This window comes from Novosphingobium sp. BL-S-21 (assembly GCF_055521655.1).
In genome coordinates this window covers 2,816,176-2,871,997 of sequence record NZ_CM145496.1, presented here as the reverse complement: position 1 = coordinate 2,871,997, position 55,822 = coordinate 2,816,176, and the positions used below count along the sequence as shown (strand labels likewise).

The following is a 55,822-nucleotide window of genomic DNA, read 5'->3' as shown; positions in this document are numbered from 1 at the left end:
CCAGGCTGCGGGTGAGATCGATCTGGTAGCTGGACAGCTCCAGCACGTAGACGCCGCCCTCCGGCAGCGGATCTTCGCCCAGCACCGGCACACCGATATTGCCGCCGACGCGGGTGGGCACACCGGCGCTTTCCAGCAGGTGGCAGACCAGCGACGTCGTGGTCGACTTGCCGTTGGTGCCGGTTATGCCGACGACGCGGTGCGCGGGAAGGCTGCCGCGGGCCAGCGCGAAAAGCTCGATATCGCCAATCACCGGCGCACCATGGCGGCGCGCGGCTTCGGCGATCGGGTGCTTGTTGAGCGGTACGCCCGGCGAGACGACTACGCCGTCATAGCCCGTCAGGTCGGCGGTGACGGGGTCCGCGACTTCGATGCTTTCCTCGTGACGGCGCGCGCAGAGGGCGTGGCGCGGCTCTTCGCGCGAATCCCACGCCATGACGTGGGCGCCGCTGGCCAGCAGCGTCTCCACCGCCGTGAGTCCGGAGCGCGCGAGTCCGAGCACCGCGTAGCGTTTTCCGGCAAAGGCGGGGGAGACGATCAAGACCCGGCGCCCCTTATCGCAGCTTGAGCGTGGAGAGGCCGAGGACGGCAAGGACGATTGAAATGATCCAGAAGCGGATCACGACGGTCGATTCCTTCCAGCCCTTCTGCTCGAAGTGGTGATGGATCGGCGCCATGCGGAACACGCGGCGGCCGGTGCGCTTGAACCAGAACACCTGGATGATGACCGAAGCCGCTTCCAGCACGAACAGCCCGCCGACGATGGCCAGCACGATCTCGTGGTGCGCGGCCACGGCAATGGCGCCGAGCGCGCCGCCGAGGGCAAGGCTGCCGGTATCGCCCATGAAGACGGCCGCGGGCGGGGCATTGAACCAGAGGAAGGCAAGGCAGGCGCCGATGATCCCGGCGCAGAACACGGCGAGTTCACCCGCGCGCGGAACGTGCGGAATGCCGAGGTAATTGGCGTAGTCGACGCGGCCCGCCAGGTAGCAGATGATCGCGAAAGTACCCGCTGCGATGATGACCGGCATCGTCGCCAGCCCGTCCAGGCCGTCGGTCAGGTTCACGGCATTGCCCGCGCCCACGATCACCACGGCCGCGAAGACGTAGTAGAATGGCCCGAGCGGAATGTAGCGGCCCGACAGGAAGGGCACATAGAGGTTGGTGTTGAGCTGGCTGACGATGATGTACGAGGCGATGCCCGCCACCACGAACTCCAGCCCCAGGCGCAACTTGCTCGACAGGCCGGCCGTGCTGCGCTTGGCGACCTTGTCATAGTCGTCCAGGAATCCGATGATCCCGAAGCCCACGGTCACGGCCACGCAGGCCCAGACGAAGGGGTTGGTCACGTCCATGAACAGGATCATCGAACTGACCAGCGCGGTGAGGATCATCAGCCCGCCCATCGTGGGGGTGCCGCGCTTGGCAAGGTGGCTCTGCGGGCCGTCCTCGCGGATCGGCTGGCCCTTGCCCTGGCGCACGCGCAGCATGTTGATGAAGCGCGGACCGATCAGCAGGCCAAGGCCCAGCGCCGTCATCAGCGCCGCGCCGGAACGGAACGTCTGGTAGCGGAAGAGGTTGGACAGTCCCTCGTAATGGAACCAATCTGCGATGAGATACAGCATCTTGCGGGGTTGCCCCCTACCCTTCCTGTTTGTCGAGCGCGTTCACGAGGGAAGACAGGCCCACCGAATTCGAGCCTTTGACCAGGATGACGTCATCCCGTTCGAGACCGAATTCGCGCAGTGCATCCACGGCTTCCCGCACGCTCAGGCAATGCGCGAAGGGCACCGTCTTGCCAAGCGGAAGACTAGCGGATTTCCCCAGTTCCCCTGAATGTTCGGCGGCTTCAAGAGCTTGGGCGAGCGGGGCCATCTCCTCGCCCACCAGCACGGCGTAATCGACTCCCGCCTCGCGGATCGGGCCGGCCAGCGCGGCGTGGTAATCGGGGCCGTGGCTGCCCAGTTCCTTCATCGCACCCAGCACGGCGATGCGGCGATGCGCGGGGGTGCGCCCGAGCTGGTCGAGCGTCGCCCGCATCGAGGCCGGATTGGCGTTGTAGCTCTCGTCGATCAGCAGCGCCTTGCCACCGTTGCGGGGCGACGCGGGGCGGCGACCGGCTGCATCGGCATCGACGTCGGGCTCCCCACCCGGAACGTCGATTTCCAGTCGCGCGCCCCGGCCCGGCAGCCCGCCCATTTCGGCGAGCGCCACGCCTGCAGCGCCAAGGTCACCTTTCACCCCGCGCACTGCGGCCATGACCGCGAGTGAATTGATCACGTGATGTTCGCCGGGCGACGCGACGGTATAGCAGACGCGCCGGTCGCCCATGTCGATGGTCACCAGCGAGCCGCCGCCGATCGCCGGCACCGCGTCCAGCAGACGGACGTCGGCGTCGCGGGCCTTGCCGAAGGAAACGACTTGCGCGCCGACGGCGACCGCGGCTTCCTTCAGCCGGTTGAAATAGGGGCTGTCGGCCGGAATCACGGCGATCCCGCCCTCTTCCAGCCCTTCGAATATCTCCGCCTTGGCATCGGCAATGGCCTCCATCGAGCCCAGCATCTCGATATGGGCCGGCGCGAGGGTGGTGATGACGGCGACGCCCGGACGGACCTGCCGGGTCAGCCCGGCGATCTCGCCCGCGTGGTTCATGCCCATTTCGAAGATGCCGAAACGGGCGCGCGCGGGCATGCGCGCCAGGCTGAGCGGCACGCCGACGTGGTTGTTGTAGCTCTTGACCGAGCGGTGGGCATCGCCGCGGCTGGCGCGGTCGAGCGCGGCCCAGATCGCTTCCTTGACGCCGGTCTTGCCCACCGACCCGGTCACGCCGATAATCGGGCCGCGGGCGCGCAGGCGGCCGGCGTTTCCGAGCAGTTCCAGCGCCTCGGTGGTGTTCTCCACCAGGATGTGCGGCCCATCGACCGGTCGGTCGACCACGGCCGCTGCCGCACCCTTGGCGAAAGCCCCCTCGACGAAGCGGTGGCCGTCCATGGCCTCGCCCTTGAGCGCGAAGAACAAGTCTCCGGGCTGAACGTCGCGGCTGTCGATCTCTACGCCGGAGACGGTGAACTCGCTGCTGGCCGCACCCTTGAGCACCCGCGCAAGCGTGGCGGAATCCCACAGGCCTTGCGTCGACGGGGCCAGCGGGTTCTCCTCCGCGGCGTCGCTTCCCCCGATCGAATCACTGGGCCAATCGAGGATCCGGGCTACAGCATTCATCGCACTACCTTCCCTGCGGACCAGACATTTCCCTGGCCACGGTTACGTCGTCGAATGGCAGGACGCGCACGGAGTCGCCGCTGCCGATGATCTGCCCCTGTTCATGCCCCTTGCCCGCGATGAGGACGATGTCCCCCCGGCCAGCCTCGGCGATGGCCGCGCCGATCGCCTCGCGCCGGTCACCGATTTCCCGCGCATCCTTGCCCATTCCGGCCAGGACCATCGCGCGGATCGCCGCTGGATCCTCGCCGCGCGGATTGTCGTCAGTGACGATCGCCACGTCCGCGCCTTCGCTGGCCACGCGGCCCATGTCCGGCCGCTTCCCCTGGTCGCGGTCGCCGCCGGCGCCGAAGACCACGATCAGGCGCCCTTCCACATGGGGACGGAGCGCCGCGATGGCCGCTTCCAGCGCGTCTGGCGTATGCGCATAGTCGACATAGACCGGCGCGCCTACCGAGGAAATCGCTGCGCGCTCAAGCCGCCCGCGCACGGTGACGAGGCGCTTCAGGGCATCGAAAGTCGTATGGGCAGCGCCGCCGCTGGCCAGCACCAGCCCTGCCGCCACCAGCGAATTGGCGGCCTGGTAGGCACCGATGAGCGGAAGCTCGAGCACGTAGGCTTTGCCCTCATGCTCGAGCTCCAGCTTCTGGCCGAGTCCGCCCGGCTTGCGACCCGAGAGGCGGATGCTGGTGCCCTTGGCACCCACGGTGAACGTCTTGAGCCCGCGCCTTTCGGCATGGGCAATGGCTTTGTCCGACCAGGCATCGTCGGCCCAGATCACGGCGGTGCCGCCATCGACGACCACTTCGTCGAACAGGCGCATCTTCGCCGCGAAGTAATCGTCCATGTCGGCATGATAATCGAGATGGTCGCGCGAGAGATTGGTGAAGGCGCCCACCGAAACGCGCGGTCCCTCGATGCGGTACTGCGAAAGGCCGTGGCTGGACGCCTCGTAGGCGACATGAGTGACGCCCTCCCGCGCGAGGCCGGTCAGGTTGGCGAGGAACGTGACGATGTCGGGCGTGGTCAGCCCGGTCGAGACGGTTTCGTCGCTCGTGGTGACGCCCAGCGTGCCGATCGAGGCCGCGCGTTGGCCCGCCATGCGCCAGATCTGGCGCGTCAGCTCGACCGTCGAGGTCTTGCCGTTAGTGCCGGTGACGGCCACCAGGGTCTCGGGAACCGGCTGGAAGAACGGCGCGGCGAGGCGCGCGAACAGGCGGCGCGGCTCAGGATCGGCGAAATGGACGGCGCCTTCGACTTTGGCATCGGGATGCGCCACCACGGCAATGGCGCCGGCCTTGACGGCGGCGGCGATGTAGTCCTCGCCATTGAACTTCGCACCGCGAAAAGCGCCGAAAACCGTGCCGGGCGCGACTTTGCGGTGGTCGATGGCAAAGCCGGTGACATTGCCCGTCTCGTCTGCACTGCCCGCAAGATTGCTGGCCGAAAGGGAGCCCTCGGCAAGAGGGATGCCGGCAGCGGCGCAGAGGGCAGACAATTTCATTCTTCGAGGCTCACTCTTCAGCGGTTCCGGCGGGGATCAGGGGCTTGAGGTCGGAAATGTCGATGTCGCGCGTTTCGTCGGGCATGACGCCCAGCAGCGGGCCGATGCGCGGGACGACGCGCTGGATCACCGGCGCCGAGTTCCAGGCCGCGGTGCGCTGGAACGAGGTGGCTTCCGTGCCCTGCGGCTCGTCCATCATGGCGATGACGACATAGCGCGGGCGGTCCATCGGGAAAGCCGCGGCGAACGTCGCCACCAGCGAGTGCTTGCGATAGCCGCCGACGCCGGGCTTTTCGGCAGAGCCGGTCTTGCCGCCCACGCGGAAGCCCGGCGCGTCGGCCTTGCGGCCCGTGCCGTAGGACACGATCATGCGCAGGAGCTGGCGCATGCGGGCGCTCGTGGCGGCGGTGAACACGCGGCGTCCTGCCGGAACCTGCGAAGGCTCCAGCTTTTTCAGGGTGGTCGGGCGCCAGATGCCGCCGTTGACGAGCGCGGCATAGGCGTTGGCCAGATGCAGCGGGGTAACCGCGATGCCGTGGCCATAGGCGACCGTCATGGTGCGCAGGCGCGGCCATTCGCCCCGCGGCCAGAGCGGGAAGCCGCGCGCCGGCAGTTCGACATAAGGCCGCTGGTTCATCGACAGCGATTCCATCGTCTTCTTGAGCCGCTCGCCGCCGAGTTCGTCCGCGATATGCGCCGTGACCGTGTTCGACGAATGGATCAGCGTTTCCAGCACGTTGAGCGAGCTGCCGTAGTTGTGCAGGTCGTGGATCGTGAACTTGCCGACGTGGAGCGGCGTCGCCGGCCAGCGACGGCGCAAGTCGGTGATCGTGCCGGCATCGAGCGCGGCCGCGACGGTGATCGGCTTGAAGGTGGAGCCGAGTTCATAGACCTGGTTGGTCACGCGATTGAAGCCGCGCGGCACGTCTCCGGCCTTGGCCTGCTCCTCGGTGATGACGAGGTCGCTGGGCTGGACGTGGTTGGGATCGAACGAGGGCAAGGAGGCCAGCGCCAGGATTTCCCCGGTGTCGACATCGAGGATCACGCCTGCCGCACCCTTGGCCTTGCTCAGCGCCATGCCCTTGCCGAGTTCGTCTTCCAGCGCGCTCTGCACGCGGAAGTCGATCGAGAGCACGGCCGGGGTCTCGCGGCCTTCGGGGCTGGTAAGCTGCTTGTCGAACGCCTCTTCCATGCCGACCTGGCCCTTGCCGAAGGTATCGACATAGCCCAGCACCGAGGCCGCCATGGACCCTTGCGGATAGAAGCGCGTGGCTTCCTGCGGATATTCGAGCGCCGGCTCACCCAGGGCGTGGACCTTGTTGGCGTCCTCCGGGAGGATCGACTTGCGCAAGTAGCCCGGCTTGTCGGACGAGAGCTTGGCGATCAGTTCGGCGCGGTCGAGATCGGGGAAGATGCGGATCAGCCCATCGGCGATCTCGGCCGGGGTGTGGACCAGCGAAGATCCCTCGGTCATCGCCTTGGGGTTGAACCAGAGCGAATAAGTACGGAATTCGCGCGCGAGCGGCACGCCGTTGCGGTCCACGATCTCGCCGCGCTGCGGGATCAGCAAGTCGGAAAGGTCGCCTCCGCGCACGGAGGGGCCGGTCACGCCCAGGTAGACGATGCGGAAGAAGGCCAGAAGCCCGATGAGCGTGAACACCCCCAGAATCCAGAGCGTGCGCATCTTCGCCGTCAGCAGCGACTGCTGACGGACGTTGAACAGCTTGCGCCGGCCGGTGGAAACCGTGGTGGGGATCGCTCCGATCGGGAAGGCCGGAGCGTTCACTGCTGGGCGGCCTCCGCCACCTCGATGCGCGCCAGGCGGCTGCCCAGCGCCGCGGCGTCACGCGCCATCTGGTCACGCTCGGGATCGCGGTTCTTGCCGCCCGCGCCCTTGGCTTCGCCCTGGGCGATGGCAGCGGCCGTGGCGCCGGAGACGGGCGACACCATGGCCAGCAGTCCGCCGTTGCCGCCCTCCGCTTGCGTGCCCTCGCCGGTCTTGTCGGCATTGGCATAGCGGATCGGCGCCGGCGCACCCGGCCCCACCGGCATGCCCAGCGCGGCAAGCTGGCGCTCGCCTTCGATGTACTGACCCGCGGTCGGCGCCTTGTAGCCGAACTCGACGTCGTTCAGTTCCTTGAGCGCCTGCTGGTTCGAACGGGTCTGGAATTCCGTTTCCAGGAAGTTGATGTCCTGCTGCACCCACACGATCCGCTTCTCGGTATCGTGAACCTGGCTCTTCACCGCGTTGACGCGCAGCGTCAGGCCGATCGTCAGCGCCCCGCAGACCAGCAGCACGGAAATCCATCCGATCGAATGGACGCGATCGCGAGTGAGGTTCATGCGGCGCTCCTGGGGTCTTCGCGGCCGTTCCGGGCCGATTTCGTGGGGCCAGTCGTTCTGGGTGAGGCTTCCGTGCGCACCGCGGCGCGCAGGGTTGCGGATCGGGAACGGGGATTGGCGGCAAGTTCCGCTTCCCCGGGCCGCACCGCCTTCGCCACGTGTTCGAACGTCGCCTGCGATCCCGAAGCGACTTGCGGCAGGTGCCGCGAAGTGCTTTGGGCCTGGCCGGCGGCATCGCGCAGGAAGCGCTTGACCTTGCGGTCCTCAAGGCTGTGGAAGGTCACGATCGCCAGCCGCCCCCCGGCGCGCAGCAGCGTTTCGGCCCCTTCCATCCCGGCGTCGAGTTCGTCCAGCTCTCCGTTCACATGGATACGGATCGCCTGGAAGCTGCGCGTCGCCGGATCCTTCGGCGCCGATGCTCCCTTGTAATTGGGGTTGTAGCCCACGGCCTTGCGCACCACGCTGGCGAGTTCGCCCGTGGTCGCGATGGGCCGCGCGGCCACGATCGCCCGCGCCACCCGGCGCGACTGACGTTCCTCGCCATAGAGGTAGAGCACGTCGGCGATCCCCGCCTCGTCCGCCTCGTTCACGAAGTCGGCGGCGGAAAGCCCGGACTGGCTCATGCGCATGTCGAGCGGGCCATCGGCGCCGAACGCGAAGCCCCGCTCCGCCTGGTCGAGCTGCATCGAGGACACGCCGATATCCATGACGACGCCGTCCACGCTGTCGACTCCCGCTTCTGCAAGGCCCTCGACCATTTCGGAGAAGCGCCGGGCGTGCAACACGAGGCGGGGCGGAACGGCGTCCAGCTCCGGCCATTTTTCGCGGTTATCCACGATTGCAGCGATGGCATCGGGATCCCGGTCGAAGGCGTGAACCGTCGCGCCCGCATCGAGCAGGCGGCGGGTATAGCCGCCCGCACCCAGGGTACCGTCGACGATGACGTCGCCGCCCCGGGGGTTCAGGGCGGCGACGACCTCCTCAAGGAGCACCGGAACGTGGGGAACGCCCTCGGGTATGGTGCGAGAGGCGCTCATTTCTTCGAAGCTTTCTGAAGTTCCTTGGCCGCAAGGCTGCCACAGGCGGTCTGTGCCGCCTTCCAGCTATCGTCCATCGTGTTGAGGTTTTCCGGGCTCCACACCGTGAAGAAGCGGCCATTGCCGCGGAAGTAGAGCTGGTCGGAGACATTGGCGAGCGCGCCGAGATCGTCGGGCAGGACGAAACGGCCGCTGCCGTCGAACGGCACTTCGTAGGAGGCGTAAATGTCGCTGGCGCGCTTTTCCGCGTCGAAGTCCTTGCCCGCGCGGACGGCCATTTCCTGCTGCTCGCGGATTTCCTGCTCGAAATCCTGGATGCGCGAGAGGCCGAAGCCGACGAGGCAGGGCCAGCGGTCATGGGTGGTCAGGCAGAGCAGGTCCTTGCCGCTCGATTCGCGCACGGTGCCGCGAAATGCATTGGGCAGCACGAAACGGTTCTTGTCGCGTAGCAGCGAGAAGCCCTGTCCGTTGTAGATGTATGGCTGCCCAGCCATGGTCCCTGTTCGCCCCTAAGGTTGCCTCTCGGGCATGACAGCGACCCTTCCCGCCACGCGCTCACGCGGCAGGGTTCCGGTACTGCAAGCAGCACACGGCGAGTCTCAGCCATTCCGATTGACAATGCTTTTATAACGGGAATTTTGGGGATTAAAGGGAAATGTGGGGATCAGAGGGAATTAATCGGCGGATTTCTTCGGATTTTAGACACGGGTCATCCCAGGTCCTGTTCCGTTAGCACCTGCGAAACCATGGATAGCGCTGATTTTACGCGGATTTTCCCTTATATCCGCATCGATCCCGGGCCTGCCCGTCAATCCCCACTTTTTGCCTGTTCGATGAGCCTGGCAAACGTTTTACGCCGCAAGTCCAGCGAGGACACATCTTCGGGGTCCTCGAGCAAGGCTGCGTCGGAAATGGCCAGGATCCGCCCCTTCCCCAGCCTGCATCGCGCCAGAACTGCATCCGCTTCGAAAAGGCAGGAGGCAGTCTCGTCCCCGCTTTTCCCGCCGGTCCCGGATTTTCCCGCCGGCACGGCGCCGTCCCCATCGCTCCCCGCTTTCCCCGAAATTCCCGAGGACGATGGTCCTTCCCCGGAATTCCCCGATGCGCGAAACCGGCCCGCAAGGTCGACCGGAAGCGGCCCGGCGGAAGTCTGGACCAGGCGTTCCCCGGCCCGCTGGCCCGCGTCGAACTCCAGCGCCAATCCCCAGTGCGCCAGGATGGGAGATAGCAGCACCATGTCCTGCGGCCGCCGAGGATCGCCCAGCGCGTGGCGCGACGGCATGGTCAGCATGGGGTCCGCGAACAGCAGCAGATGCCCGCCGTCCCGCACCCAGCGGTCCAGCGCCACGTTTTCCTGCGGCGAAAGCGGGCGGGGCTGCGCCAGCACCAGCAGCGCGCCCGAGGGGAGCGGCAATCGCCCGTTCGGCCCGGCCAGCGTGTCGAGCGGGGTCAGGCGGCCTGCCTCATCCAGCGGTGCAAGCGCCCAGTGCCGGGCGCGCTCAGGCGCCAGCAGTTCGCGTACATCGCCGCTTTCGCCCCAGACGATGGGCAGGCTGGTATAGAGGCCGATGACGCGATCGCGGCGCGGCGCCGCCGATTCGCCGCAACTCGTGAGTGTGGCCGCGAGCATGGCCGCGCCCGCCAGAAGCGTCAGCGCTGGGCGCAGCTTACTGGCCGTCTGCCGGAGCGCCGGTTACTTCGGGATCCGTCATCGGCGCGGGCGGAGCCGAGGGGCTGGGATCGGCGGCGGGAACCACGCCGATGTCCGCGAGCGGATCGCTGGACGCCTTCTTCGGCTTGGCATCGACCGCAACGACCTGCTGGATCGGATCGGAAGTATCGATCAGCCGGGTGCGATCGTTGATGATGTTCGCCAGGCCCACGATGAGCAGCATCGCGCAAAGGCCGAACAGCCCCACCTGGAGGCGGTGAACGGCCTGCGAACGCAGCTCGCGCGCAGTGGGCGGCACGAAGTGCTGCGGTGCGGTGATCGGTTCAACCATTGTAGGCGGAATGTGTCCTGCCATCGACAGACCGTTTACCTCAGGATCGCAGCCATGGGAAGACGGGCAGGTTCTTCGATTCCAGCCATTCCGGATTGAACAGCGAGGAGAGGTAGCGGAATCCGGTGTCGCACAGGATCGTGGCGACGCGCGCGTCGGCCTTGCCTTCGGCCACCAGCTTGCGTCCCAGCGCCACGGCGCCCGCCACATTGATGCCCGAGGACAGGCCGAGGCAGAGCCCCTCTTCCGAAAGCAGGCGGCGGACCCATTCGAGGCCCTCTTCGTCCGAGATGCGGAACTGGGTATCGATCGGCGCGCCTTCGAGGTTGGCAGTGATCCGTCCCTGCCCGATGCCTTCGGCGACCGACGAGCCTTCGGCCTTCAACTCGCCATGGGCATAGTAGTTGTAGAGCGCCGCGCCGTGCGGATCGGTGAGCGCAATGGTGATGTTCTCGTCGAAGGCCTTGAGGCCGAGGCCGGTACCCGCGATCGTGCCGCCGGTGCCCGCAGCGCAAGTGAAGCCGTCGATCCGGCCGTCCAGCTGCTGCCAGATTTCCGGCGCGGTGCTTTCGATATGGGCCTTGCGGTTGGCGATATTGTCGAACTGGTTGGCCCAGATCGCGCCCGGCGTCTCTTCGGCAAGGCGGCGCGAGGTGTGGACAAAGTGGCCGGGGTTGGAGAACGGCGCGGCCGGCACCAGGACCAGCTCGGCGCCCAGCGCGCGCAGCGTGTCCATCTTCTCGCGCGACTGCGTTTCCGGCATGACGATGATCGTCTTGTAGCCCAGCGCATTGGCCACCAGCGCGATGCCGATGCCGGTGTTGCCCGCCGTGCCTTCCACGATCGTGCCGCCGGGCTGGAGCAGGCCCTTCGCTTCGGCATCGCGCACGATCCACAAGGCCGCGCGATCCTTCACCGAGGCGCCGGGATTGGCGAATTCGCACTTGCCCCAGATCTCGCATCCGGCCGCTTCGCTCGGTCCCTTGAGCAGGACGAGCGGGGTGTTGCCGATGAGGTCGAGAGTGGAGCGCTGGGGGATCGGTGCAGTCATGGCGGCACAGGTAGGAAGTCAGACCGAAAGGCGCAAATGATTTGCGGAGTTTTTTGAGCAGGCCATTCGCCTTGCTCCCCGTCTTATGCCCGTCTCGTGGTCCGGCAAGCGCCCCGGCCCGCGGCGCCTGCCCGCTTTCCGCCTCGCCCCCCTCAAGAATTCATCCCGGAGGGGAGGTCCGATGGGACGCAGGCCGGTGCCCGCGCAAAACGGCCCGGAGGCCGTCTTGCCGGAGCGTCAGGTCATCGCAGAATCAGTCTTCCTGCGCGATCGTGACCTTGCAGCCTTCGAGCACCGAAGTGATCGGCACCTGGCAGGACAGGCGCGAGTATTCGTTGCGATGGTCCGAGCTGTCGAGCAGGTCGTTCTCGTCTTCGCTCATGGCCGGCAGCTTGTCGGCGAAGGCGGGATCGATGTGGACGTGGCAGGTCGCGCAGGAGCAGCAGCCGCCGCAGAGGGCCAGAAGCTCGTCGAAACCGCTGTCGCGGATCGTTTCCATGAGGGTGCGGCCTTCAAGGGCCTCAACGGTGGATTCTTCGCCCGATTGATTGATGACGATGATCTGCGGCATTCTCGTCGATCCTCTTTGATACTGCATGTATCATAACATGCTGGTTTCGGCCTTTGGGGCCGGCTGCTAATGGCTGCAATCCCCTTTTGCAAGGTAATCGAACTATGGGCTTGAGCGCTGGCGCACTGAAACTGGGACTCGACGCGATTGCGGGGCGAGAGCCCGCCATCGCCCGAGCGCTGGATGCGGCCGGCTACCCCGAACCGCGCATCCGCCCTACCGGATACGCCACGCTCCTGCGCACGATCGTGGGCCAGCAAGTGTCGGTGGCGGCGGCCTCTTCGGTGTGGCAGCGGCTCGAGGACCTGCTGGGCGAAGGGATCGCGCCCGAAACTTTGCTGGCCGCCGAATTCGAAGCCCTGCGCGGCTGCGGGCTTTCGCGTCAGAAGCAGGGTTATGCGCGCAGCCTTTGCGAACTGGTGATCGCCGGCACGCTCGACTTCGACGACTTGCCCGCGGACGACGAGGAGGCAATCGCCCAGCTTGTGCGCATCAAGGGCATCGGCCGCTGGTCCGCGGAAATCTATCTGCTTTTCGCGGAAGGCCGCCCGGACATCTGGCCGGCCGGCGACCTTGCGGTGCAGGCCGGCATGCACAAGATCCTCGGCCTGGAAGCGCGCCCGAGCGAGAAGGAAGCGCGGGAACTGGCCGAAGCCTGGCGCCCCCATCGCGGCGCCGCGGCGATCTTCACCTGGCACTGCTACAACAACCCGGCCCTTTAAGCGGCGCCCTAAACGGAGAGGGGCGCCTTCCGTAGCCCCGCTTCGCCGAGAAAACGGTTCTCCATCCACCGGCGCAGGCGCGGGGACTGCCGCTCGGTCAGGATCGATATTCCCGCGCTGGCCAGCACGATCAGCGCGATCAGGGCTGCGAACATCGGAAAACTGCGCCCGGCCTCGATCTCCCAGGACCGCAGAAGCTGGATCAGCGGCCAGTGGAACAGGTAGAGCGTGAAGGAAAAGCTGGCGAGCGTCCGGGCGGCTCCGTCCAGACGCAGGATCGGCGCCGAAAGCAGGTTCACCAGCGGACGCGCGGCCACCAGCGCCAGGGTCATGGCCAAGCCCATCAGCAGGTCCGACAACGCCCATTGCGACCATTCGGCATCGCCCGGCCACCACGCCTTGAGCAGGGGATTGAGCACCGTGTGATCGATCCGGAACAGGAACAGCGCCATCGCGCAGGCCGCCACGATCGCGACCGGCGCAGCCGCAAGGGGCAAGCGCCGGGCGGCCCGAACATGGGTCAGCGCCGCCCCCATCAGCCAGACCGGCATCAGCAGGAGAATGGCCCCGCCCGCCGCCGCGCAGCCCAGCGCCACCGCAAGAATGCGCGGCCAGCCCCGCAGGAACACGGCCAATGCGAAGATCGCATAGTACCAGACCTCGTAGCAGAGCGACCAATAGGGCGGGTTCCAGACCGGTCCGGCCACCCCCGGCCAGGCGCTGAGGAAAGCCAGCGGCGCCAGCAGTTGCTTCGTCACTTCCAGCGCTTCCGCGGGGGAATTGTCCATTCGCACCGGCATCGGCCCCGCCAGCACATAGGCCGCCAGCGTGCCGAACAGCAGCGAGGGCACCGCGACCGGCAGGATGCGCGACAGGCGCGCCACGGCATAGCGCGGCAGGCTGGACCGGCCGCTCAGCACGGACGTGCTGATCACGAGGCCCGAAAGCACGAAGAACACGATCACGCAGTAATGCTGCATGCGCACGCCGAAGGGAAACCAGCCGTGATAAAGCCCGAGCTGCACCGCATGACCGATGGCCACGAGCAGCGCCGCGCCAAAGCGCACGAAGTCCAGCACGACCGAGAGCGGCCGCGTCAGGAAAGGTTCCTCGGCAGGCGGGCTCACGGGAGCCGAATCAGTCGCGCGGGGCGGCCGCGTCGATGAAGCGGGCCAGTTCCAGGTCGCGGCGGCTCAGGCCATCGGCATCGTGGGTGGTCAGCGTGATCTCCACGCGGTTGTAGACGTTGAACCATTCAGGATGATGGTCGGCCTTGTCGGCCTGGATGGCCACGCGGGTCATGAAGCCGAAAGCCTCGTTGAAATCCGCGAATTTCAGCTTGCGCACGATGGCGAGGCCGTCCTCGCGCAAGTCCCAGCCGGGCAGTGCGGCCAGCGCTTCATCGCGTTCGGCGTCGGTAAGGCGGGCAATCGGCATGGGCGACTCCGTAAAGATGCAGCCAGCTTGGCACTGGGGGGGCTTTCCACTATCGCGTCACCCCATGCAAGGGGCCTCCATCGCCATCGACGACCTCGCCTGCCGGCGCGGCGACAGGCTGCTGTTTCGCGGCGTCTCGCTGCGGCTCGATGCCGGCGAGGCACTGCAGGTGACCGGGCGCAACGGCATCGGCAAGTCCAGCCTGCTGCGTATCCTGGCCGGCCTGGCCCCGGCCTTTTCCGGCGCCGTGACGACCGCAGGCAGCATCGGCCTGGTGGACGAACGCCCGGCGCTCGATCCGGGCTGGACGCTCGGCTCCGCCCTGGCGTTCTGGCAGCAGATGGACGGGAATGGCGAAGATCGGCACATGGCCCGCCTGGGTCTCTCGGGCCTGCTCGACGTGCCGGTGCGCTACTTGTCCACGGGGCAGAAGAAGCGCGCCGCCCTTGCCCGCCTGCTCGGCCAGGACGCGCGGATCTGGCTGCTCGACGAGCCGCTGAACGGGCTCGACAGCCATGCCGTCGCCCTGGTCGAGGCACTGGCGGCGGAGCATTGCAGCAAGGGCGGCATTGCGGTGATCGCTTCTCACCAGCCTTTCGCGCTGCCGGGCATGGCCACCCTCGCCCTTGCGGAGCACGCGGCATGAGCGTCAGGATCCGGCCCCTCCTCAAGCGAGACCTCACGCGCCTGCTGCTGGGCGGACGCGGCAGCGGGGCGCTGCTGCCGATCCTGTTCTTCCTCTCGGTGGCGATGCTCTATCCCTTCTCCGTCGGCCCCGATGCGCCGCTGCTGGCGCGGACCGGCGGCGGCGTGATCTGGGTCGCCGCCTTGCTGGCCGCGATCCTGCCGCTCGACCGCCTGGTGGAGCCCGACATCGAGATGGGCCTGTTCGATCAGTGGGCGCTGCGCGGCATCTCCGAGGAACTGGTGATCGCGGTGCGGGTGCTCGCCCATTGGCTGAGCTTCGGCCCCCCGCTCATGCTGGCCGCCCTGCCCGCCGCCGCCCTGCTCGGGCTGGACGGGCAGAGGCTCATGCTGGTCGAGATCGGGCTGCTGGCGGGTACGCCGGGCCTCGCCGCGCTGGGGGTGACGGTTGCCGCGCTCACGGCCGGCCTGCGCGGCGGCGCGGCGCTGGGGGGGCTGCTGATGATCCCCATGGCCGTGCCGGTGCTGATCTTCGGCGCGGGCAGCCTCGGCAGCGGCGGCACGGGCGGACTGGCCCTGACCGCGGCGGCAAGCCTGGTCCTGCTGGCCATCGCCCCTTTCGCCAGCGGCGCGGCGATCCGCGCGGCCCGCGGCTGACGATCTCGCGCGGCGCGCCGCCGGCGAGCGCTCGTTTCATCGCCACGGCGGTTGGCGCAGTTACCGCTGCCCAAGCATAGTGCGCTTCCAGATCCGGCCAGAACCGGACAGCGGGAGAATGCCATGGAAAGCCATCGGACGCTGATCGACAGGGCCAGGCGCGAAGCCGGGCTCGACGACTTCGGCGCAGACGGCTTTCGCGAGGGCCTGGAAATCCTGGTCGATTCCCTCGATCGCGAGGCCGGGCTCAATGCGCTGGGCGAAAGCGCCCTTGCGGAACGCATTGTCCTGCATCTCAAGCAGAGACTGGAAATCGAAGACTGGTATCGCCGCCATCCCGAGATCGCGGACGAGGAGATCCGCGCGCCGCTGTTCGGCGTCAGCCTGCCGCGCACCGGTTCCTCGGCGCTGTCGTTCCTGCTCGCGAGCGACCCGGCGATCCGCTACCTCAGGGTCTGGGAAAGCAGCCGCCCCTGTCCGCCGCCTGGCACTGTCGAAGGACCCGATCCCCGCCGGGGCGTCTCCGCCAGCAGCGCCGACGAGACGTTGAAAGGCGGCCGCCGCACGCCAAGCGGGATCGACGGCGCGATGGAGTGCCAGGACATCATGGCGCTCGATTTCAAGAGCCAGATATTCCAGGCTTTCGCCCAGGTTCCCCGCTATTCGGACTGGCTTCTCCAAGCCGACCTGACCGAGACTTACGCCTATCACAAGCGTGTGCTGAAGCTGCTGCAATGGCGGCAACCGGCGCGGCCCTGGCGGCTCAAGGCGCCCACGCACATGCTCTATCTCGATGCGCTGACGGCGGCGTTTCCCGATGCCCGCTTCGTCATGACTCACCGCGATCCCAGCGACGTGATCCTGTCCGTGGCCACGGTCTATGCCGACATCATCGGCAAGTTCACCGACCGGACCGATCATGCCTATCTCGGCGATCTCAACCTTCGGACCTGGTCCGAGGCGATGCGGCGGGCGATCGCCTTTCGCGATGGCGGCGGGGACCACCGTTTTCACGACATCCACTTCCGCGCCATGCTGCGCGACCCGCTGGGGCAAGTGCGCGAACTCTATGCCTGGCTGGGAGAGCCGGTCTCCCCGGAGTTCGCACGGGCAATGGCGGCATGGTGGGCATCGAACGAGAGCGAGCCCCGCATGGCCAAGCCCGATCCGGCGCGCTTCGGGCTCGATCCCGCAGCGGTGCGCGGCCATTTCGGCGACTATCTGGCGCACATGGAGCGGTGGGCGCCGTTCAGCGAAGCCGCTTGAACAACTTTCGGAAGAACCACAGGTGATGACAGATGGGTGAAGTAACCAGCGGCCCCGTAGACTTCGATGCCGCCGCGCGAGAGGCGCAGACGATTGCGGGAGGGCCGCGCTATGCGCCGCTGCGGCTCGACGAAGTGAGCCCGGAGGGACAGGAGCAGGTCGACGCGATCCGCGCGGCCTTCCACATACCCGACAGTCGCCCCTTCCCCGACGTCAGCCTGATCACCTTGCGCCATCCGGGCATGTTCAAGGGGCAGATGGTGCTGGGCATCGAATTGGCCGCCAGAGGCGCGATACCCGGCCGTGAGCGGGAACTGATGATCCTGCGCCTGGCCCTGCTCGCCGGCGCGCCGTTCGAATGGTGCGAACATGTGGATATCGGCAAGGCCTTCGGCATCACCGCCGAGGACCTCGAACGCGTGATCGCAGGCTCTGCCGCGCCCGGCTGGACCGAACACGAATCGGCCATGCTGCGCGCGGTCGAGGAACTGCTGGCCGATTACTGCCTGGGCGAGGAGACCTGGGACACGCTGGCCCGGACCTGGGACGAAAAGCAGATGCTGGAACTGCCCATGCTCGTCGGCGCCTATCTGATGACGGCGATGCAGCAGAATTCCCTGAAAATTCAGCCCAAGGGCGGTTTCGATTACCGCTGATCCCGGTTCGCGGGATTCGGCACGCCGATAGTCCGCGAATCGGCAGAACGAATCACTGCGAATCACCGAGTGTTTCGAAAGGCCGTCGCTCCCCGAGCGGCGGCCTTTTCTCGTGGAAAATATCGCCGGGTTTTTCGCACGGTTCACCGGCGGCGGATCCGGGGGCGCCTGTGGACAAGCGCGGCAGAACTCCGGGATAACGGCGGGATAAGTTGGGGATTTTCCTGGAAAAAACGGGCCGGGGCGGTTTCTCGCGTGGTGCGTGAAATCGCCCCGGCCCAGTCGACAGGAAGGGCAGACGGGCGCCCCATGACAAGCGCCGGCCCGAGGTCCTTGGTGCAGGCTTGACGGGCAAGACAAGCTGCGTAGACATAGCTAATGATAATCATTCTCAAATACAAGCCCGTGGAGAACCAGGCATGTATCAGTACGTCGATCGCCCGCTGAATTCGCTCGACGAGGGGTGCCGTTTCCTCGTCTGGTCCATGCGCGCCTGGGTCACGACGCTGGCCCGCCGGCAATGCCCTGCGCAGGCACTGGCCCCCGCTTTCGCCAAGTGGCGGATGATCGGCGGGCTCCAGCCGTTCCACCGGGCCATGCTGCTGTTCAACCGCGATGCACTGGAGACTTTCGCCTTCTGCCCGATGGCCTGCAGCCATGTTTCCGAGCACGAGGCGGTGATTCTCGAACTCATCACCTCGCTGCGCGACCGCGGCCCCCAGCAGACGCGCGCCACGCTGGAACTGGTGGTTTCGGAAGACAGCGTGGGCGACGTGCTGGAAACGCTCTCGAAGCTCGGCGCGGCCATGGCCATTGCCGGCATTTTCCCCGGCGAACCGGTCGAAGCGAAGAACCAGCGGCATTGAACGGCGGCGCGGAGGGAGGCGCACTTCCCTCCGACGCTCCTCATTGAGCGGGAGCGGTGAGGACCGGCGGACTTATCCCCCGATCAATTCGCGCCCGATCAGCATGCGCCTGATCTCGTTCGTACCGGCGCCGATGTCGAGCAGCTTGGCGTCACGCAGATAGCGCTCGACCGGCCAGTCCTTGGTGTAGCCGGCCCCTCCCAGTGCCTGCACCGCCTCTCCCGAGACGCGGAAGGCGTTCTCGCTGGCGAGCAGGATCGCGCCGGCCGCGTCGAACCGGGTGGTCTGCCCCGCGTCGCAGGCCCGCGCGACGGCGTAGACATAGGCCCGCGCCGACTGCAGCGCGACGTACATGTCCGCCACTTTGGCCTGCATGAGCTGGAACGTGCCGATGGCGGTGCCGAACTGGCGGCGTTCGCGTACATAGGGGATCACGGTATCCAGGCAGGCCTGCATGATGCCGATCTGCAGACCCGCCAGCACCACCCGCTCGTAGTCGAGCCCGCTCATCAGCACTTTCACGCCGCCGTTCAGCGGGCCCATGACGTTCTCTTCGGGCACGAAGCAGTCGTCGAACACCAGTTCGCACGTCGGCGATCCGCGCATGCCCATCTTGTCGATCTTCTGGCCGATGGAGAATCCGGCCATGCCTTTCTCGATCAGGAAGGCGGTGATCCCCCTGGAGCCTGCCTCCGCATCGGTGCGGGCGTAGACGACCAGCACTTCCGCGTAAGTGCCGTTGGTGATCCAGAACTTGGTGCCGTTCAGGCGGAAGCCGCCCGGCACGGCGTCGGCCCGCAGCTTCATTCCGACCACGTCGGACCCTGCCCCCGCTTCGGACATGGCCAGGCTGCCCACATGCTCGCCGGAAATCAGGCCGGGCAGGTACTTGGCCTTCTGGGCCTCGTTCCCCCAGCGCCGGATCTGGTTCACGCAGAGGTTCGAGTGCGCGCCGTAGGACAGCCCGACCGAAGCCGAGGCCCGGCTGACTTCCTCCACCGCGATCACATGTTCGAGATAGCCCAGCCCGGTGCCGCCCCATTGCTCTTCCACGGTGATGCCGTGCAGGCCAAGCTCACCCATGGCGGGCCAGAGTTCGCGCGGAAACCAGTCCTCCGCATCGACCCTGGCCGCGAGCGGCGCGATCTGTTCGTCGGCGAAACGGGCCACGCTCTCGCGGATCATCTCCGCAGATTCGCCCAGCGCGAAGTCGAAATCCGGGGTTGCCTTCATGCCCTAGTCCCAATCTTTTCGAGCGCCGCTCTCCGGCGCCTTTCGTTAACCCGCAAGTTAGCGACCGGGCTCCCTGCAAACAAATTGAAACTTCCCGCCCGGTTCGATAAATTTTCCCAATGATAAAGCGCGCGCATATCCGCCATTTCCTGGCCGTTGCCGATTCCGGCAGCTTCAAGCAGGCCTCGGCGCGGCTCCACGTCACCCAGCCGACGGTCTCGACCAGCATTGCGGAACTGGAACGCCTGGTGGGATCGCCGCTGTTCGTGCGCGACCGGCGCCATGTCCGCCTGACCGAGCCGGGGGGCGCCTTCCTGCCGATCGCCCGCGACCTCGAAGCCGGCTTCCGCCGCGCGGACCAGTTCGGCCGGCCCATGCAGGAACAGTGGCCGGACCTGAAGCTGGGGGTGATCCCGAGCGTGTCCGGCCCCCTGCTGGAACGGCTCGCCCGCGAACTGGCCGGGGACTTCGGGATCGAACTGGTGGAGGGGGACGACCGCGATTTGCGTGGGCAACTCGGCAGCGGCAAGATCCAGCTGGCGCTGACGTTGCTGGGGGAAGACGAACAAGGCCCCTGCGCCCGCACATTGCTGGAGGAGCCCTACGTCCTGGTCATGCCGGAGACGCACCGCTTCGCCGGGGCGCCGCTCGTGGCGCCGCAGGACATCGCCGGGGACATCATGATCGCCAGGCGGTCCTGCGAGGTGCTTCAGGAAACCAGCCGCTTCTTCACCGATGCCGGGGTGCGCCCGCGCTTCGCCTTGCGCAGCGAGAACGAGGACCGCTGCATGCGCATGGTTGCGGCCGGCCTTGGCGTGACGGTGGCGCCCCTGTCGCTGGCTCCTGCGGGAACAGCGACGGCGGAGATCGCAGGCTATGGCCTGAGCCGCAGACTGGGTCTGGTACGCGGCGCGGAATTCCCGGGGGAGGCGGAGGAACGACTGGCGGCGACGCTGGAGATCGTCTCCGCCAGCCTTCCCTCCCTGGCCCGTCAATCCGGTGCGTCGCCCTCATAGCGCCCGCCGGCTGTCTCCATGCCGACCGGGTCTTGCCGTGTCGGCCGTGAATATCCTGTCTTGCCCTGAGCCCTGACTTGCGCGCCCTGTGCCTGCACCAGCCGCCCGGTAACGGGCCTGCCTGTACGAGACAGCACCGAGCGGGGGCGCTCCCGAACCGGGTGTCCCTTTTTACCCCCAAATGCGGAGAAGCGCCCCCTACCGTCATGCGGTTCGCGCACTGGCAGCGGCCTCGTTGGGAGAGCAGCCGCCGCCAGCGCGTTCGCACGTTTCGGTGTTGCCCATTAGGTAAAGAGCTGACACGATGCGATCAAACGCAATGAATTTGACGCAGCGTTGCAAAAATTAGAGCAGGTCCAGACAGTCCCGATGCCGGCATTTTCCCGTTTCCTGCGCTATTTCATGGCAGTCGGCCGCCTCGGCTCGATCCGCAAGGCCGCCGACGAGCTGAACGTGTCCGCCTCCGCCATCGACCGGCAGATCCTGAACGTGGAAGCCGAACTGGGCCTCCCGCTGTTCGAGCGCCTGCCCACCGGCCTGCGGCTCACCGCGGCCGGGGAGATGATGATGGCCTCCGGTGCCCACTGGCAGCAGGGCATGGCCAGCCTGCGCGGACGGATAGAGGACTTGCGCGGGCTGAAGCGCGGCCACGTCGACATCGCGGTGATCGACGCCCTGGCGACGGGCCATGTCCCTGCGACGCTCCACGCCATCCAGCAGCGCTATCCGGGCATCACCCTGGGCATCAAGGTGCTGGGCAACGACGCGGTCCGGCGGGCGGTGATCGACGGATCGGTGGATTGCGGCATCCTGTTCGAGCCGCAGTCCTACCGTGACCTTTCGGTCCGCGCCTTCACCGAAGTGGTGCTGGGCTTCGTCACGCCGCCCGGCCATCCTTTCGCCGCCCTGCCCGAGGCGCGCTTCTCGATCTGCGCGGATGAGCCGATGATCATCCCGGCCGAGCCGCTGGCGGTCTATCAGCAGATCGCCGTGCTGGAAGGTGCGACCGGGATCGCCCTGACGCGCAAGGCGAGTTCGGACAATATCCAGATGATCACCGCGCTGGTCACGCAGGGTGCCGGGGTGGGCGTGCTCACTTCGCTGGATGTCCGCACCGACGTGCAGCGGGGCAGCCTGGCCTTCACCCGCATTTCCGATTCGCTGCTGCGGCCGATGACCCTGGCGCTCTGCACGGCCTCGGCCCGCACGCCGTCTTATGCCGCGAACCTGGTGATCGGCGAATTCGAGCACGGATTTGCCGCGCTTGGCCATGCTGCTTCAACGGCTTAGGCCCCGCCCGGCCTCTGCGGGAAGCCCAGGCGGCATCGCGCGATTGCGGATTTCGCAAGAACGCGGTAACCGGAGCAGCTTCCTCCCCACATTCGCGTTCAGGATTTGCCCCGCATGAGTGAAGCTTCCGAGCCGCAGCTCCATTATCTCGAGTATTACGAAGACTTCCTTGCCAAGGTTCGCCAGCTTTCACGGCAGGTGCAGCAGGGCGAGTGGAAGCCCGAATTCGTCATCGGCCTCGGCCGCGGCGGATTGGTTCCGGCCGTCTATATCTCGCACCAGCTGTCGCTGCCGATGCTGTCGATCGACCATTCGTCCAAGATTCCCGGCTTTGCCGACGAACTGCTGGCGAAAGTCGCGGCGATGAGCGCCGATGGCACGCGCATGCTGTTCGTGGACGACATCAACGACACCGGCGGCACCATCGAATATATCCGCAGCCAGCTGACCGAAGGCGGCTGCGACCACGGCAACTTGCGCTTCGCGGTGGTGATCAACAACAAGAGTTCCAAGGTCGGCGTCGACCTCTGGGCCGAAGTGATCGACCGTACCGACGACAAGCGCTGGTTCGTGTTCCCCTGGGAATCGGTGGGCACACGCGAAAGCATCGTCGAGGAAGCGCTTTCGGTGCCCGAACGTCTGGCCTGAAGCCGGGGGTCATGCCCCGGGGCTTCCTCCTGGCTTCATGACCTCCAGCAATCCGGCGTCGTCCATCTCCGCCAGGTCCAGCATGGCGCGGTAGGGATCGCCCTCCAGCCCGAGCACTTGCGCAAAGGCCGGCTCGGTCTTCGCGCCTGCCCTCCGCGCCGCCAGGACCGCGTCCCGGAACGCCGTGCCGCCAAGGCCGAGCAGCCGCTGCTCCACCGTGAAGTGGCGCCAGCCGTGCTGCCCGGCGACCGGCCGCGCCTGGCCGAATATCTCGAATGCCAGCCCTTCCACCGAGAACGTGGCCACCACCGGGCGGTCCGCCTTGCGCCACTGCCACATGGCGAAATGTTCGAAACGTCCGCACTCCGCCCACAGGGCCGCGGCGAACAGGTCGGGATCGGGGGCATGGCAGAGCACGTCGATGTCGCTGCCGGGAACCGCCAGGCCAAGCGGGAACGTCCCGGCGACATGCGGATCGAACCGGGCGAGCCCCGGGAGAATACCGCTCGCCGCCAGGGCCGCCTGCCAGTCCGGCCCCCTCAGCGATGCGCCTCCAGATAGGCTTCCAGCCGGTCGAGATTGGCCGCGACGGCCTCCGCCGGCAGGAACGAGCCGGTGAAGCTGTTGCGCGCCAGGGTCCCCAGCGCTGCCTTGCCCAGCCCGCGGGCCGCCGCGACGGCGCGGTAATTGTCAGCCACGTAGCCGCCGAAGTAAGCCGGATCGTCGGAATTGATCGTGGCCTTGAGGCCGTGAGCGAGCATCGCGTCGATGGGGTGATCGGCCAGGTCGTCCACCACGCAGAGCTTGTGGTTGGAGAGCGGGCAGACGGTCAGCGTCATTTCCTCACGAACCAGGCGCGCGATCAGCGCGGGGTCTTCCAGCGCGCGGTTGCCGTGATCGATGCGGTGGACGCCCAGCAGGTCGAGCGCCTGATGGACATATGCGGGCGGGCCTTCCTCGCCGGCATGGGCGGTGATCCTGAGGCCCTTTTCGCGCGCGGCGGCGAAGACCCGCGCGAATTTCTCGGGCGGGTGGCCGACTTCGGAAGAATCCAGCCCCACGGCCTCGATCCGGTCGAGCCAGGGTTCCGCCTCGGCCAGAGTGGCGAAGGCGGCCTCCTCGGAGAGATGGCGCAGGAACGAGAGGATCAGGCTGCTGGTCATGCCATGCTCGGCATGGGCGGCCTCCATGGCGGAGAGCAGGCCCTCGATCACTTCGGCGAAAGGCACGCCGCGGTCGGTGTGGGTCTGGGGATCGAACATCAGTTCGGCGTGGACCACCCCGTCCGCCGCCGCACGGGCGAAGTAGGCGGCGGCGAGGTCGTGAAAGTCCTGCCGCGTCAGCAGTACGTTGGCACCCGCGTAGTAGATGTCGAGGAAGTCCTGCAGGTTCGAGAAGTCGTAGGCGGCACGCACTTCTTCCACCGTGGCGAAGGGGATCGACACGCCGTTGCGCTCGGCCAAGGCGAACATGAGTTCGGGCTCCAGGCTGCCTTCGATGTGGAGGTGAAGCTCGGCCTTGGGCAGGCCGGCGATGAAGCTGTCGAGATCGGTCATGTCTTGTCCCTGTTCCAGGCGCAGCGGCCCAGCAGATAAGTGCGCGCCACGGCGCGGTCGTCGCCCAGCACCTGCAACGCGAAGAGCCGCTCTGCAAGTCCGGCGTCGCGGGTGCGGCGCGCGAGCAGCGGCGTCGCGCAGGGGTCCAGCACCACGAAATCGGCTTCCTGTCCCACGTCCAGCCGTCCCACGCGGTCGCCGATGTGGAGCAGCGCCGCGCTTCCCCCGGTCGCCAGCCAGAGGGCGCGGAACGGGTCGAGCGCCGTGCCTTTCATTTGTGCCGCCTGATAGGCGATGCCCTGGGTGTGGAGCAGCGAGAACGTCGTGCCCGCCCCCACGTCCGTGCCGAGGCCCAGACGCAGGCCGTGCCGGTCTGCCTGCCCGAAATCGAAGCAGCCGGAACCGAGGAACAGGTTCGAACTGGGGCAGACCGCGATCCCCGCCCCACTTTCGTGGAGCCGGTGGCAGGCCCTCTCCGACAAGTGGACCCCATGCGCGAAGACCGCGCGGTCCGAGACGAGGCCGAAGCGGTCGTAGGCGTCGAGGTAGTCCGCCGCTTCGGGAAAGCGCGCCGCCACTTCCGCGCATTCGCGCAAGTTCTCGGCCAGGTGGGTGTGAAGCAGCACCTCGGGATGCTGGGCCAGGAGCGCACCGGCATCGGCAAGCTGCGTGTCGGAGCAGGCCAGCGCGAAGCGCGGCGTGACGGCGTAGCCCAGCCGCCCCCGGCCGCGCCAGCGGCGGATCAGCGCCTCGGTTCCGGCCCGGCCCGACGCGGGCGTGTCGCGCAGCCCTTCGGGGCCGAGGTCCATCAGCACTTTTCCGGAGACGATCCGCATGTCCCGCGCCAGCGCCGCCTCGAACAGGGCATCGACCGACTGTTCGTGGACCGTGGGATAGACCAGCGCGCTGGTCGTGCCGTTCCTCAGCAGTTCGTCGAGGAAGAAGGCCGCCACGACATCGGCGTGAGCCTTGTCGGCAAAGGCCTTTTCGGCCGGGAAGATGTGGCGTTCCAGCCAGTCGAGCAATTGGTCGCCATGCGCGGCGATGCGGTCGGTCTGGGGGTAGTGGACATGCGCGTCGACGAACCCCGGCACGACGAGGCCGGGCAGCGTCTCCACCGGCACTTGCCCGTAGCGTCCGGCCAGTTCGGCATAGGCCCCGCGCGCGGCGACCACCCCGTCCTCGACCACCAGCAGCCCGTCGGGCTCGTGACGGATCGCGGCGGGATCGTCCTGGGGGTCATGGGAAACGGAGAGGATTTCGGCGCGAAAGGCTTGGATCATCCGCCTTGTCCTAGCGGGCGAACGGCACGAAGGCGAGCGCCGACGCGCCGCTTCCCGCGCGGCGCCCCGTTCACCCGCCCGCCAGCCAGGCGAAGCGGGCGACGAAAAGCAGCGCCAGAACCAGCAGGAACCAGTCCTTCCGCTGGATTGTGCCGCGCACCAGCTTGAGCAAGGCATGGGCGGTGATGCCGAACGCCAGGCCGTTGGCGATGGAGAAAGTGAACGGGATCATCGCCACGGTCAGGAAGGCCGGGATCGCCGCCAGCGGGTCTTCCCATTCCACTTCGGTCAGCGGCAGCAACATGAGCCCGCCAACGATGATCAGCGCCGGTGCAGTCGCCGCCAGCGGAATGACCTGGGCATAAGGCGCCACGAACAGGGTGGCGAGGAACAGCAGGCCGGTCACCACCGCGGTCAGGCCGGTGCGCCCGCCCGCCTGCACGCCTGCCGCGCTTTCGACATAGCTGGTCACCGTGCTTGTCCCGGCCATCGAACCGACGATGGTGGCCGCGGCGTCGGTCACGAGAATACGGTTGAGCCGCGGGATCCGCCCCTGCCCGTCCATCAGCCCGGCCCGCTTGGTCACGGCCACGAGGGTGCCGATATTGTCGAACAGGTCGACGAAGAGAAAGACGAAGAGGATTTCGAACAGGCCCAGCCCATGGCTGCCCGAAAGCCCGAAGACGCCGGCGAGGTCCAGCTTGAAGGCCGTGCCGGTCAGGGCGTCCAGCGAATAGGGCTCGGGATGGACTGAAACCATGCCGCAGAGCCAGCCGAGCGCGGTCGTGGCGAGAATGCCGATCAGCATGGCGCCGCGCACGTTCCACACGGACAGCGCGCCGATCAGCACCAGTCCGAACAGGGCCAGCATGGCGCCGGGCTCCCTCAGGTTTCCGAGCGCGACGAAAGTCGCCGGATCGGCAACCACGATGCCGGCGCTTTTCAGCCCCACGAAGCCGATGAACAGGCCGATCCCCCCGGCCACCGCCGCGAAGAGATAGTGCGGGATCGCGGCGATGATGAGCTGCCGCACGCCCGTGACGGTCAGTGCCAGGAAGGCCACGCCCGACAGGAACACGCAGCCCAGCGCCACAGGCCAGGGCACGCCCATCTGCTGCACCACGGTGAAGCTGAAATAGGCATTGAGCCCCATGCCGGGCGCCAGCGCCAGCGGCGTATTGGCCACCAGCCCCATGAGGATGGACGCAAAAGCCGCCGCAAAACAGGTCGCTGCCGCCACCGAGGCCACCGGCATGCCCGCCGCGCCCAGGATCGCAGGGTTCACCAGCACGATATAGGCCATCGTCAGGAAGGTCGTCATGCCCGCCAGGACTTCGGTGCGGGCGGTGGTTCCCCGTTCCTTCAGCGCAAACCAGCGTTCCAGCGCGCCATCCGGCGGAGTGCCCGGTTCGAATTGCGTTTCGGTGCGCGTCACGTTCTCGTCCCCAACAGTTCGCGCGGCCGCGCGCGGCTGCGACGGCATTCGGCCGGTGGAGTCCTATCGGCAATTGCCGGAGGCGGCGCAACGGGCTTCGACGGTCATGCCCATCCGCTGGCCGACTATTCCCGGCCGGGACCGCCGGGATGGAGGATCAGCGCTCGTTCACCCATTCGCGCCGCAGGGCGGGTCCGGCCAGGCTCATCAGCAGGGCCGCGAGCACGTAGAGGCCCAGGCCCAGGAGCATGGAATAGCGCAGCGATTCCGCGCCATAGACCGGCGCCAGCGCCTTGGACAGCGCGCCGAGTGCGTAGATTCCGCCGCCCAGGCCGATGAGGTTGTTGATCAGCAGGAACAGGGCCGAAGCGGTCGCGCGGGCGGGCGGCTCGACGAGGTGCTGGACCGCGCTCGTCACCGGGCCGAGCCAGACATAGGCCAGCGCCTGCGGCAGCAGGAACAGCACGAAGGCGAGCGGCACGCTGGAGGTCCAGATCCCGCCCGCGAACAGCGGCACGGCCACGACATAGGCCATCGCCGGAACCCGCCCGTACCAGGCGCGGTCGGCGCGGCCGAGCCGGTCCGCAAGGAGGCCGCCGGCAAGCACCCCCACGGTCCCGCCGATCAGCAGGACCGCGCCGATGAACCAGGAGGTTTGGACGAGGTCCAGCCCGAAACTGCGCTGGAGCAGGCTGGGCAGCCAGAAGGCCAGGCCATAGCCCAGCATCGAGCTGGAAGCCGCGCCGAAGCTCAGCAGCCAGAAGGCACGCTTGCGGGCAAGCAGCGCGGCCACTTCCCCGAAGCGCACGGACGGTGCCATGCCCGGCGCGGGGCGGGGCTGGTCCCGAACCACGAACTTGAACAGCGGCGCGATCAGCAGGCCGGCAAGGCCCACCGCCACGAAAGCCGCGCGCCAGTCCACCCGCGCCGCGACATAGCCTCCGGCCAGCACGCCGGCCGCCGAACCGAGCGGGATGCCCAGCGAATAGACCGAAAGCGCGAAAGCCCGCCGCTCGCTGGGGAAGTGATCGCCGATCACCGCATAGGACGGCGCCACGCCGCCCGCCTCTCCCACACCGACGCCGAGCCGGGCGAGGAAGATATGCCAGAAGCCGGTGGCCGCGCCGCACAGCGCGGTGAACAGGCTCCACACCACCATGGAACCGGTAATGACCCAGGACCGGCTGGTCCGGTCGGCCAGCCAGGCCAGCGGGACTCCCAGCGTCGAATAGAGCATGGCGAAGGCGAGGCCGCCCAGCATGCCCATCTGCGCATCGTCGAGGCCCAGGTCCTTCTGGATCGGCGCGGCCAGGATCGCCAGGATCTGGCGGTCCACGAAGTTGAAGATATAGACCAGCAGCAGCATCGCCAGCACCAGCCGGGGCGAGGCCGACCTGCGGGCAGTTCCGGTGGATTGCCGGTGGGAGAGGTCATCGTGCATCGTCAGTCTCTTTCCTCATCCCGGACGGGATCCGGGACCACCATCGGTGAACAGCCCGCTCTCCGGCAGGATGCCCTGTTGCCCCGTCGCGCGGAAGACCCGGGCCTGAAGACGTCAGGGCCTGCCGGATCAAGCCCGCGACGACGGGACATGCTCGCGCAGGAAGGCGGAAATTGCAGCCAGGGCCGGCAGTTCGTCCAGCATCGGCGCATGGCCCACGCGCGGTACCTCGACCGCCGCGAACGGCCCCGCATGGCGCTGCGCCATGTCCCGCACGGTCTGGGCGGAAAGGAGATCGGAGAGCGCCCCGCGCACGACCAGCACGGGCGCCCCTTCCAGCAGGTCCCACAAGGGCCAGAGATCGGCGGGAACCGTCTGCGGATCGTCACCGTCGATGCTCTTCGCGATCGCGGGATCGTAGGCGAAGGACACGGTGCCGTCCGGGTTCTCGCGGCAGGTCCGATGGGCGAAGGCCAGCCAGTCCGGGCCGCCGAAATCCGGGAACGCCACGCCGTTGACCGCGCGGCATCGCGCCGCCGCCGCCTTCCACGATGTCATCGTGCCGCCCGGCCCGACATAGCCCTGGATGCGCGCCAGCCCGGCCGGGTCCAGCACGGGGCCGATGTCGTTGAACACGAAGCCGCTGGCGAGGTCCGGCCGCAGGGCGTTCATCACCATGGCCATCAGCCCGCCCATCGACGTGCCGATCAGGCAGGCCCGCGCGATGCCGAGCCCGTCCAGCAGCGCGAGCATGTCCTGCGCGTAGACGTCGGGCCGGTACTGCGCGGGATCCGGGTCCCATTCGGAAAGCCCCCTGCCCCGCTGGTCCGGCACGATCAGCCGGTAACGCCCGGCGAGGTGCGCGGCGAGCGGCTCGAAATCCGCGCTGTTGCGGGTGAGGCCGTGCATCAGCAGCAGGTCCGGCGCGCCGACCTCGTGCGCAGGGTAGTCCCGCGCGGCCAGTTCGAGCCTCCCGCAGGCGCTGCGGTAGCGGTGGAGGCGGTATTCCATGGCGGGCCTTGTCCTTTCGCCCCATGCCGGGCCGAACGATGGCAGGATGACGGGCCTCATCTTCCCCGGACGAGGCCCGCCCGGCGTGATCAGAATTCCAGCGTCCCGGTAACGAAGACCTGGCGCGGATTGCCGTAGAATGCCGTCAGCGTACCCTCCCTGCCGAGGGTCGGGATCAACCCGCCCGCGGGATTGCGCAGGATCGCGCCCGTCACCGGGTCGGCCCCGATGAAGGTATAGCCCGAAGTCTTGTATTCCTTGTCGAGAATGTTCTTGCCGTGGACGCCCAGGCTCCAGCGGCCGCCGGGCGCGGTATAGACCAGGCTGGCGTCGAGCAGCGTATAGCCCTTCTGGTCGATATAGGGGTTCGGGATCTCGAACTGATAGGTCTTGCTGCGGTAGGACAGCGTGGTGTTGAACGATACGTCGCCTTCGCCCACCGGCGCGTTGTAGGCCAGGGTCGCGCTGCTGGTCCACTTGGGCGTGTTCTGGACCTTGCGGAACTCCGCCACATCGACCGGCCCCTGGCCCGCGATCTGGGTGATGTATTCCTTGTAGCGAGCATTGATGTAGCCCACCGAACCGGACAGGTTCACACGGTCTCCCGAAGTCGCCAGGTTCTGCGCGAGCCGGGCGTTGGCCTCGAACTCCACGCCGTCGATCTTCGCCTTGCCGGCATTGGTGATGACGCCGCAGAAGGTCGGAATGCCGTTGACCGTGCAACCCGAGGAGCCGGGGATCTGCACGTCCTTGTAGTCCATGTGGAAGGCCGCCAGCGCCAGGTAGAGGCCGCCGCCGAACAGGTTGCCCTTGTAGCCGACCTCATAGCTGTCCACCGATTCCGGCTTGAAGCTGAGGTAGTCGGCCACTTCGCTGTCTTCGCGAATGCCGTCGCCATTGGTGTCCGGCGCGTTCACGCCGACGCCGCGCGGATCGAAGCCGCCGCCCTTGAAGCCCTGCGAAAAGCTGGCGTAGAGGTTGTGGTCCGGTGTCGGCTTGAAGCTGAGCGAGGCGCGCGGGGTGAACTTCTTGAACACCGCCTTGCCCGAGAAGTCGGTGCCGGGCGCTCCGAAAGCCACGCCAAGCCCGCCAAACACCGGAGAGCCGCCGCCGAGGTAGTTCTGCCGCAGGATCTGCGCCTTGCGCTCGTCCCAGGTATAGCGGCCGCCGACCGCGAGGCTGAGCTGGTCGGTGAAGTCGAACGTGAAATCGCCGAAGATGGCCCAGGTGCTGGTGTCGACGTCGGCCTGGGTATAGGCGGTCAGCCCGTTGACGGTGGTGAACAGGCGCACGTCGAAGGCCGTGTCCGCCTTGGCCCCCAGGTAATAGGCGCCGATCATGCCCTGCAGCCAGCTGCCGTTGTCGTAGAGCAGCTGGAATTCCTGGCTGACCTGCTCGTTGTTGTAGAAGGCCGGCACGTCGACATCGATGGCGGGCAAGGCGTCGAAGTCGATCGGCGAGGCGCTCTTGTCCTTGCGCCAGGCGCTGATCGAGCGGAACGTCAGGGCATCGGTCAGTTCGGCGCTGGCGTTGATGGCCAGGCCGTAAGCCTTCACGTCCTGCCTGGGATCGACCAGCCCGCCCTGGCTGTCGAACACGTCGTCCAGCACCGGCGTACCCGAGACCATGCCCGGGATCAGGCGATGGCCGCCGCGCGAGTTGGACTTGTCACGCGAATAATCGCCGGAGATGCGGATCAGCACGGGCTGGCCCTTGCCGCCGATCTCGACCGTGCCGCGCCCGGCCCAGATGTCCTTGTTGTAGTTCTCCTCGCCCGTGGTCAGGTTCTTGCCGAAGCCGCCGCGCGAAAGGCGTGCCACCGATCCGCCGACGCGGACGAGGTCCGTGATCGGGGTGGAAACGGTCAACACGCCGTCGGCCTGGTCGTAAGTGCCGTAAGTGCCGCGCAGCTTGAGCGAGAAATGATCGGGCAGTTCGCGGGTGACGTACTTCACCGCGCCGCCGATGGTGTTGCGCCCGTAAAGGGTGCCCTGCGGGCCGCGCAGCACTTCGATGCGCTCGACGTCGTAGATGTCGAGCACGGCGGCCTGCGGGCGGTTGAGGTAGACGTCGTCGAGATAGATGCCCACGCCCTGCTCGAAGCCGGACACCGGATCCTGCTGGCCGATGCCGCGGATGAAGGCGGACAGGGTGGAGTTGGTCCCGCGCGAGACTTCCAGCGTCACGTTCGGGGTGGTCTGCGCGATGTCGGTGATGTCGAGCGCGCCGGACTTGGCCAGTTGGTCTCCGCTGAAGCTGGTCACGGCGATCGGCACGTCCACCAGGCGTTCCTCGCGGCGGCGGGCGGTGACGACGATCTCTCCGGTGCCGAGGTCCTGTGCGGCGGCTGGAGCGGCAGGCTGGCCAGCGGCCCGGTCGGGGCTGGCGTCCTGGGCAAGGGCCGGTTCGGCCAGGCCGAACGCAGCCGCCCCGATCGCGGCCGCAAGCGCCAGATAGCTCGAACCCATGCCGCCGTTACGCGCCTTGTGCATCGCTGAAACTCCCAATGAACCTTTATCTTGTCCGCCCTCCATATTGAAACATGAACCGTCTTTCAACATTGAAGATTTGCCACGGGCTCGATGAGGGTCTAACTGTGCTTTCGTGACCACAGATAGCGCCAAGCCATCGCCCTCGGCCCACCGGGACAGCGCACCCGAGCCGGCCATTTCGGCCAAGGTCCCGCGCACGGAGCGCGGGCGGCGCACCTTGCGGAAACTGCTGGACGCGGCCGCCATCGAATTCGGGGAGCGCGGCTTTCACGAAGCCTCGATCACCGGCATCACCACCCGCGCCGGCACCGCGCTGGGCAGCTTCTACACCTACTTCGATTCCAAGGACGAGATCTTCCGTGCTCTGGTAGACGATCTCTCCGGCAAGGTACGCCATGCCGCCCGAGAGGCGCTGGAAGAGCCCCTGCCCGCGCTCGACGCCGAAAAGGCCGCGCTCACCGCGTTCCTGCGCTTCGCCCGCGAGCACAAGGAAATCTACCGCATCATCGACGAGAGCGAATTCGTCGATCCAGCCAGCTTCCGCATCCACTACGAATCCACCGCCCGCCGCATCCGTGAGCGCCTGACCGAGGGCGCCCGCAAAGGCGAACTGCGCGAGGGGCTGGGCGAGGCCCATGCCTGGGCGATCATGGGCATGAACGTGTTCCTCGGGCTGCGTTATGCCGTCTGGTCGAACGACGGCACGCCGGAGGAACTGGCGGATCTTGCCAATTCGATCCTGCGCGAAGGGATCATGGCGCAGGACGGGGCGGTACAGAATGAGGCCAGTCAGGATGAAGGCGGTCAGGACGAAGACTGACGCTTCCCGCGTTATTCTGTTTGGGCGCCCTCGATGCCGACCCGGCCCCTTCGGCATCCGGCCGGTCGTTAACTTCCGTCCCTCGTCAGTCCCCTTGCGGGACAGCGCCCGCAGCGGACTGGCAATCGCGGCGGCTTTCCGCAATGTTGAAATGGTGAAAGCTGCCGAACCGACAGGACAAATCCTCCCGTGAATGCCCGCCTCCTACTCGCCTCCGGCGTGCTTGCGATTGCCGTGATCGTCGGCGTCTTCGCGCTGTCGTCCTCGAAGCCGGCCGCCCCGGTTGCACGCATCGCCGCCGTCAGCCCGGCCAGGACGCCTGCGCCTGCCGCCAAGCCCTTCGCCCAATCCTCCGCCCAACCCTCCGCGCCGCCCAAAGACGAGCCTTTCGTCATCAAGCGCATCCTGCCGATCGAGGGCGCCATCAAATATGGCGACTGGCACTGGGACGAAGCGGAAGTTCCCTCCGGTCCGATCGTCGTGACCGTGGACCTCGACGCGCGGGTGCTTTCGGTATTTCGGGGCGGCTACGAGATCGGCACGACCGCCGTCCTGCTCGGCACCGAGGACACGCCGACCCCGCTCGGCGTCTTCCCGATCACCGAGAAGGACAAGGACCACGTCTCCAACATCTACACCGGCGCGCCGATGCCCTACATGCAGCGGCTGACCAATGACGGCATCACGCTTCACGGGTCCAAGGTCGAACTGGGCTACGCCAGCCACGGCTGCGTGGGCATGCCGGTGGACTTCGCGGCCAAGCTCTTCGCCACCACGAAGGTCGGCGACAAGGTCTATATCACGCGCGGCAAGCAGGTGGGCCTGGGCGACGATCTGGCAGGAGCCTGAACGCCGTCGCCCGTTTCTCCATGACCCTTGCGCACCTTCCCGCAATGCCCGAATGACGCCGCGACCATGACCGAGACCAGCCTCTACGACCGCATCGGCGGCGCGCCGACCATCGACGCTCTTGTCGACAGCTTCTACGCCCGCATGGACGCGCTGGCCGAAGCGCGCACGATCCGCGCGATGCACCCGCAGGACCTCGCGCCGCTGGGGCAGGTGCTCAAGGACTACCTCTCCGAATGGCTCGGCGGCCCGGCGCTGTTCTCCCCGGTGCGCGGCCATCCGCGCATGCGCCAGCGCCATATGCGCGTGGCGATCGACTCCGCCGCGCGCGACGCCTGGCTGCTCTGCATGCGCGGCGCCCTGGCCGAGACCGTGGCCGACGACGCGGCCCGCGCCGCCATCGACGATGCCATGGCCCGCCTGGCCGACTGGATGCGCAACGTGCCCGATAAGGAAGGGCCCGATCAGGACCCCGCCGAAACCACGATTAGCCAGAACTAATATCCTCTCAGGCCAATCCCCTTCGCCTTTCCTGCGGCTGGGGTCCTAGAATGACGGCCTGAAATTTTGATAATGCAGGAGAGCACGTGATGAGTGGTATCGTCGTCCAGAACATCGAGCGGGCCGATCCCGCGGTGATCGACGGCCTCGCCAAGTGCGGCGTCGCAACCGTCCACGAAGCCCAGGGCCGCACCGGCCTTCTCGCCAGCTACATGACCCCGATCTACCGCGGTGCGCGCATCGCCGGCTCGGCCGTGACCATCAGCGCGCCTCCGGGCGACAACTGGATGGTCCATGTCGCCATCGAACAGCTCAAGGAAGGCGACGTGCTGCTGCTCGCGCCGACCAGCCCTTGCGAGGACGGCTACTTCGGCGATCTCCTGGCCACCAGCGCCATCGCGCGCGGCTGCCGCGGTCTCATCATCGACGCAGGCGTGCGTGACGTGCGCGACCTGACCGAGATGGAATTCCCCGTCTGGTCCAAGGCGATCTACGCCCAGGGCACCGTCAAGAACACGCTCGGCTCGGTCAACGTGCCGGTCGTCTGCGCCAATGCCGCCGTGAATCCCGGCGACGTGATCGTGGCCGACGATGACGGCGTGGTCGTGGTGCCGCGTGAAAAGGCCGCCGAAGTGCTCGCCGCCGCACAGGCCCGCGAAGCCAACGAAGGCGAAAAGCGCGAGAAGCTCGCCGCCGGCGTCCTCGGCCTCGACATGTACAAGATGCGCGAGCGCCTGGAGAAGGAAGGCCTCAAGTATGTCTGAGCGGATCACCTCGTGGCATGCGGCCCCGAGCAAGCCGCTCTACACCCCGCCCGCAGGCGCCGTTGACGCGCATTGCCACGTCTTCGGCCCGATGGCTGAGTTCCCGTTCAGCGCCAAGGCCAAGTACCTCCCCGAGGACGCCGGGCCGGACAAGCTCTTCGCTTTGCGCGATCACCTGGGCTTCGCCCGCAACGTGATCGTGCAGGCGAGCTGCCACGGCACCGACAATGCCGCGACGCTCGACGCCATCGCGAAGTCCAACGGCAAAGCGCGCGGCGTGGCCGTGGTCGATCCCGCGATCTCGGATGCGGACCTTGCGGCGCTGCATGAAGGCGGCGTTCGCGGCATCCGCTTCAACTTCCTCAAGCGCCTCGTCGACGATGCGCCGAAGGACAAGTTCCTCGAAGTCGCCGGTCGCCTGCCCGAGGGCTGGCACGTCGTGATCTACTTCGAGGCCGACATCCTCGACGAAATGCGCGCCTTCATCGACGCGATCCCGGTGCCGGTCGTCATCGACCACATGGGCCGCCCCGACGTGACTCAGGGCCCCGACGGCGTGGACATGAAGGCGTTCCGCGCCCTGCTCGACAGCCGCGAGGACATCTGGTTCAAGGCCACCTGCCCCGACCGTCTCGATCCCACGAACGACCCGTGGGACAAGTTCGCCGAAGCGGTCGCGCCGCTGGTGGCGGACTATCCCGACCGCGTGATCTGGGGCACCGACTGGCCGCACCCGAACATGCAGGACAACATCCCGGACGACGGCCACCTCGTCGACATGATCCCCCGCATCGCCCCCACGGCAGAGCTTCAGCAGAAGCTGCTCGTGACCAATCCGATGCGGTTGTACTGGCCGGAAGAGGTTTAAGGCCAGATCACAAGGTTCGTCATTGCGAGCGTAGCGAAGCAATCCAGGAGCGGTCTTGCGCCGCTCTGGATTGCTTCGTCGGCTTCGCCTCCTCGCAATGACGAAATAATGGTGGGCGCTCGACAGCGGAAATGTACCGGCGCACGCCGCATTCGCGGTCAGCGCGCCATTTGCGTCGGAAGACATTAAAGGCTCCACCGCAAGGAGCGCACACCAGATAGGCGGCGCGCGGCGTAGACATTCCGAGGGTCCGGGGGATCATCCCCCGGGTCTCCTCTTGTTACTTCAGCCTTTCCGCATGCCAGCCAATATGCTCGGCCATGAACGACGAGATGAAGTAGTACGAATGGTCGTACCCCTCCTGCATCCGGATCGTCGCAGGCTGGCCAACCTCGGCGCAGACCTCTTCCAGCAGATAAGTCTTGAGCTGCCCTTCCAGGAAGCCATCCGCCGTACCCTGATCCACCAGCAGGTCGGGCAGGCGAGCACCGTCCTCGATCAGCGCGCAGGCGTCGTATTCCCGCCAGGCCGCCCGGTCCGTACCGATATAGCCCGTCAGCGCCTTCTCGCCCCAGGGGCAGGAGAGCGGCGAGACGATCGGCGCAAAAGCGCTGACCGAGCGGAAGCGTGAGGGATCACGCAAGGCGATCGTCAGCGCGCCATGGCCGCCCATGGAGTGGCCGGTGATGCCCTGCCGCGCCATGTCGGCGGGGAAGTGCTCGGCGATCACGGCGGGGAGTTCGATCTCCAGATAGGAGCGCATGCGGAAGTTTGCCTTCCACGGTGCCTGCGTCGCATCGACGTAGAAGCCCGCGCCCTTGCCGAAGTCGTAGCCTTCGTCGTCCGGCACCTCATCGCCGCGCGGGCTGGTATCCGGCGCGACGAGGATCACGCCGTGCTCGGCGCAGGCGCGGCGGAATTCGCCCTTTTCGGTGACGTTGGCGTGGGTGCAGGTGAGGCCCGAGAGGAACCACAGCACCGGCAGCTTCGCGCCCGGAGCGTGCCCAGAAGCGACGTCCGGCACGAAGACCGAGAAGGTCATCGCCGTGCCCGTCTCGGCGGAGGCGTGGGTGTAGACACCCTGCACGCCCCCGAAGGCCTTGGCGGTCGAAACCGTCTCCATCAGAAGACGACGACCGAGCGGATCGACTTGCCTTCGTGCATCAGGTCGAAGGCGGTGTTGATCTCTTCCAGGCCCATGACGTGGGTAATCATGGGGTCGATCTCGATCTTGCCGGTCATGTACATGTCGACGATCTTCGGCACGTCGGTGCGGCCCTTGGCCCCGCCGAACGCGGTGCCGCGCCAGTTGCGGCCGGTCACGAGCTGGAACGGGCGCGTCTCGATGGTCTTGCCCGCTTCGGCCACGCCGATGATGATCGAGGTGCCCCAGCCGCGGTGGCAGGCTTCCAGCGCGGTGCGCATCACTTCGGTATTGCCGGTGGCGTCGAAGGTGTAGTCCGCGCCGCCATCGGTCATCAGCACGATCTTGGCGACCACGTCCTCGCGGCTCATGCCCTTGGTGTTGAGGAAGTCGGTCATGCCGAAACGGCGGCCCCATTCCTCGCGGTCGGGGTTGATGTCGACGCCGATGATCTTGTTCGCACCGGCAAGCCGCGCGCCCTGGATCACGTTGAGGCCGATGCCGCCGAGGCCGAAGATCACCACGTTGTCACCCACCTGCACTTTGGCGGTGTTGATGACGGCGCCGACGCCGGTGGTGACGCCGCAACCGATGTAGCAGGACGACTGGAACGGCGCGTCTTCACGGATCTTGGCGACGGCGATTTCCGGCAGCACGGTGAAGTTCGAGAAGGTCGAGCAGCCCATGTAGTGGTAGATCGGCTGGCCCTTGTAGGAAAAGCGCGTGGTGCCGTCCGGCATCAGGCCCTTGCCCTGGGTCGCGCGGATCGCAGTGCAGAGGTTGGTCTTGCCCGAAAGGCACGACTTACACTGGCGGCATTCCGGGGTGTAGAGGGGGATCACATGATCGCCCGGCACCACCGAAGTCACGCCCGCGCCCACTCCGCGCACGATGCCCGCACCTTCGTGGCCGAGCACGCTGGGGAAGATCCCCTCACTGTCGAAACCGTCCAGCGTATAGGCATCGGTGTGGCAGATGCCGGTCGCCATGATCTCGACCAGGACTTCGCCCGTCTTGGGGCCTTCCAGATCCAGTTCGACGATTTCGAGCGGCTTCTTGGCCTCGAAGGCGACGGCGGCGCGGGTCTTCATGGGGTATGCTCCTAAATCTCTGAAGGCCTTTGTAGGACCGCGCCTTGCTGTGATAAAGCGGCCAGTCTGAAAAGGATTATAACCATACGGGGACAGTGATGCTCGGCCAGTGGGACGGGATCGAAGAGTTCGTGATCGTGGCGCGGCTCGGCAGCTTCACCCAGGCGGCCGAGGCTTATGGCGCGTCAGTCACGCATATGAGCCGCGCGCTGGCGCGGCTGGAGGCACGCTTGCAGGTGCAACTCCTGCACCGCACCACGCGCTCGCTGCGGCTGACGGAAACGGGGCAGATCTTCCTCGAAACCTGCCGCCGCCTGATCGAGGAGCGCGACGAGGCCGTCGCCGCCATCACCGCGCAAGGCGAGCCGCGCGGGCACCTGCGGGTGACGTGTTCCTATGCACTGGGCGAGAAGTTCGTGGCGCCGCTGGTGCGCGAATTGTCGCAGGCCTATCCGGCGATTTCGGTGACGCTGGACCTCGACAACGGCCTCGTCGACCTGATCGCCGATGGCTACGACCTGGCGATCCGCACGGGGCACCTCGAAGACTCCCGGCTGGTGGCGACACGGGTGGCATCGCGCGCGCTGGTCACCCTCGCCTCCCCTGCCTACCTCGACGCGCACGGGCGCCCTGCTGATATCGCGGAGCTTTCCCGCCACGAATGCCTCGTGGGCTCGGCGGTGCAGTGGCATTTCCGGGGCGGCAAGACCTTTCGGCCGCAAGGGCGCTGGCGCTGCAACAGCGGCAATGCCCTGCTGGAAGCGGCGCTGGCCGGCATGGGCTTGTGCCAGTTGCCGGCGTTCTACCTGGGAGATCACGTCACGACGGGGCGGCTGGAGCCCGTGCTTGCCGCGCTGGCTCCGGAAGAAGAGCCGATCTGGGCGGTCTATCCCCAGCGGCGCCACCTTTCGCCCAAAGTCAGCGCGCTGGTGGCGCACTTGCGCGCGGAGCTTCCGACCAGGCTGGCCAGGGCGAGCGCCTGATCGTCGTCCCGGACCCCATTCGGGACGACGCAAGCGGTCTTAGCCGATTACCAGCGGTGGCGTGCCGCCTTCTTCCACATCGTCATTGGCATGTTCGACGGGATCGTCGATCGTCGGTTCGGGAACGCGGAAATAGCCGTGCCGCTCCGCCCGCTCGCCGATCTGCTGGCTCGACGTCAGGCTGATCAGCCAAGGCGAGGCCAGCAGGCCCAGCGTCAGCGGCGAGAGCCAGAGCGCCGTCACCGGGTCGATGAAGGCCGTGGCCGCGAAGACCAGGCCGAGCGCGATGTGTTCCTTCAGGTCCGGCAGCACTTCCCGCACGGAAATGCGGCGGGCATCGCGTTCCTGCGTGTTCCAGTGCGCGGGAATACCCAGGGCCAGGCCGAACAGCGCCTTGACCTGCATGACCATGGTCACCGGCGCGAGCAGGATCGCCAGCGGCACTTCCAGCGCGACCGAGCGCAGAACGCCGCCGAAGCCGCCGAAGCTGCGGCGACGCGTCCTGTCGGCCAGGACCCAGATCGTGCCCATCAGCTTCGGCCCGAACAGCAGCAGCACGGTCAGCCAGAGCACGCTCGGCGGCGTGCCGACGCCGAGGAGCTGCCCGCCCTTGCTGGCGGCCGCCTGGACGATCGAGGTGATGAGCAGCAGCAGCCAGCCCGGCGAGGTGAGATAGGCCGAGGCGCCGATCAGCAGGTGAAGGCGGCTGGCCCAGTGCAGGCCAGAGGCGTCGAGCAGGCGCATGTGCTGGAGGTTGCCCTGCATCCAGCGCCGGTCGCGGATGGCGTGATCGACGATGGTGGGCGGGAACTCCTCGTAGCTACCGTCGATCATCACCATGTGCACGGCCCAGCCGCGGCGGCGCAGCAAGGCGGATTCGAGCATGTCGTGGCTGAGGATGTGCCCGCCGAACGGCGGCTTGCCCGGGAGTTCCGGCAAGCCGCAGGAATCCGCGAAAGCCCGCGTGCGGACGATGGCGTTATGGCCCCAGAAGTTCGATTCCGCGCCCGACCACCAGAGCAGCCCGGCCGAGGCGATCGGCCCGTAGGCTTCGCTCGCGAAGCGCATCCAGCGCTGGAACACGGTCTGCGCATTGATGATCATCGGCACGGTCTGGAGCAGGCCGATCGAGGGCCGCTCCTCCATGATCGCCGCCATGCCGACGATGGCATCCCCGCTCATCAGGGAGTCGGCATCGAGGATCAGCATGTTCTCATAAGCGCCGCCGAAGCGCTGGACCCATTCGGCGATATTGCCGGGCTTGCGCGCGATGTTCTTCTCGCGGCGGCGGTAATAGACGTTGATCGGCGCTTCCGCCGCGATCTCGCGCCAAGCCGCTTCCTCGCGCTTGCCGTGGAAGGCGTTGGAATCGCTGAGGACGAAGAAATCGATCCATTCGGCCGCGCCCGAAGCTGCGATCGAATTGGTCATGGCCCGGACGCGGCCGAAGGTGGCTTCCACGCTTTCGTTGTAGACCGGCATGAGCACGGCCGTGCGATGGCGCAGCGAGGAGGCCGGGCTGGGAATCGCGGTGAAACCGGGATGCTTGCCGCTGATGAGCTGCAGGAAACCGATGGTGGACGTGACGAAGCCGAAGGAAATCCAGCAGAACAGCGGCACGAAGAACAGCAGCAGGATCACTTCGATCACGTCCAGCCCGTCGCGGGAGAACGCGAAACGCACTTCGCTGGAAGCGGCCAGGCCGATCGTGGCGGTGAGCGCGATCAGCAGCAGGCGCTTGACCAGCATGCCATGCGGGCTGGTCGGCACGGCGATGGTGCCGGGCGCGATCCCGTCGAGATCCTGGACCGGCATGGCCAGCGGCGCTTCGGGCGGGAGCGGATGCAAGGCGCGGTTCATGGCTGGACTCCCTGGATCACCGTTTCACTGAGCGCCTGCTCCCCGCGCTTCAGATATACCCTGAATTCGGGCGAGGGGACAGCGGAAGGCCGCACGTCCAGCGTCACGCGCCAACGCCCCTCCTGCCCGGCCACCGGATAGGCGGCGGAATGGAGCAGAGCCTTGGCGGGAAGATTGGTGTCCGCCGTCACGCCGCTGTCGCGCGTCAGGCCCTTCAGCGCCGGCCCTTCGAAATCGAACACGAACTTGCGGGCTTCCTGCGTTGTCGGCGTGTCGCCCGGTCGTCCCGCCGCACCCTGCCAGCTATCGACGCAGCGCGCTGCCGCGCCTGCACCCGTGGCGACACTGGGGTCCTGCGAGGTCCAGGTGAGGCGATAGGAGAAGTCGCGGCTCTGCCCTGCCCTGGCGGGTTGGTCGGAGACCCAGAAGGCGGCGATATTGTCCTGCGTCTCGGCATCGGTGGGCATGCGGTAGAGCATCACGGTGCCGGCGCCCCAGTCGCCCTTGGGTTCGATCCAGAGCGAAGGGCGGCGGTCGTAGAAGGCTCCGTCGTCCTGGTAATGGTCGAAGGCCTGGTCGCGCTGGAGCAGGCCGAAGCCCTTCACATGGTCCGCGCGCATGGCATTGGTGCGGTTCACCGAGGGGTTGGAGAGCGGCACCCAGATGCGCTCGCCGCTGCCGGACCAGAGCGCAAGACCGTCGGAATCGTGGATCTCCGGGCGCCAGTCTCGCCGCTTGGCGGAATCGGACTGGTCGTACCAGAACATGCTGGTCATGGGCGCGGCGCCCAGGCGCTCGATGTCGCGGCGGAAGAAGAGCGAGACCCTTACGTCCTGCGTCACCGCCGCGCCGGACGCGCCCTTGCGGCAATCGAAGGCATAGGCGCCGGTGAGGCTCGGTCCGTCGAGCAGCGCATGGATGCGGACGTGGTCGGCGCCGAGATTCTCGATCCAGAAGGCCGTGAAGGAGGGAAATTCCTCAGCCTTGGGCAGTCCCGTGTCGACGGCGATGCCGCGCGCCGAAAGGCCGTACTGATCGCGCGAACCGGACGCGCGGAAGTAGGAAGCGCCGAGATAGGCCATCCAGTCCGAATGCTGGTCGGCGGTCATCACGCGGAAACCGGCGGGATCGCCCTGCTTGCCGCCCACGAACAGCCCCCGGGCATCGATCAACTCGCGCGCGGAGCTGCCCTCCACCAGATGCAGCTTCACCGCATGGGGCGACGTGCCGCGCGCGGTGGGAAACAGGCGAACATTGCCGCCGAGCGCCTGGGCCTGGCCATATGTCAGCTTGCCCACGGCATCGAAGTCGGCCACGGCGTGGGGCGAGGTCTGCGGCTCGGCCCAGGGACGGGCGGCCAGCGCGCGGGCCTGCCCTACCAGGATATCCCAGGAAAACGGCTTGGGCGCGGCGAATTTGGGTTGCACCGCAGCCTCGGCCAGGCGCGGAAAGGCGGCAAGACCCGCCATCAGCGCCAGGAGCCCGGAAAATTCACGGCGAGCCAGCGAGCGTTCCGTAACTGGAACGCCGGCTTTCAGCCCCACTTCTGGGCTCTCGCCCCTCATGTTCGTTCGGTTCATGCGGTCAATACGCATAGACGAAACCAAAGTTTCGTTGCGCAGCAGGGGTCCCTCTATTGTTTCGCGCGATCACTTGCCCGGCGGGTTGCGCCATCCGATGATGACTTCGTCGCCCGGCTTGAGATCGTTGGCGAAGACTTCGGTGCGCTTGCCATCGCCGGCGCCCGTGGAAACATAGACCCGGCGCGGTTCTCCGTCCGGGGAAACGAGATAGATGCGCGCCCTGCTGCGATCGGCCGAGTTCTCCGGTTCGAACGTCAGGGCGGCATCGGGCACCAGCATCACGCCCTTGCGCGCCGGCAAGGCGATCTCCACCGTGGCGGCCATGCCGGGGCGCACCGTTTCGGCGGGCTTTTCCAGCGTGAAGGCCGCGCGGCGCGATCCGGGGGCATCGGCGCGGTCCACCAGCACGCGGGCAAGCGTGGCCTGCTGCACTGCGTCCGGCATCGCATCCAGCCGCACGCGGGCGAGCGTGCCGGTGCCGATCTCGGCATTGCCCGCCTTGGCGAGGGGAACCTCGATCTCCAGCGTCTCGTCGCTGGCGGCCAGCGTGAACAGGCGCATGCCGCTGCGCACGCGCTGGCCGGTGCTGATATTGCGATCGACCACGAAGCCCGAGAACGGTGCGCGCACCACGGCGGCGGCCAATGTCTCGCTATGGGCCTTGAGGCTGCTCCTGGCCGCGGAAAGGCGCGATTCCGCTGCGGAAACTTCACGCGTTGCGCGGTCGACGGCGGCGCGGGCGGTCTCCAGTTCATTGATGGCGGGAACGCGGTGGCCGGAGCGGCGCCATACGTCCTCGAAGCGGCCCAGCCGCCCCGCCGCGTCTTCCCGCGCGGCGCGGGCGGCGGCAAGGTCGGATTCGGCGGCCGAGACCAGCGAGCGATCCGCCGCCATCGTGCTGCGCAGCGGTTCGGCGTCGATCGTGGCGAGGACCTGCCCCTCCTCGACCCGCCCACCGGCCGGCACGCCCTCGGCCGAGACCGTGCCATCGAGCGCAGCGGCCAGGACCACTTCCCCGCTGCCGTGGATGGTGCCGCGTTCGGACACGAGCGGAACCACGTCGCCCTGTTCGACCATGGCGGTGTAATAAGGAGAATCCGTGCCGCTCAGGAACCGCACGAGCAGCAGGATCGCGGCAATCGCCGCCACCGTGAGCAGCGCAATGCTGAGCATATGCCCCCGGCCCCGCCGGGCGCCGGCTCCCAGGAAAGTATCGAGCGCACCCGCTTCGGCGTCAGTCACAGGCCGCAGTCCCCATCGGCGGATCGAGATCGGCGGCCGACCAGCCCCCGCCTTCCAGCTTGTGCAGGCGGATGATCGCCGCGGCCCGGTCTGCCTTCAGGCCCACGCGGGCCTCGTCGGCGGCCAGGGCGGCTGCTTCGGCCACATAGAGCGTCGCGAAATCGCCGAAACCGCCCTTGTAGGCGGCGCGGGCATCGGTGACGGCGCGTTTGGCCTGCGCCGCGGTGTCGTCCAGCCCGGACTGGCGGGCGTCGAACGCCGCCATCGCCTGACGGTGCGACGCGATCTCGGCGCGGGCGCCCTGCTCGGCCTTGTCCAGCTTCTGCAGGGCCTCTCGCAAGGCCGGCGCGGTCTCCGCGTCTTCCGGCGCGGCGCGCGCGGCGTCGAGCTGGGCCTGAGTGATGGAATCGCGCGCCAGGCTGGCTTCGAGGCGGCTCTGCAACGCCAGGAGGTCGGCGCGGTGGAGCGGTGCGTCTGCGGGCAGCGCGGCGCCGGGCGCCAGCGCCGGCACCGGCGCGCTTTCGCCCAGCGCGGTCAGCAATTCGGTATCGGTCATCCCCGTCAAACCGGCGAGATTGGCCCGCGCGGCATCGAAACGCGCGCGGGTGGCGGCAACGTCGGCATCGACCACGCCGGCCATGCTGTTGCCCAGTCCGCCGTCGATGGCCGTCACCAGACCGGCCTGGCGGCGGAATTCGGCGATCACGGCATTGTCGCGGAACTGGTCGAGCCGCTCGGTGCGCAGGACGAGGATCTGCTGCAGGCGGCGCACCTGCACATAGGCGAGCGCCACTTCGGTCGCGCGGTCGGCGCGGGCCTGCGCATAAGCATAGGCCCAGGCCATGCGCGCCGCGTCACGCTCGGACGACTGGTCCTTGCCGACCAGCGCGCGCACTTTGCCCGCCAGCCGCCGGGAAGCGGCCGCGTCGGTTTCCTCCTGGGTGTGGAGGCGGGCGGCGCGGCAGGCCAGATCGGTATCGGCGGCAATGCCGCGCTCGATGAGGTTGATGAGCAGCGGATCGCCGCCGTTCTTCCACCAGTCGCCATCGGCAGGCGCCTCGACCGCGGGCGCGATCGTCAGGTTGGTGTGGGTTTCCGGCACGGCAGACGTGGCGCACCCGGCCAGCGCACAGGCCAGGACCAGTACGAGGGGGCCGCCGCCGCGGCGCAAGACAGTGTGGTTTCGCACATGGGCTGCGATAGCAGCAATGTCCGCAGAGGCAATCGTGCTGCGCATGCGAAGCCACCAACTTCTTGTGCCAAGGGGCAAAAACGCATCAATCCGGCCGCTGTGGACGACCTCCCGGCCTCCAGCCGCTTTCCGAACCATTTCCCGTTGTCCCCTCAATGCATTTCGGTCGAACGCTGCCGAAACGCATGGAAGTGCTTTGGGTTGTCGAAGGTTGCGAAAAGAAGAAATTGCAGGAGATCGGTAACCCCCTGCATCCGCAATACCATAGGTGCCGTCTGGAAAGACAAAATGTGGGCAGCGGCGGGCCGCGCCCTGCCAATAACCGCGCGCCGTGTCTGTTCGGAAAGGCCCGGGGCACGCCCCGGGCCTTCCTCCCGCCTGTTGTCAGACCGGCAAGCCGACGTAGTTCTCGGCAATCACCCTCCGCGCGTGTTCGCTCGACGCGATGTAATCGAGTTCGGCCAGTTGCATGCGGCGTTCGAACGGACCGTCTTCGGGGAAGCGGTGCATCAGCTTGGTCAGCGACCAGCTGAACCGTTCCGAAGCCCAGACCCGGCGCAGCGCCTTGGCCGAATAGCCCGCGACGGCATCGTTGTCGCCCGATTGGAAGAAGCCGGTCAGGGCCTCGCAGGCGTAATAGACGTCGCTGGCGGCAAGGTTCAGGCCCTTGGCGCCGGTCGGCGGCACGATATGCGCGGAATCGCCGCAAAGCAGCAGGCTGCCGTGGCGCATCGGCTCGAAAACGAACGAGCGCAGCGGCGCGATGGACTTTTCGATCGAGGGACCGCGGGTGATATGCGCGGCAGCGTCCGAGCCGAGACGGATCGCCAGTTCATCCCAGATGCGGTCGTCGCTCCAGTCCTCCAGCTTCTCGGTCAGTGGCACGTCGATGTAGTAGCGGCTGCGCGTGTGGCTGCGCTGCGAGGCGAGCGCGAAGCCGCGTTCGTGGTGCGCGTAGATCAGCTCATGATTGCAGGGCGGCACGTCGGCCAGGATACCGAGCCAGCCGAAGGGATAGACGCGCTCGAAAGTCTGGCCGACACTGGCGGAGATCGCTGCGCGCGAAGGGCCGTGGAAGCCGTCGCAGCCGACGATGAAGCGCGCGTCGATGCGGTGCTCGGCGCCGTCTCCGGACCCCCCTGCCTTGTAAGTGAGGTAAGGTGCGTCGCTCTCGATGTCGTGCAGCGCGACATCGGCGGCCTGGTAGATCACCTCAAGCCCGCGCTCTTCGCTCGCTTCCATCAGGTCGCGGGTCAGTTCGGTCTGGCCATAGACCATGACCTGCTTGCCCGTGAGCGCCTTGATGTCGATGCGGATCAGACGCTCGCCATCGGCGAGGTTGAAGCCGTCGTGCGGCAGGCCCTCCGCCTTCATGCGCGCGTCGAGGCCGAGGCGCTCCATCAGCGCGACCGTGCCCTGTTCGAGCACGCCGGCGCGAATGCGCGAAAGCACGTAGTCGCCGGTCTGGCGCTCTACCACGACGCAGTCGATGCCTTCGGTCCGCAGCAGATGCCCGAGCAGGAGTCCGGCCGGTCCGGCGCCGACGATGGCTACTTGAGTGCGCATGATCGCTATCTCCCAATCCATGCCTTGCGGGCTCTCTCGCCGAAACTTCGGGGAGCACCGCTTCGCCATCCGGATTGACAGGACGCGCGGGTTGGCGGAATGCACCGGACGGCCTTTCTTACGGTACTTTCGAGACACGCCATGACAACAGCCCGGCCCGTTCCCTCTTATGTCCTCTACGGCGAGGACATCCCCGATAGCTCACCGGAATTCGGGCATATCGAGACGATCGCCGCGCGAAGTTCCCTGCATGACTGGGAAATCGCCCCGCATCGCCATGTCCGCGGCGTACAGGTCATGCTGGTATCGAAGGGACAGGTCACGCTCACCATAGACGACACGACCGAGACGCTGGAGGCCCCCTGCCACATCGTGATTCCCGCCGGCAGCATCCATGGCTTTCGCTTCCGGCCCGAGACGATCGGCTATGTGCTGATGCTCAGCAGCGGTTTCGCGGAGCGGCGAAGCAGTTCCGGCGATCCCTTGCTCCACGCCGCAACCCATGGCCGCTTCGCGCCGACGCCGGTGGAAATAGTGAAGCGGGTGGAATTCCTCTGCGCCGAGATGCTGGCGATCCCGCAGGACTGGCGGCGGCCGAACGCGCTGTTCCTGTCGATGGCCGAAGCGGTGCTGCGTTCGCTGCTGCCGGAAGACGAAGCGGCGGACGAAGGCAGCGGCGACCAGCGCATTTCGCACTTGCGCCACCTCGTCGAACTGCACTTTCGGGACCAGTTGCCGCTGGGCTGGTACGCCGAGCGGCTGGGCATGACCACGCGCACCCTCACCCGCCTGTGTCGCGCCAAGCTGGGCTGCTCACCGCAGGAACTGCTCCACGCCCGGCTCGCCCTGGAGGCGCAGCGGCTGCTCTGCTTCGCCAATGCCAGCGTCGTGCAGGTCTCCAACGAACTCGGCTTTTCCGACCCTTCGTATTTCTCGCGGTTCTACCTGCGGATGACGGGGCACCGGCCGCGCCTGGACAAGTCCACGCATGCGCATGGGAGTGAAGACTAAAGGAAAAGCAGGGGAGCATAGGCCCCCCTGCAACGCGCAAGTTCGACATTCCCAAGTCCTGGGGGATGATCCCCCAGGACTTCCTCTTCCTCACTTGCCCAGAGTAACCGGCCCGATCAGCCCCGAAGGCCGAAGCGGCGCATCGGCGCGATACGTCGGCATCGCCGTCCAGGTGATCGGCTTGGCACCCGGTTGAGCATCACCGACCAGCCGGTTGACCCAGAGATTGGCCACTTTCACCTCGATGGTGTTGCTGCCGCTCTTCACCGCCTTGCCCACGTCGATCCGGTAAGGCGCATGCCAGACCGCGCCGACCGGCTTGCCGTTCACCGTGACTTCCGCCAGATCGCCCACCTGCCCGAGATCGAGCCAGAGCGGTTGCCCGGCCTTGGCACCCCTGGGCAGCGTGAAGCTGCGCGAATACGTCGCTTCTCCGGAGAAGTACTTCACGCCCGCTTCCGCATTCCGTTCGAGCGGGGCCAGCTTCGCCATCTCGATCGAGGCCGGCGCGCCGCGGTCTGCCTGGAAATGCACGGTCCAGCCATCATCGAGCGAGGCCAGGGTCTGCGCCGGCCGGGCGGGGAGCGTCAGGCTCTGCTTCGCGGCGGCCTTGCGGAACACCACGAAGAGGGCATCGCCTTCGACCAGCGAGAGCGGCACGATGGTTTCGCCGTTCTCGATCCGGTAGCCGACCGGCTCGCTCGTCCCGGTCTCGGGATGCCAGAGTTCCGGTGCCTTGCCGGTGACGCGGAAGTGCGCCTCGATGGACTGGGCGCCCTGCGGGTTGGAAAGGTAGTAGATCTCGCCTTGCGCGTCGCGGCGGTGGACGAAGGGGATCTTCGCACCCGCCAGCGTACTGGTGAACCGGAAGTCCGGGGCCACGCCCAGCGTCTTCAGGGCGCCTTCCACATCCTTGCCGGCCATTACGCGGCCCTTGCCGACCGTGGCATCGCCGCTGCCGGGCCAGAGTTTCGCCACCAGTGCCGACCACTCGCCGTCCCTGACGCTCGCAGCGCCCCCCATCATACTGGGCGTCGCGGTCGGTGCGTCGCCGATCACCGTGGCCCCGCCTTCGACGAGTGCGGCCAGCTTCTTCAGTGCACCCAGCGTCATGCGCTGCGAGGAACCGCCGAGGTAGATCGCCCGGTACCGCGCCCCGCTGGGCGCGACGACTTCGCTGCCGTCGTTGGAAAGCAGCCCGGTCAGCGCGTCGAAACTCAGAAAATCGTAGGCATGCGAAACCGGGGCATCGGCCACCGGCTTGTCACCATAAAGCCCGGTCAGCGGCGCTTCTTCGCCGTAGAAATAGGCGATGTCCGCCACGTTGCGCCCGGCCTGAAGCAGCAGCGAGGAGCGCGAGATGTAGTCCACCCAGGGTTTCGCCATCTCGCCCCAGCTTTCCATCCGGTTGAAATACTGGCCGAAGATGAAGAGCGAGAGGCCGGGCTTCTTGTCGTCGACCGGAACGTGCACCGAGGTATGGACAACCGGGCGGTTGACCCCGTTCACGAACTCCATGTCGATGAAGCGCTTGAGGTCCTTGGGCGCGAAAGCCCAGGGCGACATCGAGGCGGTCATCGATTCCGCCGCGACGAGGTTCTGCCCATAAAGATGCGCGACCGAGGCGGCGCCCTTCATATCGGCGATCAGGGTCTGGCGCGGGCCTTCATCGCGGAAGGTCCACATCGCGGCCATCGGGATATCCGTGTGGCTGCGCATGGTCATGTCGTCGCCCAGCATCGGGCGCTTGTCCTCCAGCGCCTCGCCATAGACCTTCAGGCCGTTTTCATGCGCTACCTTGGCGACTGTGCCGTAGTGCTCGCTGGCCAGCAGGTCGGCCAATGTGCGGCGATAATCGTAGAGGAACTTGTCCGCCTGCGCCCGCGAGCCGACCAGCACGCCGGTCAGGGTGGGCAGCCAGGGCCGGGCGTCGTAGCCGCGCAGGCGCTGGAACTGCTCCAGCATCTTCGGCGTCCAGTTCGCCTCGCCCACTTCGATCGAGTCCGTCAGCAGCGCGCGCACGCCGCGCTGGCCGATCATGTCCGGCCCGGCGGCTTCCTTGTACAGGCCAAGGTAGTGATCGAGATAGCGGCGCACGGCGTCACCGTCGAACTTGTCGACCTCCAGCCCGGTCGCCTCGGGCGGTGCTGGGTGGTTGGTGGTGCCGAGCAGCGAATAGCCCATGCGCAGCACCCGCCAGCGTTGCCCCTTGGGGAGCGCCGGGGCCTGCCAGTCGAGCGTACCATCGGCCTTGAGCTTGCCCGTCAGGTCCAACACGCTGTCAGGCGTAACGCCGGTGGCGCCATCCTTCGGCTCTTCCAGGGCGTAATAGTCGCGGCTCATCACGAAACCGGCCTTGGTCTCGAAACGGTCGACCTTCGCCCCTGCGGTAAGCGCGAAAGTGCCCACGATCAGCGGCTTTTTCGCCAGCATCGCGCCGACGCCGTCGAACAGCCCGCCCATGGCAATGCCCGGCGCCGGCGACCCGAGCCCGCCGTCAGGCTTGCGGGGATTGAGCACCAGCCGGAAATGCGCGGCAGTGACGGCGGGGAAGCTGACGGTCGTCGGCACCGCGCCAAGCGTGAGCGTGGTGATCGGCGTCCATGCCTTGCCGTCGGCGCTCGATTCCAGCGTGCCGGTGAAAGCGGCACCGGCGAACGGCACCGTCACCTCTGGCACGAAGATGGTCGCGGAACCGATGCTTGCGGGCCTGGCATAGTCCAGCCGCAGGCTCGGCGCCTCGCCCTCCTTGCGGGCGAGCGTCACGCCCTTGCCCATGTCGCTGTCCGAAAGCGCGGCGGCGGAAAGCGCATTGCCCAGGCCATCGGCTGCGCGCGGCAGCGCCAGAGCGGGTTCGACGGCCTCCGGGAAAGCGAAGACGCCCACCTCGCCGTAGTAGGACGGACCCGGCGGGGCGGGATGGCCGGAGATCATTTCCTCGATCGAAAGCGCGGCGCCAAGCGCCTGGTATGGGCCCGTTGCCGAAGGCGGCGCGGCCAGCTTGCCGGAGAAACGCTGCCCGGCTGCCACGGAGGTCTCCGACCAGACCAGCTTCTTCAGGCCGTCCTGCGGCTGCACCCAGGGGCCGCCGGTCTCCGACCAGCCGGGCGAAGCGGCGATGGCGAGTTCGAGGCCCTGGCGGTCCGCCTCATGCGCGGCAAAGCGGAAGGCGTCCTTCCACTCGGGCGTCATGTAAACGAGGCGGTGGTCGACCACTTGCGGAGTCTGGAGATTGGCGTCGAAGTTCTGGAGGCCGCCGATGCCGACGCGCTTCATCCAGGCCATGTCCTTGGCGATACCGTCCTTGGAGATATTGCCGTTCATCCAGTGCCACCACACGCGCGGGCGGGCGGAACCCGGCGGATCGCGGAACTGGTCCTCCAACGGGGCGGCGGACGGTTCGGCAGATGTTGCAGCGGGGGCAGGCCCCTGTTCCTGCGCAAGGACCGGCACGGCGACAAGCGTCGCGGCCAGTGCAGTTGCGGAGCACAGCACGGTACGAAGTGAATGGATCGGCATAGTCCCTCCCGGATCCAGATGGTTGTCGGATTTATCGTTGTGATTGTTTTAGTTTTGTTTTTGCCCTCGCCGCCGGGACGTGATGTCCCGGCGAGGAGAGGTTTCCGGGGAGGCTTGCTGCCCCTGTCCCGGCGGCATTTTTAGGTAGTGTGAAGTCTCAGACGATCCCGGCGCCCAGGCCGACGGCCTTGCGTTCCTGCGCCTTGCGGTCGCGCCAGCGACTTTCGCGGTAGGCGCCCAGCACATCCGCCGCACCGCCCGCCTCCACGCGCGCCTTGGCCAGGATCGGGCTGACATCCACGTTGTAGGCCCGGCGCAGCGCCTGGAAGGCCATCATCGTGTCGTTGGCTTCCTGCGAGAGATGCAGCGCCTCGCGGTCCACGAGCAGCGCCTTGGCATAGCACGAACCGATGGCTTCGGCCGAAGACAGCATCGATTCGATCGGGTCGGTCACGTTGTGCGACTGGTCGATCATGTAGCTGGGCTTGAAACCGTCACGCGGGGCCAGTTCGGCCTCGACCAGTTCGTTGAACACCAGGAACAGCTGGTGCGGGTTGATCGAGCCCGAATCGAGGTCGTCGTCGCCGTACTTGCTGTCGTTGAAGTGGAAGCCGCCCAGCTTGCCGAAGCGATGGAGGCGGGCCACGATCTGCTCAATGTTCACGTTGGGCGCGTGATGGCCCAGGTCGACCAGGCACTTGGCCTTGGGGCCCAGTTCCTGCGCGGCGAGGATCGAGGAACCCCAGTCGCTGATGACGGTGGAGTAGAACGCCGGTTCGAACATCTTGTGTTCGAGCAGCATGCGCCAGTCGTCCGGCAGCGCGGCATAGACCTCAGCGGCCGCGTCCAGATAGCGGTCGAGGCTGCGGCCGAGGTCCTGCTGGCCGGGGAAGTTGGTGCCGTCACCCACCCAGACGGTCAGGTCGGTGGAGCCGAGCTGACGGCCGATCTCGATGCATTCGATATTGTGTTCGACGGCCTGCTGGCGGGTCGCCTCGATCGTCGAGGAGAGCGATCCGGTGGCGTAAGAGTGGGCCTGGTCCTTCTGGTCCTGGAAGGTGTTGGAGTTCACCGCGTCGAAGCCGAGGCCAAGGCTAGCCGCTTCTTCGCGCAGCGCCTTGTAATCGCTCACCTTGTCCCAGGGGAAGTGCGGCGAGACGCGCGGGGTGAGGCGCGAAAGCTGGTTGATGACGGCGCAGTCTTCCAGCTTCTCGTGGATATTGGTCGGTTCGCCCGCGATGGGGAACTTGGCGAAGCGAGTGCCGCCCCGGCCCGCGCCCCACGAAGGGACGGCGACCGAGAAGGCGGCGACCTTGTCCTTGATCGCGTCGATGGCGATGCCCGAACGCTCCAGCTTCCGGCCGAGCGAGGCATATTCGTCCTCCAGCGCGTCCGCCGCGCGGGCATTGGCTTCGGCGATCAGTTCATCCGAAATCGGCAGTCTGCTCATTCTTCTATCCTCTAGCCCGTGCGGGGGAACGCGCCGGTTCGCGCCTTCCCCCGATACATATCTCTTAGCGCGTGAACGCCTGCGCGTTACCCGCATCGACATTGATCATGTTGCCGGTCGATTTCGCCGACTGGTCTCCCGCGAGGAAATAGACGGCTTCGGCAATGTCCGAAGGCAGCACGTCGCGCTTCAGCATCGAGCGGTTGCGGTAGTGCTCTTCCAGTTCCTTGCCGGTGTCGATGCCGTGAGCGCCCGCGCGTTCCTTGCGCCAGTCGCCGTCCCAGATCTTGCTGCCCTTGATGACGGCATCGGGGTTGACGACGTTGACGCGGATACCATGCGGCGCGCCTTCCAGAGCGAGGCAGCGCGCAAGATGGTTCGCCGCCGCCTTGGCCGAAGCATAAGCCGAGGCATTGGTGGCCGCCGCCACGCCGTTCTTCGATCCGATGAAGACGACCGAGGTACCGCCCTGCTCCTTCATGCCCTTCAGCAGCGGCCAGGCAGCGCGGCTGGTGAGGAAGTAGCCCTGCGCCAGCACGTCATAGTTGCGGTTCCACAGCTCGATCGTGGTTTCCTCGATCGGGGCCGAGGAAGCGATGCCGGCATTGGCGACGAGAATGTCGAGCCCGCCGAATTCGCGCGCGGCGACGGCGAAGGCGTCGGAGACTTGCGCTTCGTCAGTCACGTCGCAGACGGCGGCGCGGACCACGTCCTTTCCGAACTGCTTCGCGAAACCGGCGCGTACTTCCTCAACGGCATCGGCGTCGCGGTCCGCCAGCAGCACGCAGGCGCCGTCCGCCATCAGCCGCGCCGCCGTGGCGGCACCGATGCCGCCGGCACCGCCGGTGACGAGCGCCACGCGGCCGACCAGCGGCTTGGGCGCGGGCATGCGCTGCAGCTTGGCTTCCTCAAGCAGCCAGTATTCGATGTCGAACGCTTCCTGCTCGTCCAGCGCGATATAGTCGCCGATGGCCTCGGCGCCGCGCATCACGTTGATGGCGTTGCCGTAGAATTCCCCGGCGAGGCGCGCCGTGGTCTTGTCCGTGGCGAAAGTCATGCGGCCGACGCCCGGCACCAGCACGACCACCGGGTTGGCATCGCGCATGGCGGGCGAGTTCCCACGCTTGCAGCGCTCGTAATAAGCCGCATACATGTCGCGATAATCGGCAATCTTCTGAGCCAGATAGTCCTGGTCCTGAAGACGCGAAGGGTCGAGGGTCAGGGGAGCGATCTTGGTGCGCAGGAAGTGATCGGGGCACGAAGTGCCCAGCCCGGCGAGACGTTCGAACTCCACCGAGTTCACGAATTCCAGCGCCTCGGCATCGTCCGAGAAATGGCCGACCTTGCGGCGTGCGCCGGTCATCAATCCGCGCAGGCGCGGCATGAGATCGGCGGCAATGGCGGCGCGGCCTTCGGAAGTGCCGTAGGCGCTGCCGCCGAAGGCCGGCTTTTCGCCGAGCTTGGCATTGAGGTACTTCGCGGCATCGGCGATCAGTTCGACGGTGTGCTCGTAACAGGACTTGGCGCTGTCGGCCCAGCAGATGATGCCGTGGCCGGCGAGCATGACACCCTCCACGCCCGGATTGGCGGCCACGTAGTCACGCAGCTGAACGCCGAGCGTGTAGCCCGGACGCTTCCAGCCCAGCCAGCCGATCTTGCCGCCCCAGATCGCCTGGGTGGCCGCTTCGCCGCCCGAGCTGGCGGCCAGCGCGATGATCGCATCCGGGTGAACGTGATCGACATGCGCGAAAGGCAGCAGCGAGTGCAGCGGCGTGTCGATCGAGGCAGCGCGGCCGTTGAGGTTGAACGTGCAATGCGGCAGGTAGCCGACCATCTTGTCGTCGTCTTCAGGCCCGGCATAGTGCGCTTCGAGGCCGAGCAGCTTTTCCTGGTAGAGCGTGGCGAAACCGTCGAGCTTCATCGAACCGATGTCGCCGCCCGAACCCTTGACCCACAGCACTTCCACCTCGCCGCCGGTCAGCGGGTCGATTTCGGTCAGCTTGGCCGAAGTGTTGCCGCCGCCGAAGTTGGTGACGGTAAGGTCGGAACCGAGCAGGTTGGAGCGGTAGAGCAGCAATTGCTCGGGCGAAAGCGTCGCCGCCACCGAGTCGTCCCAGCGGCTGGTCGGAACGGCAAAAGGTATCGCGGGCGGCATCGCAGCCGGGCGGGAAGCGGTCATGGTATCCATAGTCATCCTCTACCAATTCGTGCTTGCATGAGCAATCTGTTTCGCTACAAAACGATCACGTTCGATCACCAAAGTCAATCATAATTGGTCAGAACGCATTCGGGATTGAGGATGGTTGGAGAGCCATGACGGGTACGGGTACATTCATCGTCGTCGATATCGGCAAGACCCTCAGCAAGCTGACGCTGTGGACGCGGGGCGGCCGCATGCTCGACCGTCAGGTGCGCCCCAACGCCGCCTGCGAGCAGGACGGTCTGCGCGTTCTCGATGTCGAGGGTATCGGCCAATGGCTGCGCGCCACGCTGCGCGGCTGGTCGGGCCATCCGGTGGAGGCGATCATTCCCGTGGCGCACGGCGCAGGCTTCGCGGCGCTGGACGGCGCCGATGGCAATGGGGGCCTGCTGTTCCCCCCGCTCGACTACGAACAGGCCATCCCCGAAGACGTGATGGCGGACTACCGCCGCGAGCGTGACGCGTTCACTCTCACCGGCTCGCCCGCCCTGCCCGACGGTCTCAATCTGGGCACCCAGGTCTACTGGATGTCGCGCCGGTTCCCCGAGGAAATGGCCCGCGCCACGCTGGTGCCCTGGGCGCAGTACTGGGCCTGGTTCCTCACCGGCCGCACCGCCAGCGAAGTGACCAGCCTGGGCTGCCACACCGACCTCTGGTGCCCCGCCGATGCCCGGTTCTCGCCCATGTCCGAACGGTTCGGCTGGGCCGAACGCTTCGCGCCGGTCGTCAAGGCGAGCGACGTGGTGGGCACTCTCCGCGCCGATATCGCCGCCGAAACCGGCCTGCCCGCCACGGCACAAGTGCTCGCGGGCCTGCACGATTCGAACGCCGCCCTGCTCGCCGCCCGCGGTTTCGCCGAGATTGCACGGCAGGAAGCCACGATTCTCTCCACCGGCACCTGGTTCATCGCCATGCGCCTCGCTGCCGAGACGTTCTCGATCGCCGCGCTGCCCGAGGCGCGCGACACCCTGGTCAATGTCGACGCCTATGGCTGGCCGGTGCCTTCCGCGCGCTTCATGGGCGGGCGCGAGATCGAATCGATCATCCAGATCGACACCCGCCGCGTCGACATCCGCCCCGACCAGCCCCGGCTCATGGAGGCCGTGCCCGGCCTGCTCGCGCGCGGCACGATGATGATGCCCACTCTGGCGCCGGGCTTCGGACCCTTCCCTCACGGCACCGCCGAATGGGTCGACAAGCCCGAGGAATGGGCGGGAACCTGGTACGCCCGCCGCGCCGCGATCTGTCTCTATGCCGCGATGGTGGCGGATACTTCGCTCGACCTGATCGGCTCGAAGGAGCGGCTGCTGATCGAGGGCCGCTTCGCCGATGCCGAAGTCTTCGTACGCGCGCTGGCGGCACTGCGCCCCGACACCGAAGTCTATGTGGCCAACGCTCATAACGACGTGTCGTTCGGCGCCCTGCGGCTCATTAATCCGCTGCTGCAGGCGCAAGGCGGCCTGCGCCGGGTCGCGCCGCTCGAAGGCGATCTTGCCGCCTACCGCGCGAAATGGCGCGCGCATATGCGAGAGCTTGCCTGATGATCACCGCCTCGATCCCCGATTTCCGCGAGGCCGCCCGCCGCCGCCTGCCGCGCTTCCTGTTCGAATATATCGACGGCGGCTCCTATGCCGAAGCCACCTTGCGGCGGAACGTCTCCGACCTCGCCGACCTCGCCCTGCGCCAGCGGGTGCTGCGCGACGTGTCGCAGCTCGACCTCTCGACCGAGCTGTTCGGCCAGAAGCTGGCCCTGCCCGTCGCGCTCGCGCCGATCGGCCTTGCCGGCCTCAACGCCCG

50 protein-coding genes (2 of these 50 running past the window's edge) are annotated in these 55,822 nt (G+C 67.1%); 18 read left to right on the top strand and 32 right to left on the bottom strand.

The window, feature by feature from the left end:
- From murD to ACZ1J6_RS22150, 12 genes are all read right to left on the bottom strand, one after another.
- A protein-coding gene (murD, locus tag ACZ1J6_RS22205) for a UDP-N-acetylmuramoyl-L-alanine--D-glutamate ligase (protein ID WP_431568681.1) crosses the window boundary here: on the bottom strand, nt 1–541 show its 5' portion. Its footprint begins 860 nt before the window's first position; the window shows 541 of its 1,401 coding nt (coding positions 1–541); its start codon is at nt 539–541; its stop codon lies beyond the left edge, outside the window.
- 13 nt (nt 542–554) lie between these two features.
- On the bottom strand, nt 555–1,625 hold the full coding sequence (gene mraY, locus ACZ1J6_RS22200) for a phospho-N-acetylmuramoyl-pentapeptide-transferase (RefSeq protein WP_132261758.1): 1,071 nt from the start codon (nt 1,623–1,625) through the stop codon (nt 555–557).
- A gap of 16 nt (nt 1,626–1,641) precedes the next feature.
- Nucleotides 1,642–3,219 (bottom strand): UDP-N-acetylmuramoyl-tripeptide--D-alanyl-D-alanine ligase, encoded by a 1,578-nt coding sequence (locus tag ACZ1J6_RS22195; protein WP_431568680.1) that lies wholly within the window; start codon nt 3,217–3,219, stop codon nt 1,642–1,644.
- A 4-nt stretch (nt 3,220–3,223) separates the two neighbouring features.
- Nucleotides 3,224–4,723 carry a UDP-N-acetylmuramoyl-L-alanyl-D-glutamate--2,6-diaminopimelate ligase gene (locus ACZ1J6_RS22190; protein WP_431568679.1) on the bottom strand — a complete coding sequence of 500 codons (1,500 nt, stop codon included), beginning with the start codon at nt 4,721–4,723 and terminating at the stop codon, nt 3,224–3,226.
- 10 nt (nt 4,724–4,733) lie between these two features.
- Nucleotides 4,734–6,509 (bottom strand): peptidoglycan D,D-transpeptidase FtsI family protein, encoded by a 1,776-nt coding sequence (locus ACZ1J6_RS22185; RefSeq protein ID WP_132261754.1) that lies wholly within the window; start codon nt 6,507–6,509, stop codon nt 4,734–4,736.
- A complete protein-coding gene (locus ACZ1J6_RS22180; protein ID WP_132261752.1) occupies nt 6,506–7,066 on the bottom strand; it encodes a hypothetical protein in 561 nt (186 codons plus the stop codon). The genes ACZ1J6_RS22185 and ACZ1J6_RS22180 overlap by 4 nt, the downstream gene beginning before the upstream one ends.
- On the bottom strand, nt 7,063–8,103 hold the full coding sequence (rsmH, locus tag ACZ1J6_RS22175; RefSeq protein ID WP_431568678.1) for a 16S rRNA (cytosine(1402)-N(4))-methyltransferase RsmH: 1,041 nt from the start codon (nt 8,101–8,103) through the stop codon (nt 7,063–7,065). Before rsmH ends, ACZ1J6_RS22180 begins: the two co-directional genes overlap by 4 nt.
- Nucleotides 8,100–8,597, bottom strand: a complete 498-nt coding sequence (locus ACZ1J6_RS22170; protein WP_132261749.1) for a division/cell wall cluster transcriptional repressor MraZ — start codon at nt 8,595–8,597, stop codon at nt 8,100–8,102. The genes rsmH and ACZ1J6_RS22170 overlap by 4 nt, the downstream gene beginning before the upstream one ends.
- 314 nt (nt 8,598–8,911) lie before the next feature.
- Nucleotides 8,912–9,733, bottom strand: a complete 822-nt coding sequence (locus ACZ1J6_RS22165; protein WP_431568677.1) for a DUF4350 domain-containing protein — start codon at nt 9,731–9,733, stop codon at nt 8,912–8,914.
- A 37-nt stretch (nt 9,734–9,770) separates the two neighbouring features.
- Nucleotides 9,771–10,106 carry a hypothetical protein gene (locus ACZ1J6_RS22160; RefSeq protein ID WP_431568676.1) on the bottom strand — a complete coding sequence of 112 codons (336 nt, stop codon included), beginning with the start codon at nt 10,104–10,106 and terminating at the stop codon, nt 9,771–9,773.
- A gap of 40 nt (nt 10,107–10,146) precedes the next feature.
- On the bottom strand, nt 10,147–11,157 hold the full coding sequence (locus tag ACZ1J6_RS22155; protein WP_132261746.1) for a cysteine synthase A: 1,011 nt from the start codon (nt 11,155–11,157) through the stop codon (nt 10,147–10,149).
- Between the two features lie 253 nt (nt 11,158–11,410).
- A complete protein-coding gene (locus tag ACZ1J6_RS22150) occupies nt 11,411–11,728 on the bottom strand; it encodes a 2Fe-2S iron-sulfur cluster-binding protein (protein ID WP_132261744.1) in 318 nt (105 codons plus the stop codon).
- Nucleotides 11,729–11,832: 104 nt separating this feature from the next.
- Between ACZ1J6_RS22150 and ACZ1J6_RS22145 the strand changes: the two genes are divergently transcribed.
- Nucleotides 11,833–12,450 carry a DNA-3-methyladenine glycosylase family protein gene (locus ACZ1J6_RS22145; protein ID WP_132261743.1) on the top strand — a complete coding sequence of 206 codons (618 nt, stop codon included), beginning with the start codon at nt 11,833–11,835 and terminating at the stop codon, nt 12,448–12,450.
- Between the two features lie 8 nt (nt 12,451–12,458).
- Here ACZ1J6_RS22145 and ACZ1J6_RS22140 read toward each other — a convergent pair whose 3' ends face one another.
- Both ACZ1J6_RS22140 and ACZ1J6_RS22135 read right to left on the bottom strand, forming a co-directional pair.
- Nucleotides 12,459–13,577, bottom strand: a complete 1,119-nt coding sequence (locus ACZ1J6_RS22140; RefSeq protein ID WP_431568675.1) for an acyltransferase family protein — start codon at nt 13,575–13,577, stop codon at nt 12,459–12,461.
- Nucleotides 13,578–13,587: 10 nt separating this feature from the next.
- Nucleotides 13,588–13,887 (bottom strand): 4a-hydroxytetrahydrobiopterin dehydratase, encoded by a 300-nt coding sequence (locus ACZ1J6_RS22135; protein WP_132261739.1) that lies wholly within the window; start codon nt 13,885–13,887, stop codon nt 13,588–13,590.
- 64 nt (nt 13,888–13,951) lie between these two features.
- Here ACZ1J6_RS22135 and ccmA point away from each other — a divergent pair, with 64 nt between their 5' ends.
- From ccmA to ACZ1J6_RS22110, 5 genes are all read left to right on the top strand, one after another.
- Complete coding sequence (ccmA, locus tag ACZ1J6_RS22130) at nt 13,952–14,533, top strand: heme ABC exporter ATP-binding protein CcmA (RefSeq protein WP_132261738.1); 582 nt, start codon at nt 13,952–13,954, stop codon at nt 14,531–14,533.
- Nucleotides 14,530–15,189 (top strand): heme exporter protein CcmB, encoded by a 660-nt coding sequence (locus tag ACZ1J6_RS22125; RefSeq protein ID WP_431568674.1) that lies wholly within the window; start codon nt 14,530–14,532, stop codon nt 15,187–15,189. Before ccmA ends, ACZ1J6_RS22125 begins: the two co-directional genes overlap by 4 nt.
- Before the next feature lie 123 nt (nt 15,190–15,312).
- Nucleotides 15,313–16,455 carry a sulfotransferase family protein gene (locus ACZ1J6_RS22120; protein ID WP_431568673.1) on the top strand — a complete coding sequence of 381 codons (1,143 nt, stop codon included), beginning with the start codon at nt 15,313–15,315 and terminating at the stop codon, nt 16,453–16,455.
- Nucleotides 16,456–16,487: 32 nt separating this feature from the next.
- Nucleotides 16,488–17,111: a carboxymuconolactone decarboxylase family protein gene (locus ACZ1J6_RS22115; RefSeq protein ID WP_134095122.1), complete on the top strand. Its 624-nt coding sequence runs from the start codon at nt 16,488–16,490 to the stop codon at nt 17,109–17,111.
- 419 nt (nt 17,112–17,530) lie between these two features.
- Nucleotides 17,531–17,977, top strand: a complete 447-nt coding sequence (locus ACZ1J6_RS22110; protein WP_132261730.1) for a hypothetical protein — start codon at nt 17,531–17,533, stop codon at nt 17,975–17,977.
- Between the two features lie 72 nt (nt 17,978–18,049).
- On the opposite strand, the gene ACZ1J6_RS22105 is transcribed toward ACZ1J6_RS22110, so the two are convergent.
- Entirely contained in the window at nt 18,050–19,210 is a 1,161-nt protein-coding gene (locus tag ACZ1J6_RS22105) for an isovaleryl-CoA dehydrogenase (protein ID WP_132261728.1), read from the bottom strand.
- 119 nt (nt 19,211–19,329) lie between these two features.
- On the opposite strand from ACZ1J6_RS22105, the gene ACZ1J6_RS22100 reads away from it, so the two are divergent.
- The 3 genes from ACZ1J6_RS22100 to ACZ1J6_RS22090 all read left to right on the top strand — a co-directional run bounded on the left by ACZ1J6_RS22100 (nt 19,330) and on the right by ACZ1J6_RS22090 (nt 22,164).
- Entirely contained in the window at nt 19,330–20,226 is an 897-nt protein-coding gene (locus ACZ1J6_RS22100) for a LysR family transcriptional regulator (RefSeq protein ID WP_465128045.1), read from the top strand.
- A 369-nt stretch (nt 20,227–20,595) separates the two neighbouring features.
- Nucleotides 20,596–21,516, top strand: a complete 921-nt coding sequence (locus ACZ1J6_RS22095; RefSeq protein ID WP_132261725.1) for a LysR family transcriptional regulator — start codon at nt 20,596–20,598, stop codon at nt 21,514–21,516.
- A 114-nt stretch (nt 21,517–21,630) separates the two neighbouring features.
- Nucleotides 21,631–22,164 carry a phosphoribosyltransferase gene (locus tag ACZ1J6_RS22090; protein ID WP_132261723.1) on the top strand — a complete coding sequence of 178 codons (534 nt, stop codon included), beginning with the start codon at nt 21,631–21,633 and terminating at the stop codon, nt 22,162–22,164.
- Nucleotides 22,165–22,173: 9 nt separating this feature from the next.
- Here the strand turns inward: ACZ1J6_RS22090 and ACZ1J6_RS22085 are convergent, their stop codons facing one another.
- From ACZ1J6_RS22085 to ACZ1J6_RS22055, 7 genes are all read right to left on the bottom strand, one after another.
- Nucleotides 22,174–22,665: a DUF4269 domain-containing protein gene (locus ACZ1J6_RS22085; RefSeq protein ID WP_465128290.1), complete on the bottom strand. Its 492-nt coding sequence runs from the start codon at nt 22,663–22,665 to the stop codon at nt 22,174–22,176.
- Between the two features lie 38 nt (nt 22,666–22,703).
- A complete protein-coding gene (locus ACZ1J6_RS22080) occupies nt 22,704–23,720 on the bottom strand; it encodes an adenosine deaminase (protein ID WP_134095128.1) in 1,017 nt (338 codons plus the stop codon).
- Entirely contained in the window at nt 23,717–25,003 is a 1,287-nt protein-coding gene (guaD, locus tag ACZ1J6_RS22075) for a guanine deaminase (RefSeq protein ID WP_431568671.1), read from the bottom strand. The genes ACZ1J6_RS22080 and guaD overlap by 4 nt, the downstream gene beginning before the upstream one ends.
- Nucleotides 25,004–25,073: 70 nt before the next feature.
- Nucleotides 25,074–26,438, bottom strand: a complete 1,365-nt coding sequence (locus ACZ1J6_RS22070) for an NCS2 family permease (protein WP_431568670.1) — start codon at nt 26,436–26,438, stop codon at nt 25,074–25,076.
- 157 nt (nt 26,439–26,595) lie between these two features.
- Complete coding sequence (locus tag ACZ1J6_RS22065) at nt 26,596–27,879, bottom strand: spinster family MFS transporter (RefSeq protein ID WP_431568669.1); 1,284 nt, start codon at nt 27,877–27,879, stop codon at nt 26,596–26,598.
- A 129-nt stretch (nt 27,880–28,008) separates the two neighbouring features.
- The gene (locus ACZ1J6_RS22060) at nt 28,009–28,890 is read right to left on the bottom strand and encodes an alpha/beta fold hydrolase (RefSeq protein WP_132261713.1); all 882 of its coding nucleotides are present in this window, start codon (nt 28,888–28,890) and stop codon (nt 28,009–28,011) included.
- An 89-nt stretch (nt 28,891–28,979) separates the two neighbouring features.
- A complete protein-coding gene (locus tag ACZ1J6_RS22055) occupies nt 28,980–31,382 on the bottom strand; it encodes a TonB-dependent receptor (protein WP_243841117.1) in 2,403 nt (800 codons plus the stop codon).
- A 112-nt stretch (nt 31,383–31,494) separates the two neighbouring features.
- Between ACZ1J6_RS22055 and ACZ1J6_RS22050 the strand changes: the two genes are divergently transcribed.
- The 5 genes from ACZ1J6_RS22050 (at nt 31,495) to ACZ1J6_RS22030 (ending at nt 35,184) form a co-directional block, all read left to right on the top strand.
- Nucleotides 31,495–32,202, top strand: a complete 708-nt coding sequence (locus ACZ1J6_RS22050; RefSeq protein ID WP_431568668.1) for a TetR/AcrR family transcriptional regulator — start codon at nt 31,495–31,497, stop codon at nt 32,200–32,202.
- Nucleotides 32,203–32,391: 189 nt separating this feature from the next.
- Nucleotides 32,392–33,051 carry a L,D-transpeptidase family protein gene (locus tag ACZ1J6_RS22045; protein ID WP_431568667.1) on the top strand — a complete coding sequence of 220 codons (660 nt, stop codon included), beginning with the start codon at nt 32,392–32,394 and terminating at the stop codon, nt 33,049–33,051.
- A gap of 66 nt (nt 33,052–33,117) precedes the next feature.
- A complete protein-coding gene (locus ACZ1J6_RS22040; RefSeq protein WP_134095134.1) occupies nt 33,118–33,552 on the top strand; it encodes a group II truncated hemoglobin in 435 nt (144 codons plus the stop codon).
- 89 nt (nt 33,553–33,641) lie between these two features.
- Complete coding sequence (gene ligK / locus ACZ1J6_RS22035) at nt 33,642–34,316, top strand: 4-carboxy-4-hydroxy-2-oxoadipate aldolase/oxaloacetate decarboxylase (protein WP_086491799.1); 675 nt, start codon at nt 33,642–33,644, stop codon at nt 34,314–34,316.
- The gene (locus tag ACZ1J6_RS22030; RefSeq protein ID WP_431568666.1) at nt 34,309–35,184 is read left to right on the top strand and encodes an amidohydrolase family protein; all 876 of its coding nucleotides are present in this window, start codon (nt 34,309–34,311) and stop codon (nt 35,182–35,184) included. The genes ligK and ACZ1J6_RS22030 overlap by 8 nt, the downstream gene beginning before the upstream one ends.
- A 280-nt stretch (nt 35,185–35,464) precedes the next feature.
- On the opposite strand, the gene fghA is transcribed toward ACZ1J6_RS22030, so the two are convergent.
- A complete protein-coding gene (gene fghA, locus ACZ1J6_RS22025) occupies nt 35,465–36,307 on the bottom strand; it encodes an S-formylglutathione hydrolase (protein WP_431568665.1) in 843 nt (280 codons plus the stop codon).
- Nucleotides 36,307–37,419: an S-(hydroxymethyl)glutathione dehydrogenase/class III alcohol dehydrogenase gene (locus ACZ1J6_RS22020; RefSeq protein ID WP_465128044.1), complete on the bottom strand. Its 1,113-nt coding sequence runs from the start codon at nt 37,417–37,419 to the stop codon at nt 36,307–36,309. The genes fghA and ACZ1J6_RS22020 overlap by 1 nt, the downstream gene beginning before the upstream one ends.
- Before the next feature lie 98 nt (nt 37,420–37,517).
- Here ACZ1J6_RS22020 and ACZ1J6_RS22015 point away from each other — a divergent pair, with 98 nt between their 5' ends.
- The gene (locus tag ACZ1J6_RS22015) at nt 37,518–38,402 is read left to right on the top strand and encodes a LysR substrate-binding domain-containing protein (protein ID WP_431568663.1); all 885 of its coding nucleotides are present in this window, start codon (nt 37,518–37,520) and stop codon (nt 38,400–38,402) included.
- 39 nt (nt 38,403–38,441) lie between these two features.
- Here ACZ1J6_RS22015 and mdoH read toward each other — a convergent pair whose 3' ends face one another.
- From mdoH to pobA, 5 genes are all read right to left on the bottom strand, one after another.
- Entirely contained in the window at nt 38,442–40,262 is a 1,821-nt protein-coding gene (gene mdoH / locus ACZ1J6_RS22010; RefSeq protein ID WP_132261699.1) for a glucans biosynthesis glucosyltransferase MdoH, read from the bottom strand.
- The gene (locus ACZ1J6_RS22005) at nt 40,259–41,731 is read right to left on the bottom strand and encodes an OpgD/OpgG family glucan biosynthesis protein (protein ID WP_465128043.1); all 1,473 of its coding nucleotides are present in this window, start codon (nt 41,729–41,731) and stop codon (nt 40,259–40,261) included. The genes mdoH and ACZ1J6_RS22005 overlap by 4 nt, the downstream gene beginning before the upstream one ends.
- A gap of 180 nt (nt 41,732–41,911) precedes the next feature.
- Nucleotides 41,912–43,087: an efflux RND transporter periplasmic adaptor subunit gene (locus ACZ1J6_RS22000; RefSeq protein ID WP_431568661.1), complete on the bottom strand. Its 1,176-nt coding sequence runs from the start codon at nt 43,085–43,087 to the stop codon at nt 41,912–41,914.
- Nucleotides 43,080–44,324: a TolC family protein gene (locus ACZ1J6_RS21995; protein WP_465128042.1), complete on the bottom strand. Its 1,245-nt coding sequence runs from the start codon at nt 44,322–44,324 to the stop codon at nt 43,080–43,082. The genes ACZ1J6_RS22000 and ACZ1J6_RS21995 overlap by 8 nt, the downstream gene beginning before the upstream one ends.
- A gap of 339 nt (nt 44,325–44,663) precedes the next feature.
- Nucleotides 44,664–45,845, bottom strand: a complete 1,182-nt coding sequence (pobA, locus tag ACZ1J6_RS21990) for a 4-hydroxybenzoate 3-monooxygenase (protein WP_431568659.1) — start codon at nt 45,843–45,845, stop codon at nt 44,664–44,666.
- 141 nt (nt 45,846–45,986) lie between these two features.
- Between pobA and ACZ1J6_RS21985 the strand changes: the two genes are divergently transcribed.
- The gene (locus tag ACZ1J6_RS21985; RefSeq protein WP_134095143.1) at nt 45,987–46,856 is read left to right on the top strand and encodes a helix-turn-helix domain-containing protein; all 870 of its coding nucleotides are present in this window, start codon (nt 45,987–45,989) and stop codon (nt 46,854–46,856) included.
- A gap of 90 nt (nt 46,857–46,946) precedes the next feature.
- Here the strand turns inward: ACZ1J6_RS21985 and ACZ1J6_RS21980 are convergent, their stop codons facing one another.
- The 3 genes from ACZ1J6_RS21980 to ACZ1J6_RS21970 all read right to left on the bottom strand — a co-directional run bounded on the left by ACZ1J6_RS21980 (nt 46,947) and on the right by ACZ1J6_RS21970 (nt 54,019).
- A complete protein-coding gene (locus ACZ1J6_RS21980; protein WP_431568658.1) occupies nt 46,947–50,375 on the bottom strand; it encodes a glycosyl hydrolase in 3,429 nt (1,142 codons plus the stop codon).
- 157 nt (nt 50,376–50,532) lie between these two features.
- Complete coding sequence (gene rhaI / locus ACZ1J6_RS21975; protein ID WP_132261687.1) at nt 50,533–51,825, bottom strand: L-rhamnose catabolism isomerase; 1,293 nt, start codon at nt 51,823–51,825, stop codon at nt 50,533–50,535.
- Between the two features lie 64 nt (nt 51,826–51,889).
- The gene (locus ACZ1J6_RS21970) at nt 51,890–54,019 is read right to left on the bottom strand and encodes a bifunctional rhamnulose-1-phosphate aldolase/short-chain dehydrogenase (RefSeq protein ID WP_465128041.1); all 2,130 of its coding nucleotides are present in this window, start codon (nt 54,017–54,019) and stop codon (nt 51,890–51,892) included.
- 119 nt (nt 54,020–54,138) lie between these two features.
- On the opposite strand from ACZ1J6_RS21970, the gene ACZ1J6_RS21965 reads away from it, so the two are divergent.
- On the top strand, nt 54,139–55,566 hold the full coding sequence (locus ACZ1J6_RS21965; protein WP_132261684.1) for an FGGY-family carbohydrate kinase: 1,428 nt from the start codon (nt 54,139–54,141) through the stop codon (nt 55,564–55,566).
- Nucleotides 55,566–55,822: the 5' portion of an FMN-dependent L-lactate dehydrogenase LldD gene (gene lldD / locus ACZ1J6_RS21960; protein WP_132261682.1), read on the top strand. The gene runs 892 nt beyond the window's last position; only the first 257 of its 1,149 coding nucleotides appear in the window; the start codon lies at nt 55,566–55,568; its stop codon lies beyond the right edge, outside the window. Before ACZ1J6_RS21965 ends, lldD begins: the two co-directional genes overlap by 1 nt.

What these genes read in the sequence shown, in the direction of transcription:
- pobA (WP_431568659.1), bottom strand. Translation starts at nt 45,845, where the DNA reads ATGCGCACTCAAGTAGCCATCGTCGGCGCCGGACCGGCCGGACTCCTG.
- rhaI (WP_132261687.1), bottom strand. Translation starts at nt 51,825, where the DNA reads ATGAGCAGACTGCCGATTTCGGATGAACTGATCGCCGAAGCCAATGCC.
- ACZ1J6_RS22115 (WP_134095122.1), top strand. Translation starts at nt 16,488, where the DNA reads ATGGGTGAAGTAACCAGCGGCCCCGTAGACTTCGATGCCGCCGCGCGA.
- ACZ1J6_RS22145 (WP_132261743.1), top strand. Translation starts at nt 11,833, where the DNA reads ATGGGCTTGAGCGCTGGCGCACTGAAACTGGGACTCGACGCGATTGCG.
- ACZ1J6_RS22155 (WP_132261746.1), bottom strand. Translation starts at nt 11,157, where the DNA reads ATGACTGCACCGATCCCCCAGCGCTCCACTCTCGACCTCATCGGCAAC.
- ACZ1J6_RS21995 (WP_465128042.1), bottom strand. Translation starts at nt 44,324, where the DNA reads ATGCGCAGCACGATTGCCTCTGCGGACATTGCTGCTATCGCAGCCCAT.
- ACZ1J6_RS22005 (WP_465128043.1), bottom strand. Translation starts at nt 41,731, where the DNA reads ATGGCGGGTCTTGCCGCCTTTCCGCGCCTGGCCGAGGCTGCGGTGCAA.
- ccmA (WP_132261738.1), top strand. Translation starts at nt 13,952, where the DNA reads ATGCAAGGGGCCTCCATCGCCATCGACGACCTCGCCTGCCGGCGCGGC.
- ACZ1J6_RS21980 (WP_431568658.1), bottom strand. Translation starts at nt 50,375, where the DNA reads ATGCCGATCCATTCACTTCGTACCGTGCTGTGCTCCGCAACTGCACTG.
- ACZ1J6_RS22180 (WP_132261752.1), bottom strand. Translation starts at nt 7,066, where the DNA reads ATGAACCTCACTCGCGATCGCGTCCATTCGATCGGATGGATTTCCGTG.
- ACZ1J6_RS22110 (WP_132261730.1), top strand. Translation starts at nt 17,531, where the DNA reads ATGTATCAGTACGTCGATCGCCCGCTGAATTCGCTCGACGAGGGGTGC.
- mdoH (WP_132261699.1), bottom strand. Translation starts at nt 40,262, where the DNA reads ATGAACCGCGCCTTGCATCCGCTCCCGCCCGAAGCGCCGCTGGCCATG.
- ACZ1J6_RS22015 (WP_431568663.1), top strand. Translation starts at nt 37,518, where the DNA reads ATGCTCGGCCAGTGGGACGGGATCGAAGAGTTCGTGATCGTGGCGCGG.
- ACZ1J6_RS22170 (WP_132261749.1), bottom strand. Translation starts at nt 8,597, where the DNA reads ATGGCTGGGCAGCCATACATCTACAACGGACAGGGCTTCTCGCTGCTA.
- ACZ1J6_RS22030 (WP_431568666.1), top strand. Translation starts at nt 34,309, where the DNA reads ATGTCTGAGCGGATCACCTCGTGGCATGCGGCCCCGAGCAAGCCGCTC.
- ACZ1J6_RS22055 (WP_243841117.1), bottom strand. Translation starts at nt 31,382, where the DNA reads ATGCACAAGGCGCGTAACGGCGGCATGGGTTCGAGCTATCTGGCGCTT.
- mraY (WP_132261758.1), bottom strand. Translation starts at nt 1,625, where the DNA reads ATGCTGTATCTCATCGCAGATTGGTTCCATTACGAGGGACTGTCCAAC.
- ACZ1J6_RS22120 (WP_431568673.1), top strand. Translation starts at nt 15,313, where the DNA reads ATGGAAAGCCATCGGACGCTGATCGACAGGGCCAGGCGCGAAGCCGGG.
- ACZ1J6_RS22135 (WP_132261739.1), bottom strand. Translation starts at nt 13,887, where the DNA reads ATGCCGATTGCCCGCCTTACCGACGCCGAACGCGATGAAGCGCTGGCC.
- ACZ1J6_RS22060 (WP_132261713.1), bottom strand. Translation starts at nt 28,890, where the DNA reads ATGGAATACCGCCTCCACCGCTACCGCAGCGCCTGCGGGAGGCTCGAA.
- ACZ1J6_RS22190 (WP_431568679.1), bottom strand. Translation starts at nt 4,723, where the DNA reads ATGAAATTGTCTGCCCTCTGCGCCGCTGCCGGCATCCCTCTTGCCGAG.
- ACZ1J6_RS22165 (WP_431568677.1), bottom strand. Translation starts at nt 9,733, where the DNA reads ATGCTCGCGGCCACACTCACGAGTTGCGGCGAATCGGCGGCGCCGCGC.
- ACZ1J6_RS22105 (WP_132261728.1), bottom strand. Translation starts at nt 19,210, where the DNA reads ATGAAGGCAACCCCGGATTTCGACTTCGCGCTGGGCGAATCTGCGGAG.
- ACZ1J6_RS22040 (WP_134095134.1), top strand. Translation starts at nt 33,118, where the DNA reads ATGACCGAGACCAGCCTCTACGACCGCATCGGCGGCGCGCCGACCATC.
- ACZ1J6_RS22160 (WP_431568676.1), bottom strand. Translation starts at nt 10,106, where the DNA reads ATGGTTGAACCGATCACCGCACCGCAGCACTTCGTGCCGCCCACTGCG.
- ACZ1J6_RS22020 (WP_465128044.1), bottom strand. Translation starts at nt 37,419, where the DNA reads ATGAAGACCCGCGCCGCCGTCGCCTTCGAGGCCAAGAAGCCGCTCGAA.
- ACZ1J6_RS22095 (WP_132261725.1), top strand. Translation starts at nt 20,596, where the DNA reads ATGCCGGCATTTTCCCGTTTCCTGCGCTATTTCATGGCAGTCGGCCGC.
- ACZ1J6_RS22065 (WP_431568669.1), bottom strand. Translation starts at nt 27,879, where the DNA reads ATGCACGATGACCTCTCCCACCGGCAATCCACCGGAACTGCCCGCAGG.
- ACZ1J6_RS21985 (WP_134095143.1), top strand. Translation starts at nt 45,987, where the DNA reads ATGACAACAGCCCGGCCCGTTCCCTCTTATGTCCTCTACGGCGAGGAC.
- guaD (WP_431568671.1), bottom strand. Translation starts at nt 25,003, where the DNA reads ATGATCCAAGCCTTTCGCGCCGAAATCCTCTCCGTTTCCCATGACCCC.
- ACZ1J6_RS22150 (WP_132261744.1), bottom strand. Translation starts at nt 11,728, where the DNA reads ATGCCGCAGATCATCGTCATCAATCAATCGGGCGAAGAATCCACCGTT.
- ACZ1J6_RS22195 (WP_431568680.1), bottom strand. Translation starts at nt 3,219, where the DNA reads ATGAATGCTGTAGCCCGGATCCTCGATTGGCCCAGTGATTCGATCGGG.
- ACZ1J6_RS22100 (WP_465128045.1), top strand. Translation starts at nt 19,330, where the DNA reads ATGATAAAGCGCGCGCATATCCGCCATTTCCTGGCCGTTGCCGATTCC.
- ligK (WP_086491799.1), top strand. Translation starts at nt 33,642, where the DNA reads ATGAGTGGTATCGTCGTCCAGAACATCGAGCGGGCCGATCCCGCGGTG.
- ACZ1J6_RS21970 (WP_465128041.1), bottom strand. Translation starts at nt 54,019, where the DNA reads ATGACTATGGATACCATGACCGCTTCCCGCCCGGCTGCGATGCCGCCC.
- rsmH (WP_431568678.1), bottom strand. Translation starts at nt 8,103, where the DNA reads ATGAGCGCCTCTCGCACCATACCCGAGGGCGTTCCCCACGTTCCGGTG.
- ACZ1J6_RS22080 (WP_134095128.1), bottom strand. Translation starts at nt 23,720, where the DNA reads ATGACCGATCTCGACAGCTTCATCGCCGGCCTGCCCAAGGCCGAGCTT.
- ACZ1J6_RS21965 (WP_132261684.1), top strand. Translation starts at nt 54,139, where the DNA reads ATGACGGGTACGGGTACATTCATCGTCGTCGATATCGGCAAGACCCTC.
- ACZ1J6_RS22090 (WP_132261723.1), top strand. Translation starts at nt 21,631, where the DNA reads ATGAGTGAAGCTTCCGAGCCGCAGCTCCATTATCTCGAGTATTACGAA.
- fghA (WP_431568665.1), bottom strand. Translation starts at nt 36,307, where the DNA reads ATGGAGACGGTTTCGACCGCCAAGGCCTTCGGGGGCGTGCAGGGTGTC.
- ACZ1J6_RS22125 (WP_431568674.1), top strand. Translation starts at nt 14,530, where the DNA reads ATGAGCGTCAGGATCCGGCCCCTCCTCAAGCGAGACCTCACGCGCCTG.